Raw genomic sequence first — 43,218 nt, forward strand, 5'->3', positions numbered from 1 at the left:
GGCCGCCCCGCCTAACCCCCCCCCCCCGCCAAACCCCCCCCCCGGGGGGGGGGTGGGGCCCCCGGCCCCCCCGGGGGGGGTGGGGGGGCGTCTCCCCGCAGCCGAGCTGCTGCGACTCGCGGAGACGCCCCCTCACCCCCGCCCTCTCCCCGCAAGCGGGGCGAGGGAGCCCGCCCGCCGCGCGGCAACGCATCGTTGTGCCAAGAGGACGCTGACCGAACATGCCCGCCGCCATCGAAACCATTACCGACACGGCCCTGTTCACCTACACGCTCCGCCGTGCCGACGATGCGTTGATCCTTGGGCATCGGTTGTCGGAATGGTGCGGCCATGCGCCGATGCTGGAAGAGGACATGGCGCTGTCCAACATCGCGCTCGACCTGATCGGGCAGGCGCGCGAGCTGTATAGCTATGCCGGCGCGGTCGAGGGCAACGGCCGTGGCGAGGATCAGCTCGCTTACTTGCGCGAGGAGCGCGACTACCAAAACCTGCTGCTGGTCGAACAGCCCAACGGCGACTTCGCCCGCACGCTGGTTCGCCAGTTCTATTACTCCGCATTCGCCGACCCCTATTGGCGGGCGATGATGCGCTCATCCGATCCGACGCTGGCGGCGATCGCCGCCAAGTCGGAGAAGGAGAGCGCCTATCACCTCCGCCACGCCTCGGAATGGATGATCCGGCTCGGCGACGGCACCGCCGAAAGCCATCGCCGCGCCCAGGACGCGGTCGACGCGCTGTGGGCCTTCGCCGGCGAATTGTTCGATGCCGATGACGGCGAGCAGCGGCTGATCGCCAGCGGCGTCGCGGTCGATCCCGCCAGCCTGCGCGGAACTTGGCAGTCCACGATCGTCACCGTGCTCAATGAAGCCACGCTGACGCTGCCGAGCGGCACATGGGTGCAGCGCGGCGGCCGCAGCGGCCGCCACAGCGAGCATCTCGGCCGGCTGCTCACCGAGCTGCAATACATGCAGCGGACCTATCCGGGCCAGACATGGTGACGCTGGCCGACAGCGAGGCCGAGCTGCGCGCCCGCGCCTGGGACGCCGCCGCCACGGTGGTCGATCCGGAAATTCCGGTGCTGACCATCGCCGACCTCGGCGTGCTGCGCGAGGTGAGCGTCGAACACGGCCGCGTCGAAGTCACGATCACGCCGACCTACTCCGGCTGTCCGGCGATGAACATGATCGCGCTGGAAATCGAGACCGCGTTGGCCCGCGCCGGCATTGCCGATGCCCGCGTCAAGACCGTGCTGGCGCCGGCCTGGACCACCGACTGGATGAGCGCGGACGGCCGCGCCAAGCTCAAGGACTACGGCATCGCGCCGCCGCTCGTCTCGTCCGGCCGCCGCGCGCTGTTCGGCGCGCTTGAGATCGCGTGCCCGCAATGCGGCTCGGCCGAAACCGAGCAACTGTCCGAATTCGGCTCGACCTCCTGCAAGGCGCTGTGGCGCTGCAAGAGCTGCCGCGAGCCGTTCGATTACTTCAAGTGCCATTGAGCGCCGCCATGAACGTCTCCGCCACCATTCCCCGTTTCCATCCGCTGACCATCGCCGACCTTCACCGCGAAGGCCGCGATGCGATCTCGCTGGCGTTCACCGTGCCGCCGGAGCTGGCCGACGCCTATCGCTTCGCGCCTGGGCAATATCTGACGCTGCGCACCACGATGGACGGCGAGGAGGTGCGGCGCTCCTATTCGATCTGTTCCGGCCCCGATGACGGTGAGCTACGCATCGCGGTGAAGAAGGTCGACGGCGGCGCGTTCTCGGTGTGGGCGACCGAGGAGCTGAAAGCCGGCGACACGCTCGAGGTGATGACGCCGACCGGACGTTTCGGCGCCGCGCATGCCGCAGGCGAGGCGCGGACTTATGTCGGATTCGCCGCCGGCAGCGGCATCACGCCTGTGCTGTCGCTGATCAAGGCGGTGCTGGCGCGCGATCCGGACAGCCGGTTCTTCCTGTTCTACGGCAACCGCACTACCGAGCAGATCCTGTTTCGCGACACGCTGGAGGCGCTGAAGGACCGCTATCTGCAGCGCTTCGCGGTGTTTCATGTGCTGTCCCAGGAAGAGCAGGACGTCCCGGTGATGCAGGGGCGGCTCGACCGCGACAAGGTGAGGCTGCTGCTGACGGCGATGCTGCCGGCGGCGTCGATCGATCACGTCTTCGTCTGCGGCCCGACCGGGATGAGCGACGACGTCGAGGCCGCCTGCCGCGAGCTCGGCATTGCCGAGGACCGCATCCATGTCGAACGCTTCGTCTCCGGCCTCGGCGGCAAGCCGCGTCCGAAAACGGTCGTCGCCCCCGGCGCGCCGCCGAAGGCGATCGCGTCGCTGATCATCGACGGCAAGCGCCGCGAAGTCCCGGTCGCCGACGGCGAAGCCATCCTCGACGCCGCGCTGCGCGCCGGCGTCGATCTCCCCTTCGCCTGCAAAGGCGGCATGTGCAGCACCTGCCGCGCCAAACTGGTCGAGGGGCAGGCGCCGATGGAGCTGAACTACTCGCTGGAACCGTGGGAGCTCGCGGCGGGATTCGTGTTGACGTGCCAGGCCAAGCCGACGACCGCAAGGGTGGTGGTGGATTACGATCACCTGTGAGGCTGCAACCGGACGACTGACTCAAAGTTCGTCATTCCGGGGCGCGCGAAGCGTGAACCCGGAATCCATACTCCGGGGACTTGCGGTCATGTCGATGAGTCTGACCCACGCACGCTATGCTCAACAATAAGCACAGGGGTTATGGATTCCGGGTTCGTGTAGCTGCGCTACACGCCCCGGAATGACGAACGAGAGGGCGTTGTTGCACGAAGCTAGATTGCTTCATCGCTTCGCTCCTCGCAATGACGCTGAGAGTTCGTCATTCCGGGGCGCGCGAAGCGCGAGCCCGGAATCCATACGCCCTGGACTCGCGACGAAGTCGTTGAGTCTGATCCACGCACGCTGTGCCAAACAACGGGCACCGGGGTTATGGATTCCGGGTTCGTGTAGCTGCGCTACACGCCCCGGAATGACGAACGAGAAGGTGTTGGTCCCGCGCACGCCCGATGCCGTCAGGGGCCGCAAACGCGCGAGGCGGTGACAACTACCCCTTCGGCCGCTTGTCGTAGACGCGCTTGGCCTTGCCGAGCGAGCGCTCCAGCGTGTCGGGCGGCACCACCTTCACCAGAGTCGAAATCCCGATGGTGTTCTTGATATACGCCGCAACGCGCTCGGCGTGCGGGACGAGGCCCGCGCCGTCCCAGCTCTCCGGCCTTGCTTCGGCGAGCACCGTCATCTCGTCCATCCGGCCCTCGCGGGTCAGTTCGATGATGAAGTGGCCGCCGCACCAGTCGGTGGCGAGCAGCGCTTCCTCGATTTGGGTCGGAAACACGTTGACGCCGCGCAAGATGATCATGTCGTCGGAGCGGCCGGTGATCTTTTCCATGCGGCGCATGCCGGGGCGAGCGGTGCCGGGGAGGAGCCGCGTCAGGTCGCGGGTGCGATAGCGCACGACAGGGAAGGCTTCCTTGGTCAGCGAGGTGAACACCAGTTCGCCCTTCTCGCCGTCGGGCAGCACTTCGCCGGTCGTGGGATCGATCACTTCCGGATAAAAGTGATCCTCCCAGATGTGCAGGCCGTCTTTGGTCTCGACGCATTCCTGCGCGACGCCTGGGCCGATCACTTCGGACAGGCCGTAGATGTCGGTCGCGTCCATGTCGAACGCCTGCTCGATTTCGGCGCGCATCGCGTTGGTCCACGGCTCGGCGCCGAACACGCCGTAGCGCAGCGACGACTGTCGCGGGTCGAGGCCCTGGCGCTTGAACTCGTCGAGGATCGCCAGCATGTAGCTTGGCGTCACGGTGATGACGTCCGGCTTGAAATCGTTGATCAGCTGCACCTGCCGCTCGGTCATGCCGCCGGAGATCGGCACCACGGTGCAGCCGAGCCGCTCGCCGCCGTAGTGCGCGCCGAGTCCGCCGGTGAACAGGCCGTAGCCATAGGCATTGTGCAGGATCATGCCGCGCCGCGCTCCGGCCGCGCGCAGCGACCGCGCCATCACGCTCGCCCAGGTCTCGATATCCTTCGCCGTGTAGCCGACCACGATCGGCTTGCCGGTCGTGCCGGACGAGGCGTGGACGCGCACCAGCTGTTCGCGCGGCACCGCGAACATGGCGAACGGGTAGTTGTCGCGCAGATCGAGCTTGGTGGTGAACGGAAACTTCCCCAGGTCGCTCGGCTCGCGGAAGTCCGATGGGTGCACGCCGGCACGGTCGAACGCCGCTTTGTAGTGCGCGACGTTGTCGTAGGCGTGCTTCAGCGACCAAGCGAGGCGCTGCGTCTGCAGCGCGACGATCTCGTCGCGCGAGGCGCGCTCGGCGTCGTCGAGGTCGGCCGCGCCGGCCGGCTTGATCTGGTGAACACGCGCGACCATGGCGATCTCCTCAGCGTGGCTCAGTCGGCGGCACCAGCGTTCCGCCGATCGACCGCGAATGGCCGCGGAATTCGGCGATCACCGTGCCGGCGGAGGTGACGCTGACGTCGTAGATCCCGGAGCGCCCGGCGCGGTTGATCTCGCGGGCCGTGGCGACCAGCCGGGCGCCGAGCTTGCTCGGCCGGATGAAGGTGATCTGGCCCTGCGCCGCCACGGTGTTGTCGTTGCGCGAGTTGCAGGCGTAGGCGAACGCGCTGTCGGCGAGGGTGAAGATGAAGCCGCCATGGGCGATGCCGTGGCCGTTGACCATCTCGGTGGTCACGGTCATCGCCAGCGTGGCGTGGCCGGCGCCGATTTCAACGATCTCCATGCCGAGCGCCTTGCTGGCATGGTCGTTGGCCCACATCGCATCGGCGCAGGCACGCGCCAGCGCGTCGGGCAACAAACCCGGAGCAGTCAAGGCGTCGGTCACGTTTCTCTCCCTCGTCGTCCGGGCTGCGAAAGCCTCTTGAATTGAACGATCGGTCAGTCAATTATTATGCCAACAGATCATCGTGTCAACGGCCGGCGCGGACGTCAAACCGCAGCAACAAGGCCGCATCAGAACGGGGAGGACGACCATGAGCCACATACTGCAGAGTTTTGCGCGCGACGCCTGGGTGACGCCGGAGCAGGGGCTGGTCGACATTCCCAGCGCGATCGACGGCCGCGTGGTGGCGCGCGCCTCCAGTGCCGGGCTCGACTTCGCCGCGCTGGTGCGGCACGCGCGCGAGGTCGGCGGCGCAAATCTGCGGGCGATGAATTTCCATCAGCGTGCCGACATGCTAAAGGCGCTCAGCGCTTACTTGAGCGAGCGCAAGGAGCAGCTTTATGCGCTCGCCGCCGACACCGGCGCCACCCGCCGCGACAACGCCATCGATATCGACGGCGGCCTGGTCACGCTCGCGGCCTTCGCCTCGCGCGGCCGCCGCGAATTGCCCGACACGAACTTCGTCACCGAAGGCGAGGTCGAAGCGCTGTCCAAGCGCGGCAGCTTCGTCGGCCAGCACATTCTCACGCCGCTGCACGGCGTCGCGGTGCATATCAACGCCTTCAACTTCCCGTGCTGGGGCCTCTTGGAAAAGCTGGCGCCGGCGCTGCTCGCCGGCGTGCCGGTGATCGCCAAGCCGGCGACCGCGACCGCTTATGTCGCCGAGGCACTGGTCAAGTTGATCGAGGAGTCCAAGCTACTCCCGCCAGGTGCGCTGCAACTGGTGTGCGGTCGGCTCTGCGATCTGTTCGATTATCTCGGCGGTCAGGACGTCATCGCTTTCACCGGCTCGCTCGAAACCAGCGAGAAGCTGCGCTCACATCCGAATGTCGCGCGTCACAGCATCCGCTTCATCGCCGAGCGCGACTCGCTCAACGCCGCCGTGCTCGGCTCCGATATCACCCCGGCCGATCCGGAGTTCGATCTGTTCGTGCGCGAGATTGTGCGCGAGATGACCGCCAAGGCCGGACAGAAATGCACCGCGATCCGCCGCGTGCTGGTGCCGCGCGCGCAGGAGAGCGCGGTGATCGACGCGCTGAAGGGAAGACTTGGCGAGGTCAGGCTCGGCGATCCGCGCCACGACGACAAGGCGATGGGCCCGCTGGTCAGCCGCGGCCAGCGCGAGGCGGTGCGCGCCGCGATCGCGACGCTGCAGCGCGAGGCCGACATCGTGTTCGGCAATCCGATGACATGCGCAGGCGAGGGCATCGACGCCGAGGCCGGCGCGTATATTTCGCCGGTGCTGCTGCGGGCGCGCGAGCCGATGCAGGCGAGGGAGGTGCACGCCACCGAGGCGTTCGGCCCGGTCGCCACCGTGCTGGCCTATGACGACGTCGATCAGGCGATCGAACTGGTGCGGCGCGGCGAGGGCAGCCTCGTCGCCTCGCTGTTCACCTACGACGATGCGGTCGCCGAACAGATGATCCTCGGCCTCGCGCCGTATCACGGCCGGCTGCTGATCGTCGACCGCGATGACGCGGCGGAATCGACCGGCCACGGCACGCCACTGCCGGCGCTGCTGCACGGCGGCCCCGGCCGCGCCGGCGGCGGCGAGGAGCTCGGCGGGCTGCGCAGCGTGTATCACTACATGCAGCGCACCGCGATCCAGGCGTCGCCTTGCCGGCTGGCCAAGCTCACCGGCGCCTGGACGCGCGGCGCGCCGGCCGCCGCCACGGCCGTGCATCCGTTCAAGCTGAACTACAACGAACTCGAAATCGGCCAGAGCATCGAGACCGCAAGCCGGCCGATCACGCTCGACGACATCGAGCACTTCGCCCACTTCACCGGCGACACCTTCTACGCCCACATGGACGAAGCCGCCGCTAAGGCCAACCCGTTCTTCCCCGGCCGCGTCGCCCACGGCTATCTGATCCTGGCCTTCGCGGCCGGCCTGTTCGTCGATCCGGCGCCGGGGCCGCTGCTCGCCAATTACGGCCTCGACAATCTGCGCTTCCTCAAGCCGGTGTCGCCGGACGACACCATCAAGGTGAAGCTCACGGTGAAGCAGAAATCAGCGGCGCGGCGCCCCGAATACGGCGAGGTCCGCTGGGACGTCGAAGTGGTGAACCAAAACAACGAGCCGGTCGCGCGCTACGATCTGTTGACGATGAGTGCACGGCCCGCCTGATAGCAAGCGCCGTCACCCGCGCGCCCCTCTCCCGCTTGCGGGAAACGGCTGGGGTGAGGGCGGCGCGGGCAGTGACTTGCGACCCGCGCAGAGCAATAAGCTCTTTCGGATCTCTACGCGATCTCCCGCCTTCTCGTTCGTCATTCCGGGGCGCGCAGCGCAGCTGCGCGAACCCGGAATCTCTACCCCCTGACCTCGTGGTGGCGCACAGCTTCGCCAATGCGCCCCTTCACTCCGCCAGCCGCGTCACGATCTTGACTTCCGAAGTCAGCGTGCGGTGCACCGGACATTTGTCGGCGATCTCGATCAGCTTGGCGCGTTGTTCGGCGTCGAGGTTGCCGTCGAAGCTGATGACGCGTTCGATGCGGTCGAGCAGGCCGACCTTGGTTTCGCAGTCGGCGCAATCCTCGGCGTGGATCTTGGCGTGGCTCAGCGTCACGGTGGTGCGCGCGAGCGGCAGCTGCTTGCGGTCGGCATAGAGCCGCACCGTCATCGAGGTGCAGGCGCCGAACGCGGAGAGTAACAGGTCGTACGGCCCCGGACCGGAATCGGCGCCGCCGACACCGACCGGCTCGTCGGCGAGCAGATGATGCGGCCCGACCGCGACGCGCTGCTGAAACTTGCTGGCGCCGGTCTCCTGCACGGTGACGATGCGCGGCACCTCCGGCGCGCCGGCAGGCGTCGCCACCGGCGTCGGCGCGTCGAGATAGCGCTCGGCCCAGGCGGCGATCACGCCGGCCGCGTAGTCGGCGTCGCGGCGGTCGCTGAGCAGATGATCGGCGTGATCGAGCGAGACGAAGCTCTTCGGGTGCTTGGCGGCGAGGAAGATCTTGGTGGCGTTGTCGATGCCGACGGTGTCGTCGCCGGGCGCGTGCAGGATCAGCAGCGCCTTGTGAAGCTTGGCGACATGCGCCAGCAGATTGTGCTCGGCGATGTCGTCGAGAAACTCGCGCTTGATGGTGAACGGCCGGCCGGCGAGCGTGACCTCGACGCTCCCCTGATCGCGGATCGTGTCGACATGTTCGGCGAACAGATGCGTGACGTGCGAGGGATCCGACGGCGCCGCGATGGTCGCGACCGCCTTCGCCTCGGGGATCTGCGCCGCGGCGGCCAGCACGGCGGCGCCGCCGAGGCTGTGGCCGATCAGCAGCGTCGGCGCCTGATAGGTCGCGCGCAGATGATCGGCGGCGAGGACCAGATCGGCGACGTTGGAGGAGAACGTCGCGTTGGCGAACTCACCTTCGCTGGCGCCGAGCCCGGTGAAGTCGAAGCGCAGCACGGCGATGCCGCGCGCCGCCAGCGCCGCCGCGATCCGCCGCGCCGCGAGGTTGTCCTTGCTGCAGGTGAAGCAATGCGCCAGCAGCGCGAACGCCGTCGGCGTCGCTTCCGGAAGGTCAAGCGCCGCCGCGAGCTGATGCCCGCCGCTGCCGGTGAATTGAAAACGTTCGGTCGGCATGGGGACTCCACTGTGCGGTCGTCATTGCGAGGAGCGAAGCGACGAAGCAATCCAGCCCCGTGCACTGCGCTGGATTGCTTCGCTTCGCTCGCAATGACGGTGATAGGGATTGCGTAATCTCGCTCAATCGTCCGAGTAACGCTGCTCCTGCCACGGATCGCCGCGGTTGTGATAGCCGCGGACTTCCCAGAAGCCGGGCGCGTCGTCGTCGCGGAATTCGATCGCCTGCAGCCACTTGGCGCTCTTCCAGAAATACAGATGCGGCACCACCAGGCGCACCGGGCCGCCATGCTCGGGCTCCAGCGGCTCGCCCGACCACGAATGCACGATCATCGCATCGGCCGCGGCGAAGTCGTCGAGCGCAAGATTGGTGGTGTAGCCGTCGTAACTATGCAGCACCAGGTAGCGCGCTTTGTCGTGCGGCTGACAGGCTTCGAGCAGGTCGCGGGTGGCAACGCCCTGCCAGCGGTTGTCGTAGCGCGACCAGGTAGTGACGCAGTGAATGTCGGAGACGATGTCCGACTGCGGCTGCGCCATGAATTGCGCCCAGTCCCAGAACAGCGGCTGCGCCACCGCGCCGTAAACGTCGAGCCGCCAGCGCTCGCGGCTGATCGGCGGCGTGGTGCCGAGATCGAGCACCGGCCAGTCCTGGGTCAGATGCTGGCCCGGCGGCAGCCGCTGCTCGTCCGGGCGCGCGTGGCGCCCGGTGAGAAATTTGCCCTCCGCCGCCCAGCGCTGCTTGCTGCGGGTGAGCTTGGACTCCGGCAGTTCGGGATCGTCGGACATGGCGCTCCTCCTGGTCCGCTTGCGGGCGCGGCGCTCAGTCGTGGTGACGCGCCGAGCCTAGCACAGCGCGTCACGCCCGCCAGTCACCGTGGGGTTACAAGCTGGCGGGCGCCGGCCGCGGATCGATCGGCGTCGCGCCGCGCAGCCCGAGGATGTCTTCGAGCACGGCGGCACCGGCCAGCAGGCCGGCTTCGTTGCGGGGCTTCGCCACCATCTGCAGGCCGACCGGCAGGCCGGAGGCGGTGAAGCCGCAGGGCAGCGACAACGCCGGGCAGCACACCAGCGTGACGGCGTAAACGATGCCCAGCCATTGCACGTAGTTGTCGAAGGTGTGGCCGTTGCATTCGGCGAGGTAGCGCTGCTCGACCGGGAACGGCGCCGTGATGGTCGCCGGGCAAAGTAGCAGATCGTAGCTCTCGAAGAACGCGATGGTCCGCGCCGCCATCGCTACGCGCTGGGCTTCTGCCTTCGCCAGATCGTCGACGCTGAGCGCGAGGCCCTGTTCGATGTTCCAGATCACTTCGGGCTTCAAGAGATCGCGCTTGGTCCGCAGCAGATCGGCCTTGCTGATCGCGAAGTCGAACGCGCGCAGCACATGGAAGCATTCGTGCGCTTCGGACAGGTCAGGCTGCGCCTGTTCGACGATGACACCGGCCTCCGCGAAGCGCTCGGCGGCCTTGCGGGTGATCGCCGCGACTTCCGGATCGACCGGGGTGATGCCGAGATCGGGCGAGTAGGCGACGCGCAGCGGCCTCTTGCGCGAGCGGGCAGCCGCGAGGAACGACGTCGCCGGCGACGGCAGCGACAGCGGATCGGCGGCGTATTCGCCGCTCATCGCGTCGAGCATCAGCGCGACGTCCTCGACGTTGCGGGCCATCGGACCCTGGACGCCGAGATTGCGGTCGATCTTCGCAGCCGGCGTATGCGCGACGCGGCCGAAGCTCGGCCGCAGGCCGACGATGCCGCAGAAGCTCGCCGGGTTGCGCAGCGAGCCGCCCATGTCGGAGCCGTGCGCCAGCCAGGCGGTGCCCGAGGCGAGCGCCGCCGCGGCGCCGCCGGAGGAGCCCGCCGCCGAGCGCGACAGGTCCCACGGATTGCGCGTGGCGCCGAACACCTCGTTGAAGGTGTTGGCGCCGGCGCCGAACTCCGGCGTGTTGGACTTGGCGTAGACCAGCGCGCCATTACGTTCGAGATGCTCGACCATCAGGTCGGAGCGGGCCGGGACGTGGTCCTTGTAGATCGGCGAGCCCTGCGTGGTCAGCACGCCCTCGACCGCGGTGAGATCCTTGATCGGCAGCGGCAGCCCGGCCAGCACGCCGCGCTCGGCGGCAGGCTTCTTCATCAGCTCGGCGGCGCGGGCGCGGGCGCGATCGAAGCACAGCGTCGGCAAGGCGTTGACGGCGCCGTCGACCTCGGCGATGCGCTGCTCCAGCGTATCGAGCAGGTCGAGCGGCGTCACCTCGCCGGACTTCAGCTTGCTGACGATCGCGCACGCGGTTTCCCGCACCAGAGCCGGATCTGAACTCACCCTGTAAACTCCCCTGAGTTGATTTTAGCGGCCATGCGACTACATGGATTTCGCTGCGAGACTAGACGCATTGGGTAGCCCGGATCGCTTCCCAAGCCGCGGTTTCGGGCCTTATATCTCGCGCCATGGGTCTCTTCTCACATAACGACTCGAACGGCCACACCCTGTCCGCGTTCTGGCAATTGTCGCAGCGCTTCTGGCTCTCCGGCAAGCCCCGCGTGACGGGCCTGATCGTCGTGATGATCGGCGTCGTGCTCGCCCAATTGGCGGTGCAGTTTTATCTGAACCAATGGAATAGGCACTTTTTCGACGCGCTGGAGCGGCGTGACGGCGGCGAGCTCTGGACTCAAACATTTGTGTTTCTGGCCTTGGCCTGCGCCAGCATCGCGATGGCCGCAACCTCGGTCTGGGCCCGGATGACCGGGCAGCGCAAATGGCGCGAGTCGATGACTCGCGCGATTCTCGAGCGGTGGGCGGCCAAGAGCCACGCGGCGCCGATGAACGGCCATGACCACAACGCCGAAAATCCGGAATACCGCCTTGCCGAGGACGTCCGGGTCGCGACCGACTCTCCGGTCGATCTGCTGATGGCGCTATTGTCCTCGGTGCTCACCGCGCTGACCTTCTTCGGCGTGCTGTGGAGTGTCGGCGGCAGCATCGGCGTCACCGCGTTCGGCAGCCGCTTCCAGATCCCGGGCTATCTGGTGCTTGGCGTGGTTGCTTATTCCAGTGTCATGACCGGCCTGATGCTGTGGTTCGGCCGCCGCATGACCAGTATCAGCGAGCAGCGTAACCAGAACGAGGCCGAATTCCGCGCCGCCGCGGAGGTGCTGCGCGGTTGCGATCCGGGCGGTGAGGGGCGCGAGACCAAATGGATGGCCAAGCTCGAGCGCCGGCTGCAGGCGGTGATGCGCTCATGGCGCGACCTGTGCTGGCAACTGGTCGACATGACGCTGGTGTCGCACGCCAACTTTCTGCTGGCGCCGGTCGCGGCGTATTTCCTGTGCTTCCCGAAATATCTCAGCGGCGCAATGTCGCTCGGCGAGGTCACGCAAAGCGCCGCGGCGTTCGTAACCGTGCAGGGCGCGGTGAACTGGCTGGTTGATAATTACCAGCGCATCGCCGACTGGCGCTCGTCGGCCAACCGCGTCGCGGCGCTGCTCGCCGCGATTGACCGGATGCCGGAGCCGGGCGAGACGGCCGCTATGCCGTCCTGACGCCGCGGGCGTGACGGATGACGTCGGCGTACCGGGCGAACGAGGCCTTCGGGATCCGCCGCAGCGTCGGGTAGTCCATATAGACCAGCCCGAAGCGCACGCCGTAGCCCGACTCCCACTCGAAATTGTCGAGCAGCGACCAGACGAAGTAACCACGCACATCGGCGCCGGCGGCGATCGCCGCGTCCAGGCCGGAGATGTAGTCTCGCAGGAAGGCGATACGGCCGGGATCAATCAGCTGGCCGTCGGCGTCCAGCGTTTCGATGTTGCTGCCGTAGCCGTTCTCGGTGACGTAGACCGGCTTGCCGTAGCGCTGGCTGACCTCGATCAGCGTATCGCGAAAGCCATCGGGCTCGATCGTCCAGTCGATCGGTGTGCGCGGGATATCGGCGGGCTTCGGCCCCCAGCCGAGGCCGATGATCGCGTTCGGATCGGAATTGATGTAGACCGGGCTGTAGTGATTGACGCCGATCCAGTCGAGCGGGCGGACAATCGCCTGCATATCGCCCGGCATGACGTGCGGCGCGATCGCGTCGCGGATCAGCGCCGGGTACTCGCCGAGATATTGCGGATCGGTGAAGGCGCGGTTCCAGTAGTCGCCGATCAGCGCGGCCTCGGCGACGTCCTCGGGCTTGTCGCTCGACGGATAGATCGGCTGGTAGTTGCTGACCAGACCGATCTTGGCGTCCTTGACGGTCTCGCGCAGCGCATCGACCGCCGCGCCGTGGGCGAGGTTCACGTGATGGATCCAGCGATGCAGCTTGTCGTCCGCGGTTCGATCGCGCGCTCCGAACGAGCGGGCGAACAGGCTGAAAATGCCCGGCTCGTTGAAGGTGGCAAAATGCTTGACGCGGTGACCGTAGCGACGCCCGACGAGCCGTGCGTAGTCGGCGAACCAGCTCACGATATCGCGGTTCAGCCAGCCGCCCCGATCTTCGAGCGCCTGAGGCAGGTCCCAGTGATACAGGCAGATCCACGGTTCGATGCCGGCAGCGGTGAGTTCATCGATCAGCCGGTCGTAGAAGGCGAGACCGGCTTCGTTGACGGCGCCGGTGCCTTGCGGCAGCACGCGCGGCCACGCGATCGAGAACCGATAGGCCTGCAGCCCGAGCGCTTTCATCAGCGCGACGTCTTCCTTGTAGCGATGATAATGATCGCAGGCCACATCCCCGGTGTCGTTGTTGGCGACCTGTCCGGTGCGGCAATACACGTCCCAGATGCTCTCACCGCGACCGTCCTGCTTCGCCGCGCCCTCGATCTGAAACGCAGCGGTCGACGCGCCCCAGATGAAATGCTGCGGGATGTGGGCCAGCGCCGGCAGTGACGAGACCGACTGAGGAGCGAAGGTTGGGCGCGGGTCGGCCATGGCATGGTCTCCGGTCATTCGTCATGCCCGGCCTTGTGCAGGGCATCCACGCCTTACTGAGATCGTTGGCAGGAAAGGCGTGGATGGCCGGGACAAGCCCGGCCATGACGAAGCATGGGTCAGCAACAGCGAAGGTCATACGCTCCACAAAAGGATGAGACGCTTGCGCTGGATCAAACCGCGGCTTTGTGACGCCCGTGACGAGATCGGTGTGTCACATGGGGCTCATGCGCGGCTGTGCTAAATTCATGGTAGCGTCGCGTGGATGCGCCGCCGCTACAAGTAACCTTCACCTGCCTCCGCCGCGAAACGTGCCGGGTCGCCTTCCCACACGATGCGCGCGTGTTCGAGAACATAGACGCGATCGGCGTGCGGGAGCGCGAAGGTGACGTTCTGCTCGCCGAGCAGCACGGTGATCGGCGTGGTCTGCCGCAGTCGCTCGAGCGCCTTCGACAATTGCTCGAGAATCACGGGAGCAAGGCCGAGCGTCGGCTCATCCAGGATCAGGATCTTCGGCTTCATCATCAGCGCGCGGCCGATCGCCAGCATCTGCTGCTCGCCGCCCGACAGCGTCTGCGCCATCTGGCCGTGGCGTTCCTTCAGGATCGGGAACAGCTCGAACAGCCAGGCGAGTTGCGCTTCGCGCTCGGCGTCGGGCAGCGCCTGTCCGCCGAGATCGAGATTTTCGCGCACCGTCATCTCGCCGAACAGTTCGCGCGATTCCGGGCACTGCACGATACCGCCGCGCGCGATCTTGGCGGCGGAGATACCTCGCAGCTTCTCGCCGCCACGCACGATCTCGCCGGTGTAGGGCAGGAAGCCCGAGATGGTGTTGAACAACGTGGTCTTGCCGGCGCCGTTGAGGCCGACGACCGAGACAAACTCGCCTTCATGAACGTGGATCGAGACGTTCTCCAGCGCCTGCGCCTTGCCGTAGAACACGCTGACATTCTCGACCTGCAGCAACGGCACCTTGTCCCTGAAGCTGGTTTCGGGCCGCGCAGAGGTTTCGATCTTGCCGCCGAGATACACCCGCCGCACCGTCTCGTTCTTCATCACGTCGGCGGCGGCGCCGGTGCAGATTTCCTCGCCGAGATACATCGCCAGCACGCGGTCGACCAACTTCGCGACGCTCTTGACGTTGTGGTCGACCAGTAGCACGGCGCGGCCTTCGTCGCGAAAGCTGGCGATCAGGTCGGAGAACACGCCGACCTCGGCCAGCGTCAGCCCGGCGAACGGCTCGTCGACCAGCACGACTTTTGGATCACGCGCGATGGCTTTCGCCAGCTCGAGCCGGCGCAGATCCGCGAACGGCAGCGTCGGCGGCTTGCGCCGCATCACCGCCGCGAGGCCGACGCGTTCGGCGATTGCCTCGGCGCGCTCAGTCAGCGCCTTGTCGTGGAATAGCGCCAGCAGGCTGTCCGGCAGCAGCGCCACCATGATGTTTTCCAGCACGGTCTGCCGGTTGAGCGGCCGCGAATGCTGGAACACCATGCCGAAACCCTTGCGGGCGATCTTGTGCGCGGGCAGGCCGGCGATGTTCTCGCCCTCGAACACGACCTCGCCGGCCGTGGGGCGCTCGATGCCCATCAGCGATTTCATCGCGGTGGACTTGCCCGAGCCGTTTGGACCGATCAGGCCGAAGATCTCGCCGGCGTGCAGCTCGAACGACAGGTTCTTGACCGCGGTGAGGCCGCCGAACTTCTTGGTGAGGCCGCGCGCTTCGAGTACGGGCGCAAAGTTGCTGGCGTCCATCAGGTGCGCGCCTCCCGCGGAGTTGTGTCTCGAGACATGGCGGCGCCGAGGAAGCCGCCGGGGAAAAACAGCACGACGATCAGCGCGATCGCCGAGACGATGAAGGTGGCGAGTTCGCCGGTCGGCCGCAGGAATTCGCCGGCGACGATCAGGAAGATGGCGCCGAGCGCCGCGCCCAGCACGGTGCGCCGGCCGCCGAGCACGGCGGCGACGATGACGTTCACGCCGACCGCGATGTCGACCACGGTGCCGACCGAGGCGGTGCCGAAGTAGAATACCAGCAGCGCGCCAGCGAGGCCGGAGAAGAACGCGCTGACCACGAAGGCGAACAGCTTGTGCTTGACGATGTTGAAGCCAAGCGCGCCGGCCTGTACCGGGTCCTGTCCCGAGGCCTGCAGCACCAGCCCGATGGGCGATTGCGACAGGCCGTAGAGGATCGCCGCGCTGACGGTCATGAATCCAAGCGCGATCCAGTAGTTGGCGCTGGCGCTGATGGTGATGACGTCCGGAATGGTGAGGCCGATCTCGCCGCCGGTGAGATCGGCGAACACGACAATGAAGTTCTGCAGCATCAGCACCGCGACCAGCGTGGTCAGGCCGAAATACGGCCCGCGTACCCGCAGCGCCGGCAACGCCAGCACGAAGCCGGCAATCACCGATGCGCCGGCGCCGATGAAGATGCAGATGTACGGCGACAGGCCGTACTGGTTGTTGATGATGCCGGCCGTATAGGCGCCCACCCCGATCAGGAACGTGGGGCCGAAATTGACCTCGCCGGCAAAGCCGAACAACAGGTCCCAGGACATCGCGAACACGCCGAAGTAATAGGCGACGGTCAAGAGCCCGAGGATATAGCCGGAAACATAGAGCGGCAGCGTCGAGGCGACGACGACCATCACCAGCGCGATCCAGAACAGCCGCGTCTTGAAGAACCCCATCTCAGCGCCTCCCCAGCAGGCCCTGCGGCCGCAGATACATCACGATCACCAGCAGCAGCAGCGCCGGAATGGTCCGGTAGGCCGGGGAGATCATGTAGGCCGTGAAGGTCTCCAGATAGCCGACCACGAAGGCGGCGATCAGCGAACCCGAGACGCTGCCGAGCCCGCCCAGCACCACGATCGAGAACGCGCTCGCCGTCAGCGGGCCGACGCTGTAGGACGAGACGCCGAGAAACATGCCGAGCAGCACGCCGGCGATGCCGGCCAGCACGCCGTAGATCGCCCAGACCACGACGTAGATGTTGGTGAGTTCCAGGCCGAGCAGGGTGACGCCGCGCGGATTCATTGACGCCGCCAGCACCGCCTTGCCCATCTTGGTGCGGTTGACCAGCAGCCAGAGCAGCGCGATCACCAGGCAGCACACCAGTGCGGTGAAGATCTGGTTGCGCGGCGTGCGCACGCCAAAGATCTCGACAACGCCCTGCACGATCGGCAATACGGTCTTGGCGTTGTTGGTGAAGAAGTAAGCGATCGCCTCCTGGATCATGATGCCCCACAGCAGCGTGCCGGTGAGGACGAAGATCTCCTTCTCCTCATTGGCGATGCGCCGCGAGCGCTGGATCGGCTGCACCACCGCGAAATAGGTGATCAGCGCCGCGACCAGTGCGGTGGCGACGCCGACCAGCGCGCCGAGATAGCTGCCGATGCCGAAGGTGCTCGACGCCGCCCACGCCGCCACCGCGGCCGCCACCATGATGGCGCCGTGCGACAGATTGAGGACGCCGGAAACGCCGAAGATCAGCGTGAACCCGGTGGCGCCGAGCGCATACAGCGCACTTATGGCGAAACCGTCGATCAGGATTTGCAGGGGGAGCATGCGGTCTTTCCGTGCAACGGACTGCACGTTCGTCATTCCGGGACGCGCCTCTTGGCGCGGGCCCGGAATCCATATCCCCGGCGGTGGTTATGGATTCCGGGCTCGCGCTACGCGCGCCCCGGAATGACGAACGAGAGGGTGCGATATGAAATGCGAAAAGAGCTCTCGGCGAACCGAGAGCTCCTGGCTCAGGCGCTTAGTTCGCCGTCACCTTGATGAAGGCCGGGAACTTGATCTGGCTTTTGGCGACTTCAGGCGGCCAGACCGCGACCTGCTGGCCGTCCTGCCACTGCAGCATCAAGCCGGTGAGTAGGCCCTTGCCGTATTTCAGGCCATGGGTGAACGGCTCGTCCTTGCCGTAGAACTGCACGCGGCCGATCGTGCCTTCGTAATCGGTCTTCTCCAACGCTTCGACCAGCTTGTCGCCGTCGGTCGAGCCGGCGCGCTTGACGGCTTCGGCGATGTAGTAGACTTCGTCATAGGCGGTGTAGCCGGCATAGGACGGATAGTTGCCGAACTTCTTCTTGAAGTTCTCGGCGAACGGCACCGATTTCGGCGTCACCGCGACGCCCGGGCCGGACACGCCTTGATACAGCACGCCGTCGGAGGCGTTGTTGGTGTCCTTGCCGAAGGTCGAGTTGGTGGCCTGCGAGGCGATGCCGAACATCGGGATCGGCACCTGCTGGTTCTTCCATTGCACCGTCGGCTGCACGCCGACATGCGAGATGCCGGTGATGATCACGTCGGGCTTGGAGCCTTCGATCTTGTTGAAGATCGGGGTGAAGTCGGTGGTGTCGGGCGAGAAGCGGATATGATCCAGCACCTTCAGCCCGACCTTGGGCAGGCACTCCTCGTAGCCGACGTCGAGCGGCTTGGTCCAGGCGGCGTCCTCGCTCATGATCACCGCGGTCTTCATCTTGCGGGCGTCGACCAGGAGGTCCTTGGCGGCGTCGCAGACCGACTGCGCGAGCTCGCCGGAGGTCAGATAGCCGTGGAAAGTGTATTTGTTCTTCTCGTAATCCTTGTTCACCGCCTTGGAGATCTCGTTCGAGGCCGCGCCCGGCGTCACGAACGGCGTCTTCAGCCGCGATGCCCACGGCATCAGCGCCAGCACCACCTCGGAGATGTAGCTGGCGATCACCGCATGGACCTTGTCCTCGTTGACGGCGCGCTGAAAGGCCCGAACCGAATCGGCGGAGGATGAATGGTTGTCGTAGGCGACGATCTCGATCTTGCGGCCGTCGATGCCGCCATTGGCGTTGATTTCCTCGGCGGCGAGCTGCGCGGCCTGCGGAATCGAGGCGCCGGCGATGGCCTGGGCCTCGGCGATCACGCCGATCTTGATCGGATCGGCCGCCCAGGCCGACGAGATGCCGAAGCCGAAGGCCGTCGCCATCACGACGGCGCGCATCGACCACGTATGCGTTGAAAGGGGAGCTGCTGTCATGACGTTTCCTCGTTGTTCTTATTTATCGGGCGCGTTGGCCCCTTGTTCGGGCTCGTTGGCCCTTGGCCTTGTTGGTCAGCCGCGGCAGAGTGTAGCGCGCGTTTTGACGCAGGCAAGCACAATGGCAGGTTGCTGATAGTCGTTGATGTGTGCGCTGCAACGTTGATCGCGTACGCAGATTGGTCCACACCTGCGTGCTGACATTCTGTGCAGCTGACGTATCGAGGAACTTGCCTTGGACAACACGACAAAGACGAAAAGCGAGTATCGGATCGCGGTGATCCCCGGCGACGGCATCGGCAAGGAAGTGATGCCGGAAGGGCTGCGGGCGCTGGAAGCGGCGGCCAAGAAGCACCGGGTTAATGTGAAGTTCGATCATTTCGACTTCGCCAGCTACGACTACTACGCCAAGCACGGCCAGATGATGCCGGACGACTGGAAGGAGAAGATCGGCAAACACGACGCCATCTTCTTCGGCGCGGTCGGCTGGCCCGAGAAGATCCCGGACCACGTCTCGCTGTGGGGCTCGCTGATCAAATTCCGCCGCGAGTTCGATCAATACGTCAATCTGCGCCCGGTCCGGCTGATGCCGGGCGTGCCGTCGCCGCTGGCCGGGCGCAAGCCGGGTGACATTGATTTCTGGGTGGTGCGCGAGAACACCGAGGGCGAATATTCATCGGTCGGCGGCCGGATGTTTCCGGACACCGAGCGCGAGTTCGTCACCCAGCAGACGGTGATGACGAGAACCGGCGTCGACCGCATCCTGAAGTTCGCGTTCGAGTTGGCGCAGTCGCGGCCGAAGCGGCACCTGACGTCGGCGACCAAGTCAAACGGCATCTCGATCACCATGCCGTATTGGGACGAGCGCGTCGAAGCGATGGCCAAGGCCTATCCCGACGTGAAGTGGGACAAGTATCACATCGACATCCTGACGGCGCACTTCGTGCTGCATCCGGACTGGTTCGACGTCGTGGTCGGCTCGAATCTGTTCGGCGATATCCTCTCGGATCTCGGCCCGGCCTGCACCGGCACGATCGGCATCGCGCCATCGGGCAACATCAATCCGGACGGCGACTATCCCAGCGTGTTCGAGCCGGTGCACGGATCGGCGCCGGACATCGCCGGGCAGGGCATGGCCAATCCGATCGGGATGATCTGGTCGGGCGCGATGATGCTCGAGCATCTCGGCGAGAAGCAGGCGGCGGATGCGATCGTCAAGGCGATCGAACGCACGCTCGGCGAACGCACGCTACGCACCCGCGACCTCGGCGGCCAAGCCGATACGACGGCCTGCGGCAAGGCGGTGGCGGAGATGGTGGAGTAGCGCGGAGCCGCGCTCAGCGGCTGCTGACAGCGGCGGGCTTCGGTCTGCCGCGGCTGATCTGCGTCACGGCCCTTGGTGCCGGCTTGCGCATCGCCCGCTTGCGCAGCGGCGGGCGTCGCAGCCGGGGCCTGGCCTGCCGCAGCACCACTGGATAATCGGGCTTGCGGCTCGGCAATGCCGGCAGGGCGCGGGGCGTGCGCTTGGCCTTCTCGAGCCGCGCCCGCATCGCCGGCGCTGAGCGCTTTGCGGCCGGCTTACGATCCTCATCCCGGCGCTGGTGCAGCGGCCGCCGCTTGCGAGGAGCGCGGAGCCGATGAATGATCAAGCGGGCCAGCGGGTCGGCGGCGCTGGGACGCCCGGCGGCCGCGACCGGAGGCGCGAGCGTCGGCGCCGGCTCGGCGGCGGGTGCAAGCACCGCCCGGCTGAACGAGGCGGAGATCGGCGCAGCCGCTCCGATCAGTGGCGGAGCCGGCTCGGCCGCGCGATGCGCATCGGGGATGCGGACCAGCCGCGGTTTTGGACCGAGATTGCCGCGCAGGATTTCCGAGACGTAGAACAGCGCGATCAGCAGCGCGGCGCCATAGACGATGTCCGGCCAGAACATCAGAGCGAGCGCCGTGATGGTTAGGGCCAGCGTGGCGGCCTTGATCAGCCGCTCGCCGTCTTCGAGCAGCGTCTCGATCCACAGCCAGTTGCCGCGCCGCCAGATCGGCGGCAGCAGCCGGATGCCGAGCATGTCGCGTGCCTGAGCGAACCCGAGGTTCCGCGCGGCCAACAGGTACCAGGCAATGCCGAAAGCCAACAGGAACGCCAGCAGGCCGCCCAAACCGGCCGCGCAGCCGACCACGATCACGAGTCCGACGGCAAGCGTCGCAAACCAATCCCTCATGTTCCCACTCCCTGCAAATTGCGGCGATGGTGCACGAGGTTTGGGTCGGCATCGTTGATCGGGATCAGCTGAGACCCCGGTTTGGCAGGATCGACTGGTAGTCCGCTGCCGATTTTGGGGCCGTGACTAACCGGCCGCCGCGATCCGTCGGCAATGTGCGAGCGCGGCCTCGATCAGGTTAACGCTAGCCTCAGGGGTGCGAAACGCCGAATGCGCCGAGAGGGTGACGTTGGGCAGCGTCGTGAACGGGTGGTCCGCCGGCAGCGGCTCGATGTCGAACACGTCGAGCGCTGCGTGGCGGAGATGGCCGGCGCGCAGCGCGTCGATCATCGCCGCCTCGTCGGTCAGTCCGGCGCGCGCGGTGTTGACCAGGATCGCGCCCTGCCGCATCGCCGCGATGCGCTCGCGCGACAGGAAACCGCGCGTGTCGTCGTCGAGCAGCAGATGCAGCGAGATAACATGACTGTCGCGCAGCAGCGTATCTATGTCGACAAACGTCACGCCGTCCGCGGTCTTCGGCGAGCGATTCCATGCCAGCACCTTCATGCCGGAGCCGTGCGCGATCCGCGCCACCTCGGCGCCGATGCCGCCGAAGCCGATCAGGCCGAGCGTCTTGCCGGTGAGTTGCATGCCGTCCTCGCGCAACCATTGCCCGGCGCGCATCTCGCGATCCATCAGCGCGAGGTTGCGCGCCGCCGCCCACATCAGCGCAATGGTGGCCTCGGCCACAGCGGTGTCGCCATAGCCGCGGATCAGATGCACGCTGATGCCGAGGCCAGCGAGCTCCTCGATGTTCATGTAGCTGCGCGCGCCGGTGCCGAGAAACACGACGTGTTTCAGTCCGGCGCATTGCTGCGCGATCGGGGTCGGCAAGTAAGTATGATCGACGATCGCGATCGCGGCACCGGCGAGCACGCCGGGCAGGTCTCCCGGCTTCACGTCCGGGTCGCGATGGATCACGATCGGCAGATCGCCGGGCCTCGCCTGTTGCTCCATGATCAGCGCCAGCGTGTCGCTGGCATCGACGAACACCGCGTGCATGGTGGTTCCCCCGTCTTGGCGCCTTGCTGATCGGTGGCGCGGTGAGGCCGCGCCACCGATGGCGATCGAATTCTCTTTAAAGACTCTTGTTACTTCGCGACGCCGGCGAGCGACAGCACGGTGTGCAGCAACACATTGGCTCCGGCGGCGCAATCGGCTTGCGTGGCGTCTTCGAGCTCGTTGTGGCTGATGCCATCCTTGCACGGCACGAAGATCATCGCGGCCGGAATCTTGGTGTTGAGGTTGCAGGCATCGTGGCCGGCTCCCGAGGTGATGCGGCGGCTGGCGTAGCCGAGCGTCTCGGCGGCCGTCGCGACCGCGCTGACCAGCGTCTTGTCGAAATGCGTCGGCTCCTTGCGCCACACCGCATCGAGCGTCACCTCGACCTTTCGCTTGGCGGCGATCTCGGCCGCCGCGGCGCGGATCCGGGTGTCGAGCTCAGCCAAGATCGCCGCGTCGGCGCTGCGGGCGTCGATGGTGAAGGCGATTTCGCCGGGGATGACGTTGCGCGACGGCGCCGCGATCACCGCTTCGCCAACGGTGCCGACCGCATTGCCGAGTTCGATCGCGATCCTTTCCACCGCCAGCACGATCTCCGATAGCGTCGCCAGCGCATCGCGCCGCAGGTTCATCGGCGTGGAGCCGGCATGGCTCTCGAAACCGATGATCTTGCCATCGTACCACAGCACGCCCTGGCCGTTTTCGACCACGCCGATCGTCTTGCCTTCTGCTTCGAGGATCGGTCCCTGTTCGATATGTAGTTCGATGAAGCCGCTGAACGGTTGCGCGCCGACCGGCTGCTCGCCCCGATAGCCGATGCTGTCGAGCGCTTCGGCGACGCTCACGCCCGCCGCGTCTTTGCGCTCGAGAATATCCTCGACCGTGAAGTCGCCGACGAATGCCGCCGATCCCATCATCGCCGGCGCATAGCGCGAGCCTTCCTCATTGGTCCAGTTGGTGACGCAGAGCGGCAGCTCGGTCTCGATGCCGGCGTCATTCAGTGTGCGGATGACTTCGAGCGCACCGAGCGTGCCGAGGATGCCGTCGAACTTGCCGCCGGTCGGCTGGGTGTCGAGGTGCGAGCCAAGCCCGATCGGCGGCTTCGACATGTCGCGGCCGTTGCGCAGCGCGAACATGTTGCCGAGCGCGTCGATGCGGACGTCGAGGCCCGCCTGCTCGCAGGCGCTGCGAAACCAGTCGCGCACCTGCTTGTCCTCCGGCCCGAGGGTGAGCCGCCTGACGCCGCCCTTCGGCGTCGCGCCGAATTGAGCCGTGGTGTGGATGGTGTCCCACAGGCGCGCGGAGTCGATCTGCAGGTTCGAGGCAGGCTTGGTCATGGTGGCTCCGGATATCGTGCAGCGCCGGGCGGCGCGGTGGTGGTCAGAGAGTTCAACGCGCCGCGACGCGCGTCAACCGATGGCCGGCTCGCGCGCCGGAAGATCTTCGCGGAGCTGCGCTGCATCCGACGGAGTTTCCGATGCAGCTTCTGGCATGAAGCCGCCGCTGTGGGCGATGTCGACGGCGAGCTCGGCGACGCGCTCGATCGCAACCGTGTCGGGGGAGGCGAGCCAACTCGCCGAAAAGCGCAACGGCGGAATTTTGAGGTTGGTGTGCAGCAGCTTGAGGCGTCCATCGGCGAGTTCGCTCTCGACGATGGCGGTCGGAATCACCGCGATTCCGAGGCCTTGGATCGCCATGTGCACCACGGTGCCGAGCGAGGCGGAGGCGTGCAGCCGGATCGGCGGCAGCTCCGGCTTGTTGAACAGCGAGCGCACGATCTCATAAGGCTGCGTCTTGCGCGGGAAAGTGATGACCGGAAATCTTGCGAGGTCCTCGACCGTCAGTTCGTCGTCGCCGAGCCCGAGCGAGGGGCTGGCCAGAAAGCCGATCGCGTAGTCGCACAACACCCGGCTGCGCACCGTCGACGCCGTCATCGGCCCGAGCAGGAAGGCGAGCTCGATCTCCTGCGCAAGCAGCCGCGCCCGCAGGTTCGGCGTGATATCGACTTCGATCTCGAGCGACAGATTAGGATACAGGCGGTTGACCCGCTCGATCAGCCGCGGCAGCCAGGTGTGCACGATGGTCTCCGCCACGCCCAGCCGCAGCACGCCGCGCATGCTGGACTGATCACTGACCACCGCAAGCATCTCGGTGCGCAAGCCAATCAGCTTTTCCGCGTAAAGCATCAGTTGACGCCCGCTTGGCGTCGGCGAAGCCAGGCGGTGGTCGCGTTGAAGCAGGCGGACGCCAAGTTCTCGTTCCAATTGCGCGATCCGCTGCGAGATTGCAGGCTGTGTGGTGTTCAGCTTTTGCGCGGCGCCGCGGAAGCTGCCGAGCGTCACGACCCAGAGGAACGTCTCAAGCGCCTTGAAGTCCACCATGGGGGTGAGCTCCTATTCGGATAAAGAAGTTTTATCGTTTCTGATCAGAAACAAAGATTAGACATTATACTAGGCTTGCGCTCCAGTACTGTCGAGAGACTAGGCAGGGCGAAAGAATGACTGTTTTTGCGGCAAGTGAGCAGTTCCAGGCCGATGGTTCGATGAGTCCATCCCAGCAGGCGAGGCTCGCTTATCGCGCTGGCCTTGCCGACTCTACCGCCGGCGTCGCGCCCGGCTACGTTCAGGGCAATCTGGCTATTCTCCCCGAGAAATACGCTGCTGCCTTTCATCGCTTCTGCCAGCTCAATCCCAAACCTTGCCCGATCATCGGCATGTCCGACGTCGGCAATCCGATGATCCCGTCGCTCGGCGTCGATCTCGACATCCGCACCGACGTGCCGGCCTACCGGGTCTGGCGCGACGGCGAGGTGATCGACGAGCCGGCGGACGTCATGGAGCATTGGCGCGACGATCTTGTCGCCTTCGTGATCGGCTGTTCGTTCTCCTTCGAGGAGGCGCTGCTGGCCGACGATATCCCGATCCGGCACATCGACGAGAAGGTCCGGGTGCCGATGTATCGCACCAACATTCCGTGCACGCCGGCCGGCCCGTTCGCCGGGCCGATGGTAGTGTCGATGCGGCCGCTGAAGCCGAAGGACGCGATCCGCGCCGTGCAGATTACCTCGCGCTTTCCATCGGTGCACGGCGCGCCGGTGCATATCGGTTTGCCGCAGTCGATCGGCATCGCCGACATCGCCAAGCCGGACTATGGCGATGCGGTAAGCATCGCGCCGGACGAATTGCCGGTGTTCTGGGCGTGCGGGGTCACTCCGCAGGCGGTCATCGCGGCTGCGAAAGTGCCGTTTGCAATTACACATGCCCCCGGATTGATGCTTGTCACCGACTTGAAGAACAAGCACCTTGCGGTGCTGTGAGGCCAACCGAACCTTCGATCCCAAAAACCTCGATCCTTGACCGACAGCGCTGGTAACAAAGGAATATGACATGAAGATCGATCGCCGTAATCTCCTGCTGGGCGGCGCCGCCACCGCAGCCGTGCTGCCGTTCGCCACCGCCGCTCGCGCCCAGGCCAAGGAAGTCGTGATCGGCGTGATTTATCCGCTGTCCGGCGCCAGCGCGCAGATCGGCGTCGATGCCCAGAAGGCGTTCCAGACCGCGGCCGAACTGATCAACAACAAATACGACTACGACCTGCCGCTGGCGCGCGGTGAAGGCCTGCCCGGACTCGGCGGTGCCAAGATCCGCCTGGTATTTGCCGACCATCAGGCCGATCCGCAGAAGGGACGCGCCGAGGCCGAGCGCCTGATCACTCAGGAAAAGGTCTGCGCCATTGTCGGTACCTATCAGAGCGCCGTCGCCGTCACGGTCAGTCAGATCTGCGAGCGCTATCAGGTTCCGTTCCTGTCAGCCGACAACTCGTCGCCCAGCCTGCATCGCCGTGGCCTGAAGTATTATTTCCGCGCCGCGCCGCACGACGAGATGTTCTCGCAGGCGATGTTCGACTTCTTCGATGCGCTGAAGAAGAAGGGCCAGAAGATCGAGACGCTGGCGTTGTTCCACGAAGACACCATCTTCGGCACCGACTCGGCCAACGCCCAGCTCAAGCTGGCGCAGGAGCGCGGCTACAAGGTCGCCGCCGACATCAAGTATCGCGCCAACTCGCCGTCGCTGACCGCCGAAGTGCAGCAGCTCAAGGCCGCCAACGCCGACGTGCTGATGCCGTCGAGCTACACCACCGACGGCATTCTGCTGATCCGTACCATGGGCGAACTCGGCTACAAGGCCAAGAACATCGTCGCGCAGGACGCAGGCTTCTCCGAAAAGGCGCTGTACGACGCGGTCGGCGACAAGATTCCGGGCGTGATCTCGCGCGGTTCGTTCTCGATCGACCTCGCGCAGAAGCGGCCGATGGTTGGCAAGATCAACGACATGTACAAGGAGAAGTCCGGCAAGGATTTCAACGACTACTCGTCGCGGCAGTTCATGGGTCTGATCGTGATGGCCGATGCCATCAACCGCGCCAAGTCGACCGATGGCGAAAAGATCCGCGAGGCGCTGGTCGCTACCGACATGCCGGGGGAGCAGACCATCATGCCGTGGGCCCGCGTCAAGTTCGACGACATGGGCCAGAACACCTTCGCCGACCCGGTGCTGCTGCAATATGTCGACGGCAAGTTTGTCACCATCTTCCCCGAGCAGGCCAAGGTTGCCGAGGCGATCTGGCCGATGCCGTAGCCGAGCTCGCGAGATGGACGGGGACGCTTCGGCGTCGCCGTCATTGCGAGGAGCGTAGCGACGAAGCAATCCAGCGCTCCGCCATCGTCATGGATTGCTTCGCTTCGCTCGCAATGACGGAGAGAGGGCTTTGACCACCGCCACGATTATCCAGTCCCTGGCCAGCGGCCTGCTGATGGGACTCCTTTACGGGCTGGTCGCGGTCGGCCTGGCTCTGATCTTCGGCCTGATGGACGTCACCAACTTCGCCCACGGCGAATTCCTGATGTTGGCGATGTACATCACCTTCTTCCTGTTCGCGTTCTTCGCGATCGACCCATTGTTGTCGATGCCGCTGGTCGCGGCGGCGATGTTCCTGTTCGGAGCACTCGCTTATTTGTTTGTGGTCAGGTTTGCGATGCGGGCCAAAGCCAATATCGGCATGGTGCAGATCTTCACCACCTTCGGTCTCGCCATCCTGATGCGCGGCCTGGCGCAGTACTTCTTCACCCCGGACTATCGCAGCATCAACGTCTCCTGGCTCGGCGGCAAGACGATCGAGATCGGCGGGGTGTTCCTGCCGGTGCCGCAACTGGTCGGCGCTTTGGTGTCGCTCGCCGCGTTCGGCGCGCTGTACTTCTTCATGAAGAAGACCGACTTCGGCCGTGCGCTCGAGGCGACCCGTGAGGACGCCGGCGCGGTGGCGCTGGTCGGCATCGACAAGAACAAGGTGTTCGCGCTCGGCTGGGGCCTCGGCTCGGCGCTGATCGGGCTCGCCGGCGCCGTCATGGCGATGTTCTTCTACATCTATCCCGATGTCGGCGCCTCGTTCGCGCTGATCGCCTACGTCACGGTGGCGCTCGGCGGTTTCGGCAGCGTGTTCGGCGCCTTTGCGGGCGGCATCATCGTCGGCCTGGTCGAGGCGACCACCGCAATGATCCTGCCGCCGTCGCTGAAGTCGATCGGCATCTATGCCGTGTATCTGCTGGTTGTCTTCATTCGGCCGCGTGGCCTGTTCGGATCGATCTGATGGACCAGGCTCACCTCAACCGCCGCCGCCGCGACCTCATCGTCGCCGCCGTGCTCGCCGCCGCAGCCGCCTGCGCGCCGCTGTTCGTCAAGGACGTCTACGTCCAGAACATCATGGTGCTGACCCTGATGTACGCGGCGCTGTCGCAGGCCTGGAATATTCTCGGCGGCTATTGCGGCCAGATCTCGCTTGGCCACGCGCTGTATTTCGGGCTCGGCGCCTATACGACGGCGCTGCTGTTCACCAAGTTCGGCGTGCTGCCGTGGTTTGGCATGCTCGGCGGCGGGGTGATCTCGGCGGCGATCGCGCTGGCGCTCGGCTATCCGACGTTCCGGCTGCGCGGCCATTACTTCGTGATCGCCACCATCGTGATCGCCGAGATCGGCTTCCTGCTGTTCCACAATTGGGACTGGGCCGGCGCGGCGCTCGGCATCGACATTCCGGTGCGCGGCGACAGCTGGGCCAAGTTCCAGTTCACCCGCAGCAAGCTGCCTTACTACTACTTCGCCTTGGTGTTCTGCTGCGTGGTCTGGCTGATCACCTGGTCGCTGGAAAATTCCAAATGGGGCTACTGGTGGCGCGCCGTGAAGGACAATCCCGAAGCGGCCGAAAGCCTCGGCGTGGTGGTGTTCAACTCCAAGATGGGCGCCGCCGCGGTGTCCGCCTTCCTCACCGCGATCGGCGGCGCGTTCTATGCGATGTTCGTGTCCTACATCGATCCTGAGAGCGTGATGACCTTCCAGTTCTCGCTGCTGATGGCGTTGCCGGCCGTGCTCGGCGGCATCGGCACGCTGTGGGGGCCGGTGCTCGGCGCGGCGATCCTGATCCCGCTCACCGAAGTGACGCGGTCGTTCATCGGCGGCTCCGGCCGCGGCGTCGACCTCATCCTCTACGGCGCGGTGATCGTGGTGATCGCCTTGGCGCGGCCCGAAGGCCTGATCGGCCTGTTCTCGCGCCGCCCGGCTTCGAAGGGAGTGCCGCAATGACGACGCCCTTGCTGGAGACCCGCGGCGTCTGGCAGCGCTTCGGCGGTCTGGTCGCCAATTCCGACGTCTCGATCTCGGTCGGCCGCGGCGAGATCGTCGGCCTGATCGGGCCCAATGGCGCCGGCAAGTCGACGCTGTTCAACCTGATTGCCGGGGTGCTGCCGCCCACTCAAGGCTCGATCATCTTCGACGGCGCAGACGTCACCAGGCTGCCGGCGACGGCGCGTTGCGCCCGCGGCATCGGCCGCACCTTTCAGGTGGTGAAGAGTTTCGAGTCGATGACGGTGATCGACAATGTCATCGTCGGCGCGCTGATCCGCACCACGGTGATGCGCGAGGCGCGCCGCAAGGCGCACGAGGTGCTGAAATTCTGCGGCCTTGACGCGCGCGCCGACGTGCTCGCCAATCAGCTGATCCCGTCCGAGAAGCGCCGGCTCGAGGTCGCGCGGGCGCTGGCGACCGAGCCGAAGCTGCTGCTGCTCGACGAGGTGCTGACAGGTTTGACGCCGACCGAAGCGCAGACCGGCGTCGAACTCGTCCGCCGCGTCCGCGACACCGGCGTCACCGTGCTGATGGTGGAACACGTCATGGAAATCGTCATGCCGCTGGTCGACCGCGCCATCGTGCTCGACCTCGGCAAGGTGCTGACCGAGGGCAAGCCTGCGGACGTGGTGCGCGATCCGAAGGTCATCACTGCTTATCTAGGGGATCGTCATGCTGTCGGTGCGTGAGGTCACCACCGCCTACAAGGGGCTCGTGGCCATCTCTCAGGTCTCGATCGAGGTCGAGAAGGGCGAGATCGTGTGCGTCGCCGGTGCCAACGGCGCCGGCAAGTCGACACTGATCAAAACCATCGCCGGCGCCGAGCGGCCACGCTCCGGCTCGGTCGCGTTTGACGGCGAGACCATCACCAACACGGCGCAACATCTGATCACGGCGCGTGGCATCGCGTACGTGCCGGAGAACCGGCGGCTGTTCCCGCGGCTGTCGGTGCACGACAATTTGCGGCTCGGCAGCTACATGTTTCGCGGCAAGGCCGACCGCGAGCAGCCGCTGGAGTTTGTCTTCAGCCTGTTCCCGCGGCTGAAGGAGCGCCTCGAGCAGCGCGCTGAGACGCTGTCCGGCGGCGAGCAGCAGATGCTGGCGATCGGCCGCGCGCTGATGACCCGGCCGCGCCTCCTGATGCTCGACGAGCCGTCGCAGGGCATCATGCCCAAGCTGGTCAGCGAGATCTTCCAGTCGGTGAAGAAGATCCGTGACGCTGGCATGACGGTGCTGATCGTCGAACAGCGCATGGCCGAGTGCCTCGAAATCGCCGACCGCGCCTACATCCTGCAGACCGGCCGCGTGCTGATGCAGGGCAAGTCCGCCGAGCTGATGGACAACCCGGACGTCCGTAAAGCGTATTTGGGGTTGTGACGGCCGGTTCTCACGTGGGCGGGCTCGTGCTAAGCTTTCGGCATGAGCGTCGAGGATATCGAAAAGGCGGTCGAGCAGCTCCCCGAAGACCAATTGGCGCGGTTTCGCGCTTGGTTCGCGGCGTTTGACGCTACGCGTTTCGACGAGCGGATCGCCGGAGACTCAGCGGCAGGAAATTTGGACGATCTCGCCGCTGAGGCCGTCGCCGAGTATCGGCGCGGCGGCTCACGCGAGCTGTGAGGCATCTCGCCAGCTCGAAGTTCTGGACCGCCTACAGGGCGTTGCCGCCTGCCATTCGCGATCTCGCCGACAAGAACTTCGCGCTGTTGAAAGCCGACCCGCATCACCCTTCGCCGCATTTGAAGAAGGTGGGGGGCCTGTTCTCAGCCAGAATAGGCCTCGGCTATCGGGCTCTCGCGGTACCGGTCGAAGATGGTCTGTTGTGGTTCTGGATCGGCTCTCATGCCGATTACGACGCAATGCTGCGCTAGGCGAGGGTGGCTGCGCAGATCCGCACGGGTTGTTATGGTCACGTGCAATTCAGGATTTCGCGCATGCCGCGCTTCGCCGCCAATCTCTCGTTTCTGTTCACCGAGCTGCCGTTTCTCGACCGGTTCGAGGCCGCAGCTGCGGCTGGGTTTCGGGCGGTCGAGTTTCTGTTTCCCTACGACTATGCGCCGGGCGACATCGCCGAGCGGCTGCAGCGTCATGATCTGACGTTGGCGCTGTTCAACCTGCCGCCGGGCGACTGGACCGCCGGCGAGCGTGGCTTTGCGGCGCGGCCCGACAAGTTCGACGAGCTGCAGCAGAGCCTGCACACCGCGCTGCCGTACGCGCTGGCGTCCGGCGCCAAGCGGGTGCATCTGCTGGCTGGAATAGCCGACAGCCGTGACGGCCCCGCTGCTTTGGCGTTCCGCCGCTCGCTGGCGGTGGCGGCGCATTTCTTCGCGCCGCACGGCATCGAGGTGATGATCGAGCCGCTCAATGCGCGCGATGTGCCGGGCTATTTCCTGAACGATTTCGGCGTCGCCCGCGACCTGATCCGCGAGCTCGGCATCCCCAACCTCAAGCTGCAGTTCGATATCTATCACTGCCAGATCCTGCACGGCGACGTCGTGATGCGGCTGCGCGAGATGATCCCGATCATCGGCCACATCCAGATCGCCAGTGTGCCCTCGCGCCAGGAGCCGGACAGCGAGGAGCTGAATGCACTATTCTTGTTCGCGGAACTCGACCGACTGGATTACGCAGGCTTCGTCGGCGCGGAGTATCGGCCGCGGGCAGCCACCACTGATGGGCTCGGCTGGTTCGCGGGGTACAGGGCTGGAACTTCAACAGGCGGGTGAGGCCGTTAGTGCTGCACTGCATTCAATCTGTCGTGACCCACGGCCTGTGGTGACGGAAATGCCCGCGAAATGGGCGTGATGCCTCATTCTCCGGTGGCAGTGCCGCTTGGCGAAAAGCCCGCGCTCCAGTAAATCTACGTAATGGCCAGCCGGGTAGGCGGCCTTCACCAAAAAGAACCGGGACGACCCGACGGATGATATCGCTGGTCCGCATCGCATTGAGCCGGCCTTACACCTTCGTGGTGCTCGCGCTGCTCCTGCTGATCGTCGGCCCGCTCGCCGCGATGCGCACGCCGACCGATATCTTCCCGGAGATCCGCATTCCGGTGATCGGGGTGGTCTGGCAATACACCGGCCTGCCGCCGGATCAGATGGCCGGCCGCGTCACCACGCCGTTCCAGCGCGCGTTGACCACGACGGTCAACGACATCGAGCATATCGTCGCCAACTCGTATAACGGGTTCGGCATCATCAAGATCTTCTTCCAGCCCAACGTCGATATCCGCACCGCCAATGCGCAGGTCACGGCGATCTCGCAGACGCTGCTCAAGCAGATGCCGGCGGGGGCGACGCCGCCGCTGATCCTCAACTATTCGGCCTCGACGGTTCCGATCATCCAGCTTGCGCTGTCCGGCGACGGCATGACCGAGCAGAGCCTCGCCGACCTCGCCATCAATCAGCTGCGCACGCCGCTGGTCACCGTTCCGGGCGCCGCGATTCCGTGGCCGTTCGGCGGCAAGCAGCGCCAGATCCAGATCGACCTCAACCCCAGCGCCCTGCAGGCCCGCGGGCTGTCCGGTCAGGACGTCGCCAACGCGTTGGCGGCGCAGAACCTGATCACGCCGGTCGGCACCCAGAAGATCGGCGAGTTCGAATACGTCATCCAGCTCAACAACTCGCCGCTGAAGATCGAGGACCTCGGCAATCTGCCGATCAAGGCGGTGAACGGCGCGATGGTGTACATCCGCGACGTCGCCTCGGTGCGCGACGGCAATCCGCCGCAGACCAACATCGTCCACGTCGACGGCAACCGCTCGGTGCTGATGATGGTGCTGAAGGCCGGCGCGGTGTCGACGCTCGACATCATCGATGGCATCAAGCGCAAGATTACCGAGGTCAAGGACGCGATGCCGGACTCGCTGAAGATCGCCCTGATCGGCGATCAGTCGGTGTTCGTCCGGGGCGCGATCGCAGGCGTGGCGGTCGAGGGCGTCATCGCCGCGCTGCTGACCAGCGTGATGATCCTGCTGTTCCTCGGCAGCTGGCGCTCGACCATCATTATCGCGGTGTCGATCCCGCTGTCGGTGCTGGGCGCGATCATTTGTCTGTCAGCGATCGGCGAGACGCTGAACATCATGACGCTGGGCGGGCTCGCGCTCGCCGTCGGCATCTTGGTCGACGACGCTACGGTGACGATCGAGAACATCAACTGGCATCTCGAGCAGGGCAAGGACGTCGAGACTTCGATCCTCGACGGCGCCCATCAGATCGTCACGCCGGCCTTCGTGTCGCTGCTGTGCATCTGCATCGTGTTCGTGCCGATGTTCTTCCTGCAGGGCGTCGCGCGCTTCCTGTTCGTGCCGATGGCCGAGGCGGTGATGTTCGCGATGCTGTGGTCGTTCATCCTGTCGCGCACGCTGGTGCCGACGATGGCGAAATATCTGCTGAAGCCGCACGTCCATCACGGCAGCCTCGATGGCAAGCAGCGCTCGCGCAATCCGCTGGTCCGCTTCCAGCAAGGCTTCGAAGGCCTGTTCGCGCGGTTCCGCCACGGCTATGGCGACCTGCTGACGCTGGCGATGGGACACCGCAAGCTGTTCGTCGCCGGCTTCCTCGCGGTGGTCGCGGTGTCGTTCACGCTGGTGCCATTTCTCGGCCGCAACTTCTTCCCGTCGGTCGACGCCGGCCAGATCCTGATGCACGTCCGCACCCAGGTCGGCACCCGCGTCGAGGAGACAGCCAATCAACTCGCCGAGGTGCAGAAGGCGATCCGCACCGTCATTCCGCCGGACCAGATCGAGACCATGACCGACAATATCGGCATGCCGATCTCGGGCATCAATCTGACCTACAACAACACGGGCGTGATCGGCACCCAGGACGGCGACATCCAGATCAAGCTGAAAGGCGAGCACAAGCCGACCGAGGAATACGTCAAGCAATTGCGCGAGCAGCTGCCGCGGCAATTCCCCGGCATGACCTTCGCGTTTCTGCCGGCCGACATCGTCAGCCAGATCCTCAATTTCGGCGCGCCGGCGCCGATCGACCTGCAGGTGCGCGGCGCCAATCTGGCGGCGAACTTCGAATATGCCGGCAAGCTGCTCGCCAGGGTCAAGCGCATCCCCGGCGTTGCCGACGCGCGGCTGCAGCAGTCGCCGAACAATCCGACCTTCAACATCGACGTCGACCGCACCCGCGCGCAATATGTCGGGCTGACCACCCGCGACGTCACCAACAGCCTGGTGGTCAACCTCGCCGGCTCGTCGCAGGTGGCGCCGACCTACTATCTCAACCCCGATAACGGCGTGTCGTATTCGATCGTGATGCAGACGCCGCAATATCAGATCGACTCGCTGGGCAAGCTCGAGACGATCCCGATTTCGGCGACCGGCACCGCCGGCGCCAGCGCGCCGATCCTCGGCGGCATCGCCGATATCACGCGCTCGGCCGGCAACGCGGTGATCTCGCAATACGACATCCAGTCGATGGTGCAGATCTTCGCCACCACGCAGGGCCGCGATCTCGGCGCGGTGGCGGCCGACATCCGCAAGGTGATCGACGAGACCAAGGCCGAGGTGCCGAAGGGCTCGTCGGTGGTGCTGCTCGGCCAGGTCGAGACCATGAACAGCGCGTTCTCGGGCCTGCTGTTCGGCTTGCTCGGCGCGATCGTGCTGATCTATCTGTTGATCGTCGTCAACTTCCAGTCCTGGGCCGATCCGTTCGTGATCATCACCGCGCTGCCGGCCGCGCTCGCCGGCATCGTCTGGATGCTGTTCGCCACCGGTACGACGATGTCCGTGCCGGCGCTGACCGGCGCGATCATGTGTATGGGCGTCGCCACCGCCAACAGCGTGCTGGTGATCTCGTTCGCGCGCGAGCGCTACGCGGCGCTCGGTGATCCGGTCCAGGCCGCGCTGGAATCCGGCTTCGTGCGTTTTCGCCCGGTGCTGATGACCGCGCTGGCGATGATCATCGGCATGGCGCCGATGGCGCTCGGGCTCGGCGAGGGCGGCGAGCAGAACGCGCCGCTCGGCCGCGCCGTCATCGGAGGTCTGCTATGCGCGACCTTCGCCACCCTGATGTTCGTGCCCGTCGTGTTCAGCATGGTCCACAAGAAACAACAGCCGGCGCAGGACGCCGCACCGGCGCCGGAGATGTCGCATGTCCACTGAAGCGCCGCCGCCGCAAAAGTCCCGCCGTGGGCTCGGCATCGCCGGCCTGCTGCTCGCCTGCGGCGCCGTCGCGGTGGTCGTCACCGGCATCAGCGCCCGGCAGAAGAGCAATGCCGAACTCACCACCTGGACCAACGAGCAGGCGATCCCCAGCGTCGCGGTGGCCAAGCCGGACGGCAAGGCGCGCGCCAACTCGCTGGATCTGCCAGGCCGGCTCGAGGCGTATTCGCGCGCGCCGATCTACGCGCGCGTCTCCGGCTATGTGAAGAGCTGGAGCGCCGACATCGGCGCCAAGGTCAAAGCCGGGCAGGTGATCGCCGAAGTCGAGGCGCCGGATCTCGATCAGCAATTGCTGCAGGCGCGCGCCGATCTCCTCAGCCAGCAGGCCAGCGCGCGGTTGTCGGAAGCGACGCTCAATCGGCGCAAGACGCTGGTGGCTTCGAACTTCGTCTCGGCGCAGGAAATCGACGAGCGCACCGCGGATCTGTCGAACAAGAAAGCCGCGGTGAAATCCGGCGAGGCCAATGTCGAGCGGCTCGAGGCGCTGGCCGGCTACAAGAAGATCACCGTGCCGTTCGACGGCGTCGTCACCGAGCGCAACACCGACGTCGGCGCGCTGGTCAGCGCCGGCTCCAACGCCGGTCCGGCGATGTTCATCGTGTCGGACATCGCCCGGCTGCGCGTCTACGTCAATGTGCCGCAGACCTACGTGCCGATGATCCGGATCGGCGCCAAAGCGGTGATCACGCTGCCGGAATATCCGAACCGGACATTCCCGGCGACGGTCGAAGCGTCATCGCAGGCGATCGACGCCAGCACGGGCACCACCCGGATGCAGCTCGTGCTCGACAATCCCAAGGGCGAGCTGATGCCGGGCGGCTACGCCAATGTGAAGCTCAGCCTGACCAGCGATCAGGTGTCGCTGTACATCCCGGCCAGCGCGCTGATGTTCAACCGCGCCGGGCTGCGCGTCGCCACCGTCGGTCCCGACGATCGCGTGCAACTGAAAGACGTCAAGATCGCGCGCGACCTCGGCCGCGAAATCGAACTCGCCTCAGGCCTCGCCCCCGACGACCGCATCATCATCGCGCCGCCCGACGGCCTCTCCAGCGGCGACAAAGTCCGCGTCGTCGGCAACGACGGCGCATCGGGCAAGCCGACCGCGTCCGAGAAGCAGGACGTGAAGGGGTAGGTCGCCGTCATTGCGAGCCAACGGGTCGGCGCAAAGCGCCGCCCGATGACAGGCTCCGCGAAGCAATCCAGAAGCGCCGTGCAAGGAGCTGGATTGCTTCGCTTCGCTCGCAATGACGGTGTCCGGTTTGGCCGTGTTCCGCGGAACTCCCGCTGGACTAGGCGGCAAGTTCATCCTCGAACTAACACCGATCCCAGCGCGCCCCCTCTCCCGCTTGCGGGAGAGGGTTGGGGTGAGGGTGCCGCGCACAATGCGCCAACCATTACGCACCCGGCTTCTCAACTGATAAACGCGTCTTGCCAGAGTTTCTGAAGCCCGATGCTATCCGCGTCGGCGATCAGCATGCGCCCATCTCTAATCGCCCGCCCGCCACTCCGGCACGCCATCGGCGCCGCCCGATACTACGCCACGCGCGCCGACCGGGCTGCGATCCAAGTCAGCCAGCACCGCCAGCGTCGCCCGATCCTGCGCCGGCACGCGTGCCAGCGTGCGGGCACCCTCCGGGGTGCGTAGCACCACGACGCCGTGCTCGACTTCGCCGCGGCCGGTGTAGATCACCGTCGAGCTCTCGATCGCCGCATCGCCGGTCACGTCGGTGATGAACGGCGGCACCTCGCCATAAGCGGCGTCGGCCTTGGCCTGAACGCTGACGTGCTCGTCCAGCGACGCATCAAGTACCTCGCGCGAGATCACCAGCGCATGATGCTTGGTGACGAAGCCGCCTTGCCCGTACAGCAGGCCGAGCTTGCCGCCATCTCGCAGCTTGCGCACCATCGCGCAGGCGGCGTGGGTCATGTAGGTGTTGAGCGGCGCGCCGAAGAACGTGAGCCCGCCGGTCACTGTCGGCTGCACGTCGTCGCCGAGCCCGAGCGTGCGCCGCGCCATCTTCGGCACCACCGGGAAGCAGGAATACAGCTCGATCGCATCGAAGGCGCGGCCGTCGCCGCCGACCATCGCCAAGATGGTCTCCAGCACGGCATTCTGCGCGTGGCTCTGCGTGAACTGATCGCGCGCCAGGAAATCGCGCGGCTCCTCGGCGGAAGCGCCGCCATGGATGTAGATCAGCTTGTCCTCGGCAATGCCGGCCTCGCGCGCCTTGGCCAGCGAGGTCAGCAGCACGGCGCCGCCGAAATTCACGCTCGGATTGGCGACCATCAGCTTGGTGTAGGGCCAGGCGATCAGCCGGTTGTCGGCCGACGGCTTGGTGATCTCGTCCGGCGCATAGCCGCGCTTGATCCAGGCGTTCGGATTGGCGGCGGCGGCCTCCGCGTAGCGCGACCAAAGCACGCCGGATTCGGCGAGCGCCTGGCGCGGCGTCTGTCCCCAATGCGCCGCGGTCGCGGCTTCGTACAGCGGATACACGGTGATCGGCCGCGCCACGCCGAGCTGCGTCGCCAGCGGCTTCTGAAACGCCGCGCCGCGCTTCGGCTCCGGCGCATCGCTGGCGAACGGCGTCCATGGCAGCTCGAGCTTGGCGCGCGCCGCCTTGGTGGCGGTCGACTGCGCCTCGGCACCGCACACCACCGCGACGTGGGCTTCGCCGCGCGCGATGCGCAGCGCCGCCTCGTGGATGAAGCGGATCGGGCTCTCGCCGCCGACCGGGCCGTAGTAGCAATGCCGCGGCGTCACGCCGAGCCGCTTGGCGAGCTGCTGCTCCGGCTCGTGATAGCGCCAGCTCAGGAAGTTGACGATGTCGAGCGAGTCGATCTGGCCGACCAGACTCTCCGCGCTGTCGTCGCCGGCGCGCCGCACGGCGGCCTCCAGCAGAGCCAGCGGCTCCAGCCCCTGCACGATATCCTTCGGGTGATCGGCAATCTCGCCGACGCCGGCGATGACGGGAATGCGGTCGGGCGGAAGCGCGGCTGTCATGATCCTGCGGTCTCGTTTCTTGTTGTCGTTGCTCGCTTCATCCTTACCCGGCTCGCGGAGGTTTGTCGCGGCCGTCAACCGCTCCGGCGCCTGAGCTTCCGCCGCGCAGAATATCACGCTCTTGCGCTTTGCTGTGACCAGGGAAATGCTGTGTCCAACGAACAAAAGATCGGGAGTGGAACATGACTGCCAGCGAGGCTCGATCAAGCAACGTCCCGCACCAGCAGTATGACGTCATCGTTGTCGGCGCCGGCTTCGCCGGGATGTACTTGCTGCACAGATTGCGCGGGCAGGGCTATAAGGTGCGCGTGTTCGAGCAGGGATCGGGCGTCGGCGGCACGTGGTACTGGAATCGCTATCCGGGCGCGCGCTGCGACGTCGAGAGCATGCAGTACTCCTATTCGTTCTCCGACGAATTGCAGCAGCAATGGGACTGGAGCGAACGCTACGCGCCGCAACCCGAAATCCTCGCTTATGCCAACCACGTCGCCGACCGTTTCGATCTGCGCCGCGACATTCAGTTCGATACGCGGGTCGAGGCGGCGGTGTTCGACGAGCGGGCGCAGCGCTGGACGGTGACGACATCCGATGGCGCTGTGTCGTCGGCGCAGTTCGTGGTCCTTGCCACCGGATGCCTGTCCAACGCGCGGATGCCGGACATCGCCGGCGCCGCCGACTTCAAGGGCGCGATCTATCACACCGCGCATTGGCCGCACCAAGCTGTGGATTTCACCGGCCAGCGCGTCGGCGTCATCGGCACCGGCTCGTCGGCGATCCAGTCGATCCCGCTGATCGCCGAGCAGGCGGCACGGCTCACCGTGTTTCAGCGCACCGCGAATTTTTCGGTGCCGGCCCGCAACGCGCCGCTCACCGCCGAGGAGCGGCAATGGTTTCGTGACAACTACCCGGAATTTCGCCGCAAGGCGCGCGAGGAGATGCGCAACGGCATCTTCACCGAGCCGCCCGTCAAGGGCGCCTTCGACGATCCCGACGAGGTGCGCCTGCGAAATTACGAAGGCCGATGGACGCGCGGCGGCCTGACTTTCATGGCCGCCTACAACAATCTGGGGCTTGAGAAGGCGGCGAACGACACCGCCGCCGACTTCATCCGCAGCAAGATCGCCGAGATCGTCAAGGATCCGGAGGTCGCCCGCAAGCTGCAGCCGAGCGATCATCCGGTCGGCTCGAAGCGGATCTGCGTCGATACCGACTACTATGCAACGTTCAACCGCGACAATGTCGAGCTCGTCGATCTTCGCGCCGACCCGATTGATCGGATCACGGCGGATGGACTCCGCGCCGGTGGCCGCGACTATCCGCTCGATGCGATCGTATTCGCCACTGGCTTCGACGCAATGACCGGCTCGGTGGCGAAGATCGCCATCAAGGGCCGCGCCGGCCGCGCGCTCAACGACAAATGGGCCGAAGGGCCGCGCACTTATCTCGGGCTGATGACCGCAGGCTTTCCCAATCTGTTCATCATCACTGGCCCGGGCAGCCCGTCGGTGCTGAGCAACATGATCTTGTCGATCGAGCAGCACGTCGACTGGATCGCCGATTGCCTCGTGGCGATGCGGCAGCGTGGCGCGCTGTGCATCGAAGCCAGCAAGCGCGCGGAAGACGACTGGGTTGCCCATGTCAACGAGGTCGCGGCCGGCACGCTCTATCCGCAGGCGAATTCCTGGTACATGGGCGCCAACGTGCCCGGCAAGCCGCGCGTGTTCATGCCCTATATCGGCGGCGTCGGCGTCTATCGCCAGATCTGCAACGAGGTTGCGGCGAAGGGCTACGAGGGGTTTGTGATGAGTGGCGGCTCCACCGCCGAGCGGCATGCTGCGACGTCCGAACGCGCCGCTGCAAGCTAAACACTCCGCTTTCGCAGAGCCTCGCAACACGTCATGCCCGGCTCGTCCCGGGCATCCACGCCTTGCAACCTGCGCCGCCACAAAGGCGTGGATGGCCGGGACAAGCCCGGCCATGACGGACGCGTGGGGGCGTGCCTAACCAGTTTCAATCGACAGCTTCGACGACGCGGCTGTCGTCGTTCGGCAGCCTCAGAACGCCGTGTAGCCGCCGTCGATCACGAAGGTGTCGGCGGTGTGATACGACGACGCCTTGCTCATCAGGTACACGGCGATGCCGCCGAAATCTTCCGGCTCGCCGAACCGGCGCATCGGGATGCGCGGCATGACGTTGGCGACGAATTTGTCGTTGCCCATGATGCCGGCGGTCATGTCGCTCTTGATCCAGCCCGGCAGGATCGCGTTGGCGGTGATGTTGTGGCGCGCCAGCTCGACCGCGAGCGCGCGCACCAGCGCGTTGATCGCCGCCTTGGTGGCCGCATAGTGCTCGTTGCGCGCGGTGCCGAAGATCGAGGCGAGGCTCGAGGTCGCGACCAGCCGGCCGAACGCATCGCCATTGGCGGCGCGCTCGGTCATGTGCCGTGCGGCGGCCTGGAAGGCGTGGAAGACGCCGTCGAGATTGGTGGCGAACATCGTGCGCCACTGCTCTTCGGTGCGCTCGATGAAGCTCTGCCGTCCGCCGCCGCCGATGCCGGCATTGGCGAAGCAGCCGTCGACGCGGCCGAAAGCTTTCAGCGTCGCATCCATCGCGGCTTTCACCGAGGCCGGATCAGTGACGTCGCAGACCTGCGCCTCGGCCTTGCCGGGCAAGCTGGAGAGGCTCGCGACCGCGGCCTTGTTTTTGTCGGCGTTGCGGCCCCAGATCGAGACGTTGCAGCCGGCGGCGGCGAGCGCCTGCGCCATGCCGAGACCGATGCCGCCATTGCCCCCGGTCACAACTGCGACGCGGCCGCTCAGATCGAAAATGCTCATACAGCGTTTCCATTTTTGTTGTTGGGCGCTAAACCGTGCCCCACGGCTGCGCGCTGTGATCGTCGTCCGACCATGGACAAGCGCGCCGCAAAAATCAAATATGGCCTCGACAACGAGACCCTTCCACACCGCGGAATAACGCGGACACAGCGAGGAAACGATGCAGTTCAAACACGTCACGCTCGATTTCGACGGGCCGGTCGCCGTCCTGAAGCTCGACCATCAGGAAGTGATGAATGCGGTGTCGATCGACATGCTCGGCGGGCTCGGCGAAGCGCTCGATGCGATCGAGGACAAGCGCGCCGAAGTACGTTGCCTGGTGATCACCGGCGCGGGCCGCGCGTTCTGCACCGGCGCCAATCTGCAGGGCCGCAATTCCGGCAACAACATGAGCCAGAGCGGCAAGGGCGCCGGCGCCGCGCTCGAGACCGCCTTCCATCCGTTCCTGCGCCGGCTGCGCAAGCTGCATTGCCCGATCGTCACCTCGGTCAACGGCCCCGCCGCGGGCGCCGGCATGAGCTTCGCGCTGATGGGCGACATGATTTTGTGCGCCAAGTCGTCCTACTTCCTGCAGGCGTTCCGCCGCATCGGCCTGGTGCCGGATTGCGGCTCGACCTGGCTGCTGCCGCGGCTGATCGGCAAGGCGCGCTCGGTGGAATTGTCGCTGCTCGGCGAGAAGCTGCCGGCCGAGAAGGCGCTGGAATGGGGCCTGGTCAATCGCGTCTATGACGATGCCGAACTGTGGGGCGAGACGATCAAGCTGGCGCAGGAGCTTGCCAATGGTCCGACCATCGCGTTGTCGCTGATCCGCAAGCTGTATTGGGACTCGCCGGAGAACTCGTTCGAAGAGCAACTCAACCTCGAATTCGAATCGCAGCGCATCGCCGGCTCGACCGACGACTTCAAGGAAGGCGTCGGCGCGTTCCTCGAAAAGCGCCCGGCGCAGTTCAAGGGCAAGTAACCGCGCATGGCCGCGCCCGCGATTGCGGACGCGCTCGCGCACAGCGTCAAACGCTGGTGCGCGGGCGCGACGGGAATCCGCGCCGCCGCGCAGCTGTCCGGCGGCGCCAGCCAGGAGACCTGGTCTTTCGTGATCGAGCGGCCGGACGGCGACATCGCCGCCATCCTGCGCCGCTCGCCGCCGGGCTATGGCAGCGTGTCGGGCCGCGCCGCGGGGCTGGATGCAGAAGCCGAGTTGATGCGGCTGGCCTATGACGCCGGCGTGCCGTCGCCGCGCGTGCTGCATGTGCTGAGCGACGACGATCAGCTCGGCGCCGGCTTCATCATGCAGAAGGTCGAGGGCGAAACCATTCCGCGCAAGATCTTGCGCGACGCTGAGTTCGCTGACGCCCGGCCAAAACTGGCGCGGCAGATCGGCACCATTCTGGCGGGCCTGCACGGCATCGATCGTGCCGCGCTGCCGGCGCTGCGGACGATCAGTTCGACCGAAGAAATCGGTCTGCTCCGCGACGATTATCGCGCGATGCAGTGGCCGCGCCCGGTGTTCGAGCTGGCGCTGCGCTGGCTTGCCGATCACGACCCCGGCGCGTCGAAAAACATCACGCTGGTGCACGGCGACTTCCGCCACGGCAACCTAATCATCGGCCCGGAAGGCGTGCGCGCCGTGCTCGATTGGGAGCTGGCGCATCTCGGCGACCCAATGGAGGATCTCGGCTGGGTCTGCGTTAATTCATGGCGGTTCGGCGAGATCGACAAGCCGGTCGGCGGCCTCGGCTCGCGCGAGGAGATGTTTGCGGGCTATCAGGAGGCGGGCGGCACCGTCGATCCTGATCGCGTCAAGTTCTGGGAAGTGATGGGCACGCTGCGCTGGGGCATCATGTGCTGCGGCATGATGCAGCGCTTCCGCCTGGGCCCGGATCATTCGATGGAGCGCGCCATGATCGGCCGCCGCTCGTCCGAAACCGAAATCGATCTGCTGCGGCTGCTGGCACCGCGCGGCTAGTCATCGAGCGAGGCTGAGATGCAGGACGAACCGAGGCCCGACGAACTGATCAAGGCGGTCGCCGATTTCCTGCGCGACCACATCGCGCCGCAAATCACCGGCCACGCCGCGTTTAAACTCCGCGTTGGCATCAACGCGCTTGATCTGGTGACGCGGCAGTTGACGCTGGCCGGTCATAGCGATGCCGATGAGCTGGCGCGCCTGAAGGAGCTGCTCGGCGCCGACGGCTCGCTGCGTGAGCTCAACACCATCTTGTCTGAGCGCATCGCGTCCGGTGCCATGGACCTGTCGACGCCTGGGCTGCGGGATCATCTGTGGCAGACCACGCTGGCGAAGCTCGCGGTCGACCAGCCAAACTACGCGAGTTATCGGCGGGAATTGGGGCAGAAGTAGTTAATCGGCCGAGCTTCCACAGGCACTCCGTCGCCGTGTCCGACACATTATCGTTTGTCATTCCGGGGCGCGCGAAGCGCGAACCCGGAATCCATATGTGGACGGCCCCCAAGCCACAAGGGATTTTGAGTCTGATCGGATCGCTTGCATCCATATGTGCGGCCTGTTTGTGCGGCCGCGATGGACCGCTGGCCAAGATGGCTTCCGCGACGCGAGCTCCAAACACCCTACCGACCTTTGTGTGCCGATGGATTCCACGGATTGTCTCGCCTCTCGGTTTCGATCGATCGTTCCATCTGTCTCCCGTTGCAGCTCCGGCTCGAGCGTCGGACGATCGCCGCCCGACGCTCGATCTCTCAGGCGGCGCGCGGCGATGCGACCTGCATCCGCGCCCCGTCGTAAGTCTGTCCAGTAGTCATCATCTTCCAGGCGATCCTGGCGATCTTGTTGGCGAGCGCCACCGCCGCCAGCTTGATCGGCTTGCGCGCCAGC

Annotated in this window: 37 protein-coding genes and 1 pseudogene; 21 read left to right on the plus strand and 17 right to left on the minus strand. The window is 65.9% G+C overall.

The features are described 5' to 3' along the window. Positions 1–221 precede the first annotated feature (221 nt). Genes paaC through paaE form a run of 3 tightly spaced genes read left to right on the plus strand, consistent with a single transcriptional unit; the run spans position 222 to position 2,592 of the window. Positions 222–998 carry a 1,2-phenylacetyl-CoA epoxidase subunit PaaC gene (gene paaC / locus D4Q52_RS23630; protein WP_119859028.1) on the plus strand — a complete coding sequence of 259 codons (777 nt, stop codon included), beginning with the start codon at positions 222–224 and terminating at the stop codon, positions 996–998. Continuing rightward, complete coding sequence (gene paaD, locus D4Q52_RS23635) at positions 992–1,495, plus strand: 1,2-phenylacetyl-CoA epoxidase subunit PaaD (protein WP_119859029.1); 504 nt, start codon at positions 992–994, stop codon at positions 1,493–1,495. The genes paaC and paaD overlap by 7 nt, the downstream gene beginning before the upstream one ends. 8 nt (positions 1,496–1,503) lie before the next feature. Then, entirely contained in the window at positions 1,504–2,592 is a 1,089-nt protein-coding gene (gene paaE, locus D4Q52_RS23640) for a 1,2-phenylacetyl-CoA epoxidase subunit PaaE (RefSeq protein WP_119859030.1), read from the plus strand. Positions 2,593–3,076: 484 nt separating this feature from the next. On the opposite strand, the gene paaK is transcribed toward paaE, so the two are convergent. Together paaK and paaI are read right to left on the minus strand one after the other, a co-directional pair. Beyond that, positions 3,077–4,405 (minus strand): phenylacetate--CoA ligase PaaK, encoded by a 1,329-nt coding sequence (gene paaK / locus D4Q52_RS23645; RefSeq protein ID WP_119859031.1) that lies wholly within the window; start codon positions 4,403–4,405, stop codon positions 3,077–3,079. Positions 4,406–4,415: 10 nt separating this feature from the next. Beyond that, the gene (gene paaI / locus D4Q52_RS23650; RefSeq protein WP_119859064.1) at positions 4,416–4,811 is read right to left on the minus strand and encodes a hydroxyphenylacetyl-CoA thioesterase PaaI; all 396 of its coding nucleotides are present in this window, start codon (positions 4,809–4,811) and stop codon (positions 4,416–4,418) included. A 214-nt stretch (positions 4,812–5,025) separates the two neighbouring features. Here paaI and paaZ point away from each other — a divergent pair, with 214 nt between their 5' ends. Next, positions 5,026–7,062: a phenylacetic acid degradation bifunctional protein PaaZ gene (gene paaZ, locus D4Q52_RS23655; RefSeq protein ID WP_119859032.1), complete on the plus strand. Its 2,037-nt coding sequence runs from the start codon at positions 5,026–5,028 to the stop codon at positions 7,060–7,062. A 229-nt stretch (positions 7,063–7,291) separates the two neighbouring features. On the opposite strand, the gene D4Q52_RS23660 is transcribed toward paaZ, so the two are convergent. The 3 genes from D4Q52_RS23660 to D4Q52_RS23670 all read right to left on the minus strand — a co-directional run bounded on the left by D4Q52_RS23660 (position 7,292) and on the right by D4Q52_RS23670 (position 10,832). Further along, positions 7,292–8,518 (minus strand): bifunctional alpha/beta hydrolase/OsmC family protein, encoded by a 1,227-nt coding sequence (locus D4Q52_RS23660; RefSeq protein WP_119859033.1) that lies wholly within the window; start codon positions 8,516–8,518, stop codon positions 7,292–7,294. Positions 8,519–8,641: 123 nt separating this feature from the next. Beyond that, a complete protein-coding gene (locus tag D4Q52_RS23665; protein WP_119859034.1) occupies positions 8,642–9,304 on the minus strand; it encodes a sulfite oxidase-like oxidoreductase in 663 nt (220 codons plus the stop codon). A gap of 94 nt (positions 9,305–9,398) precedes the next feature. Then, positions 9,399–10,832, minus strand: a complete 1,434-nt coding sequence (locus D4Q52_RS23670) for an amidase (RefSeq protein WP_119859035.1) — start codon at positions 10,830–10,832, stop codon at positions 9,399–9,401. A 125-nt stretch (positions 10,833–10,957) separates the two neighbouring features. Between D4Q52_RS23670 and D4Q52_RS23675 the strand changes: the two genes are divergently transcribed. Next, the gene (locus D4Q52_RS23675) at positions 10,958–12,049 is read left to right on the plus strand and encodes an SbmA/BacA-like family transporter (RefSeq protein ID WP_119859036.1); all 1,092 of its coding nucleotides are present in this window, start codon (positions 10,958–10,960) and stop codon (positions 12,047–12,049) included. Here D4Q52_RS23675 and D4Q52_RS23680 read toward each other — a convergent pair. From D4Q52_RS23680 to D4Q52_RS23700, 5 genes are all read right to left on the minus strand, one after another. Further along, a complete protein-coding gene (locus D4Q52_RS23680; protein WP_119859037.1) occupies positions 12,036–13,415 on the minus strand; it encodes a GH1 family beta-glucosidase in 1,380 nt (459 codons plus the stop codon). The two genes, D4Q52_RS23675 and D4Q52_RS23680, sit on opposite strands and share 14 nt — an antisense overlap. Before the next feature lie 276 nt (positions 13,416–13,691). Next, entirely contained in the window at positions 13,692–15,170 is a 1,479-nt protein-coding gene (locus tag D4Q52_RS23685) for an ATP-binding cassette domain-containing protein (protein ID WP_182915425.1), read from the minus strand. Continuing rightward, on the minus strand, positions 15,170–16,108 hold the full coding sequence (locus D4Q52_RS23690) for a branched-chain amino acid ABC transporter permease (RefSeq protein WP_119859039.1): 939 nt from the start codon (positions 16,106–16,108) through the stop codon (positions 15,170–15,172). Before D4Q52_RS23690 ends, D4Q52_RS23685 begins: the two co-directional genes overlap by 1 nt. Position 16,109: 1 nt before the next feature. Next, positions 16,110–16,985, minus strand: a complete 876-nt coding sequence (locus tag D4Q52_RS23695) for a branched-chain amino acid ABC transporter permease (RefSeq protein WP_119859040.1) — start codon at positions 16,983–16,985, stop codon at positions 16,110–16,112. Positions 16,986–17,181: 196 nt separating this feature from the next. Next, positions 17,182–18,396 carry an ABC transporter substrate-binding protein gene (locus D4Q52_RS23700; protein WP_234831311.1) on the minus strand — a complete coding sequence of 405 codons (1,215 nt, stop codon included), beginning with the start codon at positions 18,394–18,396 and terminating at the stop codon, positions 17,182–17,184. 271 nt (positions 18,397–18,667) lie between these two features. On the opposite strand from D4Q52_RS23700, the gene D4Q52_RS23705 reads away from it, so the two are divergent. Further along, a complete protein-coding gene (locus D4Q52_RS23705; protein ID WP_119859042.1) occupies positions 18,668–19,756 on the plus strand; it encodes a tartrate dehydrogenase in 1,089 nt (362 codons plus the stop codon). 13 nt (positions 19,757–19,769) lie between these two features. Here the strand turns inward: D4Q52_RS23705 and D4Q52_RS23710 are convergent, their stop codons facing one another. The 4 genes from D4Q52_RS23710 to D4Q52_RS23725 form a co-directional block, all read right to left on the minus strand. Continuing rightward, on the minus strand, positions 19,770–20,645 hold the full coding sequence (locus D4Q52_RS23710) for a hypothetical protein (RefSeq protein ID WP_119859043.1): 876 nt from the start codon (positions 20,643–20,645) through the stop codon (positions 19,770–19,772). A 126-nt stretch (positions 20,646–20,771) separates the two neighbouring features. Then, entirely contained in the window at positions 20,772–21,686 is a 915-nt protein-coding gene (locus D4Q52_RS23715; protein ID WP_119859044.1) for an NAD(P)-dependent oxidoreductase, read from the minus strand. A gap of 89 nt (positions 21,687–21,775) precedes the next feature. Continuing rightward, a complete protein-coding gene (locus D4Q52_RS23720; protein ID WP_119859045.1) occupies positions 21,776–23,023 on the minus strand; it encodes a Zn-dependent hydrolase in 1,248 nt (415 codons plus the stop codon). A gap of 72 nt (positions 23,024–23,095) precedes the next feature. Continuing rightward, the gene (locus D4Q52_RS23725; RefSeq protein ID WP_119859046.1) at positions 23,096–24,067 is read right to left on the minus strand and encodes a LysR family transcriptional regulator; all 972 of its coding nucleotides are present in this window, start codon (positions 24,065–24,067) and stop codon (positions 23,096–23,098) included. A 116-nt stretch (positions 24,068–24,183) separates the two neighbouring features. Between D4Q52_RS23725 and D4Q52_RS23730 the strand changes: the two genes are divergently transcribed. The 11 genes from D4Q52_RS23730 to D4Q52_RS23780 all read left to right on the plus strand — a co-directional run bounded on the left by D4Q52_RS23730 (position 24,184) and on the right by D4Q52_RS23780 (position 35,667). Next, positions 24,184–25,002, plus strand: a complete 819-nt coding sequence (locus tag D4Q52_RS23730; protein ID WP_119859047.1) for a putative hydro-lyase — start codon at positions 24,184–24,186, stop codon at positions 25,000–25,002. 70 nt (positions 25,003–25,072) lie between these two features. Next, a complete protein-coding gene (locus D4Q52_RS23735; protein ID WP_119859048.1) occupies positions 25,073–26,323 on the plus strand; it encodes an ABC transporter substrate-binding protein in 1,251 nt (416 codons plus the stop codon). A 130-nt stretch (positions 26,324–26,453) separates the two neighbouring features. Further along, complete coding sequence (locus D4Q52_RS23740; protein WP_119859049.1) at positions 26,454–27,332, plus strand: branched-chain amino acid ABC transporter permease; 879 nt, start codon at positions 26,454–26,456, stop codon at positions 27,330–27,332. Continuing rightward, positions 27,332–28,318, plus strand: coding sequence for a branched-chain amino acid ABC transporter permease (locus D4Q52_RS23745; protein WP_119859050.1), 987 nt, complete (start codon positions 27,332–27,334; stop codon positions 28,316–28,318). Before D4Q52_RS23740 ends, D4Q52_RS23745 begins: the two co-directional genes overlap by 1 nt. Further along, positions 28,315–29,049: an ABC transporter ATP-binding protein gene (locus D4Q52_RS23750; protein ID WP_119859051.1), complete on the plus strand. Its 735-nt coding sequence runs from the start codon at positions 28,315–28,317 to the stop codon at positions 29,047–29,049. Before D4Q52_RS23745 ends, D4Q52_RS23750 begins: the two co-directional genes overlap by 4 nt. After that, positions 29,033–29,737 (plus strand): ABC transporter ATP-binding protein, encoded by a 705-nt coding sequence (locus tag D4Q52_RS23755; protein ID WP_119859052.1) that lies wholly within the window; start codon positions 29,033–29,035, stop codon positions 29,735–29,737. Before D4Q52_RS23750 ends, D4Q52_RS23755 begins: the two co-directional genes overlap by 17 nt. Positions 29,738–29,779: 42 nt before the next feature. Continuing rightward, complete coding sequence (locus D4Q52_RS23760) at positions 29,780–29,977, plus strand: hypothetical protein (RefSeq protein WP_119859053.1); 198 nt, start codon at positions 29,780–29,782, stop codon at positions 29,975–29,977. Beyond that, positions 29,974–30,228, plus strand: coding sequence for a type II toxin-antitoxin system RelE family toxin (locus D4Q52_RS23765; protein ID WP_119859054.1), 255 nt, complete (start codon positions 29,974–29,976; stop codon positions 30,226–30,228). Before D4Q52_RS23760 ends, D4Q52_RS23765 begins: the two co-directional genes overlap by 4 nt. A 63-nt stretch (positions 30,229–30,291) precedes the next feature. Then, complete coding sequence (gene otnI, locus D4Q52_RS23770) at positions 30,292–31,083, plus strand: 2-oxo-tetronate isomerase (protein ID WP_119859055.1); 792 nt, start codon at positions 30,292–30,294, stop codon at positions 31,081–31,083. A 194-nt stretch (positions 31,084–31,277) separates the two neighbouring features. Next, positions 31,278–34,475, plus strand: a complete 3,198-nt coding sequence (locus D4Q52_RS23775) for an efflux RND transporter permease subunit (RefSeq protein ID WP_119859056.1) — start codon at positions 31,278–31,280, stop codon at positions 34,473–34,475. After that, a complete protein-coding gene (locus tag D4Q52_RS23780; protein ID WP_119859057.1) occupies positions 34,465–35,667 on the plus strand; it encodes an efflux RND transporter periplasmic adaptor subunit in 1,203 nt (400 codons plus the stop codon). Before D4Q52_RS23775 ends, D4Q52_RS23780 begins: the two co-directional genes overlap by 11 nt. A gap of 354 nt (positions 35,668–36,021) precedes the next feature. Here D4Q52_RS23780 and D4Q52_RS23785 read toward each other — a convergent pair whose 3' ends face one another. Further along, on the minus strand, positions 36,022–37,536 hold the full coding sequence (locus D4Q52_RS23785; RefSeq protein ID WP_119859058.1) for an acetyl-CoA acetyltransferase: 1,515 nt from the start codon (positions 37,534–37,536) through the stop codon (positions 36,022–36,024). Between the two features lie 182 nt (positions 37,537–37,718). Here D4Q52_RS23785 and D4Q52_RS23790 point away from each other — a divergent pair, with 182 nt between their 5' ends. Beyond that, positions 37,719–39,401 carry a flavin-containing monooxygenase gene (locus tag D4Q52_RS23790; RefSeq protein WP_119859059.1) on the plus strand — a complete coding sequence of 561 codons (1,683 nt, stop codon included), beginning with the start codon at positions 37,719–37,721 and terminating at the stop codon, positions 39,399–39,401. Between the two features lie 189 nt (positions 39,402–39,590). On the opposite strand, the gene D4Q52_RS23795 is transcribed toward D4Q52_RS23790, so the two are convergent. Continuing rightward, positions 39,591–40,370, minus strand: coding sequence for an SDR family NAD(P)-dependent oxidoreductase (locus D4Q52_RS23795; protein WP_119859060.1), 780 nt, complete (start codon positions 40,368–40,370; stop codon positions 39,591–39,593). A gap of 160 nt (positions 40,371–40,530) precedes the next feature. On the opposite strand from D4Q52_RS23795, the gene D4Q52_RS23800 reads away from it, so the two are divergent. From D4Q52_RS23800 to D4Q52_RS23810, 3 genes are read left to right on the plus strand one after another with little or no spacing between them, the layout of a single operon-like run. Then, positions 40,531–41,331: an enoyl-CoA hydratase/isomerase gene (locus D4Q52_RS23800; protein WP_119859061.1), complete on the plus strand. Its 801-nt coding sequence runs from the start codon at positions 40,531–40,533 to the stop codon at positions 41,329–41,331. A 6-nt stretch (positions 41,332–41,337) separates the two neighbouring features. Further along, complete coding sequence (locus D4Q52_RS23805; protein ID WP_119859062.1) at positions 41,338–42,333, plus strand: phosphotransferase family protein; 996 nt, start codon at positions 41,338–41,340, stop codon at positions 42,331–42,333. Between the two features lie 18 nt (positions 42,334–42,351). Continuing rightward, entirely contained in the window at positions 42,352–42,726 is a 375-nt protein-coding gene (locus D4Q52_RS23810) for a DUF6285 domain-containing protein (protein WP_119859063.1), read from the plus strand. Positions 42,727–43,082: 356 nt separating this feature from the next. Here D4Q52_RS23810 and D4Q52_RS23815 read toward each other — a convergent pair. Continuing rightward, positions 43,083–43,218, minus strand: a pseudogene (locus tag D4Q52_RS23815) (IS110 family transposase); the annotation flags it as partial.

It is taken from the genome of Rhodopseudomonas palustris (assembly GCF_003591005.1).
Taxonomy (GTDB): Bacteria; Pseudomonadota; Alphaproteobacteria; order Rhizobiales; family Xanthobacteraceae; genus Rhodopseudomonas; species Rhodopseudomonas palustris_K.

Excerpts from the sequence above, each read along its gene's own strand:
- D4Q52_RS23700 (WP_234831311.1), bottom strand. The coding sequence starts at position 18,396 with ATGCGCGCCGTCGTGATGGCGACGGCCTTCGGCTTCGGCATCTCGTCG.
- D4Q52_RS23690 (WP_119859039.1), bottom strand. The coding sequence starts at position 16,108 with ATGGGGTTCTTCAAGACGCGGCTGTTCTGGATCGCGCTGGTGATGGTC.
- D4Q52_RS23790 (WP_119859059.1), top strand. The coding sequence starts at position 37,719 with ATGACTGCCAGCGAGGCTCGATCAAGCAACGTCCCGCACCAGCAGTAT.
- D4Q52_RS23680 (WP_119859037.1), bottom strand. The coding sequence starts at position 13,415 with ATGGCCGACCCGCGCCCAACCTTCGCTCCTCAGTCGGTCTCGTCACTG.
- D4Q52_RS23755 (WP_119859052.1), top strand. The coding sequence starts at position 29,033 with ATGCTGTCGGTGCGTGAGGTCACCACCGCCTACAAGGGGCTCGTGGCC.
- D4Q52_RS23735 (WP_119859048.1), top strand. The coding sequence starts at position 25,073 with ATGAAGATCGATCGCCGTAATCTCCTGCTGGGCGGCGCCGCCACCGCA.
- paaK (WP_119859031.1), bottom strand. The coding sequence starts at position 4,405 with ATGGTCGCGCGTGTTCACCAGATCAAGCCGGCCGGCGCGGCCGACCTC.
- D4Q52_RS23750 (WP_119859051.1), top strand. The coding sequence starts at position 28,315 with ATGACGACGCCCTTGCTGGAGACCCGCGGCGTCTGGCAGCGCTTCGGC.
- D4Q52_RS23805 (WP_119859062.1), top strand. The coding sequence starts at position 41,338 with ATGGCCGCGCCCGCGATTGCGGACGCGCTCGCGCACAGCGTCAAACGC.
- D4Q52_RS23780 (WP_119859057.1), top strand. The coding sequence starts at position 34,465 with ATGTCCACTGAAGCGCCGCCGCCGCAAAAGTCCCGCCGTGGGCTCGGC.
- D4Q52_RS23665 (WP_119859034.1), bottom strand. The coding sequence starts at position 9,304 with ATGTCCGACGATCCCGAACTGCCGGAGTCCAAGCTCACCCGCAGCAAG.
- D4Q52_RS23675 (WP_119859036.1), top strand. The coding sequence starts at position 10,958 with ATGGGTCTCTTCTCACATAACGACTCGAACGGCCACACCCTGTCCGCG.
- paaE (WP_119859030.1), top strand. The coding sequence starts at position 1,504 with ATGAACGTCTCCGCCACCATTCCCCGTTTCCATCCGCTGACCATCGCC.
- paaD (WP_119859029.1), top strand. The coding sequence starts at position 992 with ATGGTGACGCTGGCCGACAGCGAGGCCGAGCTGCGCGCCCGCGCCTGG.
- D4Q52_RS23715 (WP_119859044.1), bottom strand. The coding sequence starts at position 21,686 with ATGCACGCGGTGTTCGTCGATGCCAGCGACACGCTGGCGCTGATCATG.
- D4Q52_RS23760 (WP_119859053.1), top strand. The coding sequence starts at position 29,780 with ATGAGCGTCGAGGATATCGAAAAGGCGGTCGAGCAGCTCCCCGAAGAC.
- D4Q52_RS23730 (WP_119859047.1), top strand. The coding sequence starts at position 24,184 with ATGACTGTTTTTGCGGCAAGTGAGCAGTTCCAGGCCGATGGTTCGATG.
- D4Q52_RS23795 (WP_119859060.1), bottom strand. The coding sequence starts at position 40,370 with ATGAGCATTTTCGATCTGAGCGGCCGCGTCGCAGTTGTGACCGGGGGC.
- D4Q52_RS23710 (WP_119859043.1), bottom strand. The coding sequence starts at position 20,645 with ATGAGGGATTGGTTTGCGACGCTTGCCGTCGGACTCGTGATCGTGGTC.
- D4Q52_RS23775 (WP_119859056.1), top strand. The coding sequence starts at position 31,278 with ATGATATCGCTGGTCCGCATCGCATTGAGCCGGCCTTACACCTTCGTG.
- D4Q52_RS23695 (WP_119859040.1), bottom strand. The coding sequence starts at position 16,985 with ATGCTCCCCCTGCAAATCCTGATCGACGGTTTCGCCATAAGTGCGCTG.
- paaC (WP_119859028.1), top strand. The coding sequence starts at position 222 with ATGCCCGCCGCCATCGAAACCATTACCGACACGGCCCTGTTCACCTAC.
- D4Q52_RS23800 (WP_119859061.1), top strand. The coding sequence starts at position 40,531 with ATGCAGTTCAAACACGTCACGCTCGATTTCGACGGGCCGGTCGCCGTC.
- D4Q52_RS23785 (WP_119859058.1), bottom strand. The coding sequence starts at position 37,536 with ATGACAGCCGCGCTTCCGCCCGACCGCATTCCCGTCATCGCCGGCGTC.
- D4Q52_RS23745 (WP_119859050.1), top strand. The coding sequence starts at position 27,332 with ATGGACCAGGCTCACCTCAACCGCCGCCGCCGCGACCTCATCGTCGCC.
- D4Q52_RS23685 (WP_182915425.1), bottom strand. The coding sequence starts at position 15,170 with ATGGACGCCAGCAACTTTGCGCCCGTACTCGAAGCGCGCGGCCTCACC.
- otnI (WP_119859055.1), top strand. The coding sequence starts at position 30,292 with ATGCCGCGCTTCGCCGCCAATCTCTCGTTTCTGTTCACCGAGCTGCCG.
- D4Q52_RS23660 (WP_119859033.1), bottom strand. The coding sequence starts at position 8,518 with ATGCCGACCGAACGTTTTCAATTCACCGGCAGCGGCGGGCATCAGCTC.
- D4Q52_RS23725 (WP_119859046.1), bottom strand. The coding sequence starts at position 24,067 with ATGGTGGACTTCAAGGCGCTTGAGACGTTCCTCTGGGTCGTGACGCTC.
- paaZ (WP_119859032.1), top strand. The coding sequence starts at position 5,026 with ATGAGCCACATACTGCAGAGTTTTGCGCGCGACGCCTGGGTGACGCCG.
- D4Q52_RS23720 (WP_119859045.1), bottom strand. The coding sequence starts at position 23,023 with ATGACCAAGCCTGCCTCGAACCTGCAGATCGACTCCGCGCGCCTGTGG.
- paaI (WP_119859064.1), bottom strand. The coding sequence starts at position 4,811 with ATGTGGGCCAACGACCATGCCAGCAAGGCGCTCGGCATGGAGATCGTT.
- D4Q52_RS23810 (WP_119859063.1), top strand. The coding sequence starts at position 42,352 with ATGCAGGACGAACCGAGGCCCGACGAACTGATCAAGGCGGTCGCCGAT.